Origin of the sequence: Streptomyces sp. SAJ15 (assembly GCF_007595705.1) — a bacterium.
In the GTDB taxonomy this organism is placed as follows: domain Bacteria; phylum Actinomycetota; class Actinomycetes; order Streptomycetales; family Streptomycetaceae; genus Streptomyces.
On record NZ_NISY01000010.1, the window covers coordinates 170,042 to 214,034 of the forward strand.

The 43,993-nt window shown below is 72.6% G+C and carries 38 protein-coding genes and 1 pseudogene (1 of these 39 only partly in view); 22 read left to right on the forward strand and 17 right to left on the reverse strand.

Going from position 1 to position 43,993, the window contains the following annotated elements; genetic code table 11:
- The 12 genes and pseudogenes from CD790_RS24115 to CD790_RS24170 all read left to right on the forward strand — a co-directional run.
- Nucleotides 1–1,014, forward strand: partial view of an HAD hydrolase family protein gene (locus CD790_RS24115; RefSeq protein ID WP_399218140.1) — the 3' portion only. The gene continues 84 nt to the left of window position 1, outside the view; 1,014 of the gene's 1,098 nt are visible here — the last part of the coding sequence; the start codon falls outside the window, past its left edge; its stop codon occupies nt 1,012–1,014.
- 161 nt (nt 1,015–1,175) lie between these two features.
- The gene (locus CD790_RS24120; RefSeq protein ID WP_144385421.1) at nt 1,176–2,102 is read left to right on the forward strand and encodes an N-acetylneuraminate synthase family protein; all 927 of its coding nucleotides are present in this window, start codon (nt 1,176–1,178) and stop codon (nt 2,100–2,102) included.
- Between the two features lie 1,115 nt (nt 2,103–3,217).
- Nucleotides 3,218–4,123 (forward strand): annotated as a pseudogene (locus tag CD790_RS36965) (hypothetical protein); the annotation flags it as partial.
- Nucleotides 4,124–4,482: 359 nt separating this feature from the next.
- Nucleotides 4,483–5,754 carry an amidohydrolase gene (locus CD790_RS24130; RefSeq protein WP_144385461.1) on the forward strand — a complete coding sequence of 424 codons (1,272 nt, stop codon included), beginning with the start codon at nt 4,483–4,485 and terminating at the stop codon, nt 5,752–5,754.
- A gap of 205 nt (nt 5,755–5,959) precedes the next feature.
- Entirely contained in the window at nt 5,960–6,991 is a 1,032-nt protein-coding gene (locus CD790_RS24135; RefSeq protein ID WP_144385422.1) for a BMP family protein, read from the forward strand.
- A 249-nt stretch (nt 6,992–7,240) separates the two neighbouring features.
- Nucleotides 7,241–8,851, forward strand: coding sequence for an ABC transporter ATP-binding protein (locus tag CD790_RS24140; RefSeq protein ID WP_260867841.1), 1,611 nt, complete (start codon nt 7,241–7,243; stop codon nt 8,849–8,851).
- Nucleotides 8,848–9,957: an ABC transporter permease gene (locus tag CD790_RS24145; protein WP_144385424.1), complete on the forward strand. Its 1,110-nt coding sequence runs from the start codon at nt 8,848–8,850 to the stop codon at nt 9,955–9,957. The genes CD790_RS24140 and CD790_RS24145 overlap by 4 nt, the downstream gene beginning before the upstream one ends.
- The gene (locus tag CD790_RS36145) at nt 9,957–11,246 is read left to right on the forward strand and encodes an ABC transporter permease (protein WP_144385425.1); all 1,290 of its coding nucleotides are present in this window, start codon (nt 9,957–9,959) and stop codon (nt 11,244–11,246) included. Before CD790_RS24145 ends, CD790_RS36145 begins: the two co-directional genes overlap by 1 nt.
- Nucleotides 11,243–11,641, forward strand: coding sequence for a cytidine deaminase (locus CD790_RS24155; protein WP_260867830.1), 399 nt, complete (start codon nt 11,243–11,245; stop codon nt 11,639–11,641). The genes CD790_RS36145 and CD790_RS24155 overlap by 4 nt, the downstream gene beginning before the upstream one ends.
- A 98-nt stretch (nt 11,642–11,739) precedes the next feature.
- Nucleotides 11,740–13,017, forward strand: a complete 1,278-nt coding sequence (locus CD790_RS24160) for a thymidine phosphorylase (protein ID WP_144385426.1) — start codon at nt 11,740–11,742, stop codon at nt 13,015–13,017.
- Between the two features lie 411 nt (nt 13,018–13,428).
- Entirely contained in the window at nt 13,429–13,701 is a 273-nt protein-coding gene (locus tag CD790_RS24165) for a hypothetical protein (RefSeq protein ID WP_144385427.1), read from the forward strand.
- Complete coding sequence (locus tag CD790_RS24170) at nt 13,698–14,465, forward strand: collagen-like protein (protein ID WP_222108301.1); 768 nt, start codon at nt 13,698–13,700, stop codon at nt 14,463–14,465. Before CD790_RS24165 ends, CD790_RS24170 begins: the two co-directional genes overlap by 4 nt.
- Before the next feature lie 141 nt (nt 14,466–14,606).
- Here the strand turns inward: CD790_RS24170 and CD790_RS24175 are convergent, their stop codons facing one another.
- Complete coding sequence (locus CD790_RS24175; protein WP_144385428.1) at nt 14,607–15,995, reverse strand: MFS transporter; 1,389 nt, start codon at nt 15,993–15,995, stop codon at nt 14,607–14,609.
- 36 nt (nt 15,996–16,031) lie between these two features.
- Between CD790_RS24175 and CD790_RS24180 the strand changes: the two genes are divergently transcribed.
- Nucleotides 16,032–17,054, forward strand: coding sequence for a LysR family transcriptional regulator (locus CD790_RS24180; RefSeq protein ID WP_399218130.1), 1,023 nt, complete (start codon nt 16,032–16,034; stop codon nt 17,052–17,054).
- A gap of 84 nt (nt 17,055–17,138) precedes the next feature.
- On the opposite strand, the gene CD790_RS24185 is transcribed toward CD790_RS24180, so the two are convergent.
- Complete coding sequence (locus CD790_RS24185) at nt 17,139–17,903, reverse strand: alpha/beta hydrolase (RefSeq protein WP_144385430.1); 765 nt, start codon at nt 17,901–17,903, stop codon at nt 17,139–17,141.
- Between the two features lie 102 nt (nt 17,904–18,005).
- Between CD790_RS24185 and CD790_RS24190 the strand changes: the two genes are divergently transcribed.
- The 3 genes from CD790_RS24190 (at nt 18,006) to CD790_RS24200 (ending at nt 20,757) form a co-directional block, all read left to right on the forward strand.
- Nucleotides 18,006–19,175: an adenosine deaminase gene (locus tag CD790_RS24190; protein WP_144385431.1), complete on the forward strand. Its 1,170-nt coding sequence runs from the start codon at nt 18,006–18,008 to the stop codon at nt 19,173–19,175.
- Nucleotides 19,176–19,321: 146 nt separating this feature from the next.
- Nucleotides 19,322–19,822: a hypothetical protein gene (locus CD790_RS24195; protein WP_144385432.1), complete on the forward strand. Its 501-nt coding sequence runs from the start codon at nt 19,322–19,324 to the stop codon at nt 19,820–19,822.
- 209 nt (nt 19,823–20,031) lie between these two features.
- Nucleotides 20,032–20,757, forward strand: coding sequence for a sensor domain-containing protein (locus CD790_RS24200; protein WP_144385433.1), 726 nt, complete (start codon nt 20,032–20,034; stop codon nt 20,755–20,757).
- Nucleotides 20,758–20,852: 95 nt separating this feature from the next.
- On the opposite strand, the gene CD790_RS24205 is transcribed toward CD790_RS24200, so the two are convergent.
- The 5 genes from CD790_RS24205 to afsQ1 all read right to left on the reverse strand — a co-directional run bounded on the left by CD790_RS24205 (nt 20,853) and on the right by afsQ1 (nt 25,004).
- A complete protein-coding gene (locus CD790_RS24205; protein ID WP_144385434.1) occupies nt 20,853–21,056 on the reverse strand; it encodes a PspC domain-containing protein in 204 nt (67 codons plus the stop codon).
- Nucleotides 21,057–21,117: 61 nt separating this feature from the next.
- On the reverse strand, nt 21,118–21,702 hold the full coding sequence (locus CD790_RS24210; RefSeq protein WP_144385435.1) for a VanZ family protein: 585 nt from the start codon (nt 21,700–21,702) through the stop codon (nt 21,118–21,120).
- A gap of 173 nt (nt 21,703–21,875) precedes the next feature.
- On the reverse strand, nt 21,876–22,577 hold the full coding sequence (locus CD790_RS24215) for a hypothetical protein (protein ID WP_260867833.1): 702 nt from the start codon (nt 22,575–22,577) through the stop codon (nt 21,876–21,878).
- A complete protein-coding gene (locus CD790_RS24220) occupies nt 22,574–24,190 on the reverse strand; it encodes a cell wall metabolism sensor histidine kinase WalK (protein ID WP_144385465.1) in 1,617 nt (538 codons plus the stop codon). Before CD790_RS24220 ends, CD790_RS24215 begins: the two co-directional genes overlap by 4 nt.
- 136 nt (nt 24,191–24,326) lie before the next feature.
- Nucleotides 24,327–25,004 carry a two-component system response regulator AfsQ1 gene (afsQ1, locus tag CD790_RS24225; RefSeq protein WP_144385436.1) on the reverse strand — a complete coding sequence of 226 codons (678 nt, stop codon included), beginning with the start codon at nt 25,002–25,004 and terminating at the stop codon, nt 24,327–24,329.
- A 204-nt stretch (nt 25,005–25,208) separates the two neighbouring features.
- On the opposite strand from afsQ1, the gene CD790_RS24230 reads away from it, so the two are divergent.
- Nucleotides 25,209–26,021: a SigE family RNA polymerase sigma factor gene (locus CD790_RS24230; protein ID WP_144385437.1), complete on the forward strand. Its 813-nt coding sequence runs from the start codon at nt 25,209–25,211 to the stop codon at nt 26,019–26,021.
- Between the two features lie 381 nt (nt 26,022–26,402).
- On the opposite strand, the gene CD790_RS24235 is transcribed toward CD790_RS24230, so the two are convergent.
- Nucleotides 26,403–27,155, reverse strand: coding sequence for a uridine kinase (locus tag CD790_RS24235; protein WP_260867842.1), 753 nt, complete (start codon nt 27,153–27,155; stop codon nt 26,403–26,405).
- A gap of 95 nt (nt 27,156–27,250) precedes the next feature.
- On the opposite strand from CD790_RS24235, the gene CD790_RS24240 reads away from it, so the two are divergent.
- On the forward strand, nt 27,251–27,769 hold the full coding sequence (locus CD790_RS24240) for a hypothetical protein (protein WP_186319203.1): 519 nt from the start codon (nt 27,251–27,253) through the stop codon (nt 27,767–27,769).
- Between the two features lie 141 nt (nt 27,770–27,910).
- Here CD790_RS24240 and CD790_RS24245 read toward each other — a convergent pair whose 3' ends face one another.
- The 3 genes from CD790_RS24245 to deoC are packed head-to-tail and all read right to left on the reverse strand — an operon-like array spanning nt 27,911 to nt 31,214.
- Nucleotides 27,911–28,783, reverse strand: a complete 873-nt coding sequence (locus tag CD790_RS24245) for an aldehyde dehydrogenase (RefSeq protein ID WP_144385438.1) — start codon at nt 28,781–28,783, stop codon at nt 27,911–27,913.
- On the reverse strand, nt 28,776–30,206 hold the full coding sequence (locus tag CD790_RS24250) for an aldehyde dehydrogenase family protein (RefSeq protein ID WP_144385439.1): 1,431 nt from the start codon (nt 30,204–30,206) through the stop codon (nt 28,776–28,778). Before CD790_RS24250 ends, CD790_RS24245 begins: the two co-directional genes overlap by 8 nt.
- A 3-nt stretch (nt 30,207–30,209) precedes the next feature.
- The gene (gene deoC, locus CD790_RS24255; protein WP_186319206.1) at nt 30,210–31,214 is read right to left on the reverse strand and encodes a deoxyribose-phosphate aldolase; all 1,005 of its coding nucleotides are present in this window, start codon (nt 31,212–31,214) and stop codon (nt 30,210–30,212) included.
- Between the two features lie 196 nt (nt 31,215–31,410).
- Here deoC and CD790_RS24260 point away from each other — a divergent pair, with 196 nt between their 5' ends.
- Nucleotides 31,411–32,055: a PH domain-containing protein gene (locus CD790_RS24260; RefSeq protein ID WP_144385440.1), complete on the forward strand. Its 645-nt coding sequence runs from the start codon at nt 31,411–31,413 to the stop codon at nt 32,053–32,055.
- Nucleotides 32,056–32,087: 32 nt separating this feature from the next.
- On the opposite strand, the gene CD790_RS34820 is transcribed toward CD790_RS24260, so the two are convergent.
- The 4 genes from CD790_RS34820 to CD790_RS24280 all read right to left on the reverse strand — a co-directional run bounded on the left by CD790_RS34820 (nt 32,088) and on the right by CD790_RS24280 (nt 37,032).
- Nucleotides 32,088–33,311 (reverse strand): hypothetical protein, encoded by a 1,224-nt coding sequence (locus CD790_RS34820; RefSeq protein WP_186319204.1) that lies wholly within the window; start codon nt 33,309–33,311, stop codon nt 32,088–32,090.
- A gap of 298 nt (nt 33,312–33,609) precedes the next feature.
- Complete coding sequence (locus CD790_RS24270) at nt 33,610–35,289, reverse strand: phospho-sugar mutase (RefSeq protein WP_144385441.1); 1,680 nt, start codon at nt 35,287–35,289, stop codon at nt 33,610–33,612.
- Between the two features lie 278 nt (nt 35,290–35,567).
- On the reverse strand, nt 35,568–36,389 hold the full coding sequence (locus tag CD790_RS24275) for a purine-nucleoside phosphorylase (RefSeq protein ID WP_144385442.1): 822 nt from the start codon (nt 36,387–36,389) through the stop codon (nt 35,568–35,570).
- Between the two features lie 205 nt (nt 36,390–36,594).
- A complete protein-coding gene (locus CD790_RS24280) occupies nt 36,595–37,032 on the reverse strand; it encodes a gamma-glutamylcyclotransferase (protein WP_144385443.1) in 438 nt (145 codons plus the stop codon).
- 230 nt (nt 37,033–37,262) lie between these two features.
- On the opposite strand from CD790_RS24280, the gene CD790_RS24285 reads away from it, so the two are divergent.
- Both CD790_RS24285 and CD790_RS24290 read left to right on the forward strand, forming a co-directional pair.
- Nucleotides 37,263–38,711: an NAD(P)H-quinone dehydrogenase gene (locus CD790_RS24285; RefSeq protein WP_144385444.1), complete on the forward strand. Its 1,449-nt coding sequence runs from the start codon at nt 37,263–37,265 to the stop codon at nt 38,709–38,711.
- 181 nt (nt 38,712–38,892) lie between these two features.
- On the forward strand, nt 38,893–39,894 hold the full coding sequence (locus CD790_RS24290) for a DeoR/GlpR family DNA-binding transcription regulator (protein WP_399218144.1): 1,002 nt from the start codon (nt 38,893–38,895) through the stop codon (nt 39,892–39,894).
- A 169-nt stretch (nt 39,895–40,063) separates the two neighbouring features.
- Here CD790_RS24290 and CD790_RS24295 read toward each other — a convergent pair whose 3' ends face one another.
- Nucleotides 40,064–40,657: a TetR/AcrR family transcriptional regulator gene (locus CD790_RS24295; protein WP_144385446.1), complete on the reverse strand. Its 594-nt coding sequence runs from the start codon at nt 40,655–40,657 to the stop codon at nt 40,064–40,066.
- Nucleotides 40,658–40,952: 295 nt separating this feature from the next.
- On the opposite strand from CD790_RS24295, the gene CD790_RS24300 reads away from it, so the two are divergent.
- Nucleotides 40,953–42,137, forward strand: coding sequence for an esterase family protein (locus CD790_RS24300; RefSeq protein ID WP_144385468.1), 1,185 nt, complete (start codon nt 40,953–40,955; stop codon nt 42,135–42,137).
- Nucleotides 42,138–42,242: 105 nt separating this feature from the next.
- Here the strand turns inward: CD790_RS24300 and CD790_RS24305 are convergent.
- A partial coding sequence (locus tag CD790_RS24305) for a biotin carboxylase N-terminal domain-containing protein (protein ID WP_144385447.1) occupies nt 42,243–43,993 on the reverse strand: 1,751 nt, incomplete at its 5' end.

Below are 43,993 nucleotides of genomic sequence, written 5' to 3' on the forward strand. Positions count from 1 at the left end.
GACACCCGCGCCGACGGCACCGCCGCCACGGCGCCCGGGACCGCGACCGCGGTCACCGCGTCCGGGACCGCGACCGGCGCCCCGTCCGGGACCGCGGTCGCCGGCGCGGCGACGGGCCGCACGGTCACCGCGGCGGCGCTGCTGGCCGGGACCGCCGACGGGCCGGCCGCCGCGGCCGACACCGCGGTCACCGGCCACCGCGCGGTGCCCGGTGGCGCCACCGGCTCCGGCGCCGCGGCCGCCCGGACCCCGGCCGGCGCCGGGGACGCCGAGCCCGCCGGCAGCAGCGGGTACGGCGTCAACCACGACAAGTCCTTCCGCCCCCGCCGCCAGGACCGGCCGCAGGACCTGCTGGAGACCGGCGCGGCCTACGCGATGCGGGTCGAGGGCTTCCGCGCCGAGAAGCACCGCTTCTTCGGGCGTACGGCGCTGGTGCGCACCGACGCCGCCCGGGTGCTGGAGATCGACGACCCGCACGACCTGGCCCGGGCCCGCGCGCTGGCGCCGCTGCTGGACGCCCCGCGCCCCGGCGCCCTGCCCACCCGCGAGGACGTCGACGCGGTGGTGCTCGACTTCGACGGCACCCAGACCGACGACAGGGTGCTCATCGACTCCGACGGACGGGAGCTGGTCGCCGTGCACCGCGGCGACGGCCTCGGCGTCGCCGCGCTGCGCCGCTCCGGGCTGGCGCTGCTGATCCTGTCCACGGAGCGGAACCCGGTCGTCGCCGCGCGGGCACGGAAGCTGGAGATCCCCGTGCTGCACGGCATCGACCGCAAGGATCTCGCACTCAAGCAGTGGTGCGAGGAACAGGGCATCGCTCCCGAGCGGGTGCTCTACGCCGGCAACGACGTCAACGACCTGCCGTGCTTCGACGTGGTCGGCTGGCCGGTCGCGGTCGCCAGCGCGCACGACGTGGTGCGCGGCGCCGCCCGTGCGGTGACCTCCACCCCCGGAGGTCAGGGGGCGATCCGCGAGATCGCCTCCTGGCTCCTCGGAAAGGAGCTGGCCTGACGCATCGGCTCTTAACCGGTCACCGACCCGGTCACCGACCCCGACCCCGGGGCCCTTCCCCGAACCGCCCCGCACGGACCGGCATCGCGTAGCGAGGCCGCGGCCAAGACGACCTTGTCTCGCCCCGGACACCGATCCGGGAACCACTCGAAAGGTTTCACGTGAGCTCCAACAACCGCCTCCGCACCCTCGGCGACAAGATCGTCGGCCCCGGCCACCCGGTCTACGTCACCGGTGAGATCGGCATCAACCACAACGGAGACCTGGAGAACGCGTTCAAGCTCATCGACGTCGCCGCCGACGCCGGCTGCGACGCCGTCAAGTTCCAGAAGCGCACCCCGGAGATCTGCACCCCGCGCGACCAGTGGGACATCGAGCGCGACACCCCGTGGGGCCGGATGACCTACATCGACTACCGCCACCGCGTGGAGTTCGGCGAGGACGAGTACCGCGCCATCGACGAGCACTGCAAGAAGCGGGGCATCTCGTGGTTCGCCTCCCCGTGGGACACCGAGGCCGTCGCCTTCCTGGAGAAGTTCGACCTCCCGGCGCACAAGGTGGCCTCCGCCTCGCTCACCGACGACGAGCTGCTGCGCGCCCTGCGCGCCACCGGACGCACCGTCATCCTGTCGACCGGCATGTCCACCCCGCAGCAGATCCGGCACGCCGTCGAGGTGCTGGGCAGCGAGAACATCCTGCTCTGCCACGCCACCTCCACCTACCCGGCCAAGGCCGAGGAGCTCAACCTGCGCGTGATCAACACGCTCCAGGCCGAGTACCCCAACGTGCCGATCGGCTACTCCGGCCACGAGACCGGCCTGCAGACCACGCTGGCCGCGGTCGCCCTCGGCGCCACCTTCATCGAGCGCCACATCACCCTCGACCGCGCCATGTGGGGCTCGGACCAGGCCGCCTCCGTCGAGCCCCAGGGCCTGCAGCGTCTGGTGCGCGACATCCGCGTCGTCGAGGAGTCCCTGGGCGACGGCGTGAAGAAGGTCTACGAGAGCGAGCTCGGACCCATGAAGAAGCTCCGCCGTGTCACCGGCGTCATCGCCGAGCAGACCCGGCGCGAGCCGGCCGCCGTCTGACGGCCGGAACCTTCCAAGGCACTGACGGGAATCTGGTGGAGATGGAACCGGCCGGGTCGCCCGACGGCCCACCGTCCCCGGAAGCGGCGCGTACTCCCGTGCGCCGCTTCCGGGCCCTGCCCGCCGACGGCGCCACGCCGCCGGCCGACACCCTCGCGTTCGTCGAGAGCCCGGTCCAGCTGCTGAACGTGCTGGAGTGGGCGTACGCCGACGCGATCGCCTCCCGCGGCGAGCGCACCGGAGGGGAGACCCCCCAGGCGGCCACGGCCGCTCCGCCCGACCCGTCCGCCGGGCCGGGCGGCGGCGAGGGGGGCGACTTCGACGCCGGTGTCCCGGTGCCGCCGGAAGCGGCGGCCGACGGCACTCCCCCGCGCCCGGTACCGGGCGACCCGCCCGCGCGCTTTGGCGCGTCGAGCTCCGGCGCGTCGGGGTCCGTCGTCTCGGCGGACGGTGCGGCCGAGCCGGGTGACGTGCCGTCGGAGCCTCCGGTCGAGGGTGATGGGCTCCCGTCGGGTGCGCGGCCCGGGTGGGCGTCCACCGGCGCGGACGCGTCGGGCGGCTCGGTGCCCGGGTCCGTCGAGGCGCGGCGGACTCCGTCGGGCGCCACCGCGGGCGGGGACTACTCCGGTACCGGAGTCCCCGCTCCGGCGGGACCCGCGGGCGGCGCTTCGCCGCGCCCCGCGCGCGACGCCGAGACCGGTTCCGCGGGGGAGCCGGGAAGGGACGACCCGGGCCCGCAGGCGGGCCGGGGCGTGTCCATTCCCGCTCCGGCGGGTGAGCGCGGTCTGCCCGGCGCGCCAGGCCGGGCGGACGACGCCCGACACGGCGCCGCGGACGGCGCACCCGCCGGCGGCGACCCGTACGGCGGCGACCCGTACGGCGGCGGCGCGCGCGGCGACGGCCCGCGCGGCGGCGACCCGGGCGGCGGCGACCCGTACGGCGGCGACCCGCGCGGCGGCGACCCGCGCGGCGGCGACCCGTACGGCGACCACCCGTATGCGGGCGACGCGTATGGGCAGGGGAGCGCGGCGGAGTCGGCGGTTCCGGGCGGCGGGCGGGAGCCGATCGCCTTCGGGGCGGGGCTCACCGTGATCGTGCTGGCGCCGCACGACCCCATGACCCGGGGGCAGCTGCGCCGGATGGCGGACCTCGCCCGGGACGAGGGCGTGAGCGTCCGCTGGGAGGAGGCGCGCGGCGGGGCGAGCGCGCCGCTGCGCACCGTGGGCGGACTGTCCGGGCTGCTGCGCCGCGCCGAGCGGATCGTGATCGGCGACCCCTTCTCCCGCTACGTCCAGCTGCTGCTGACCCTCGCCCGCGCCCGCGACCTGGTCGTGGTCGACGACGGGACGGCCACCATGGAGTTCATCTCGCAGCTGGCCCGCGGCGAGCGCCTGGTGCGCTGGCATCGGCGGGGCAACGGGCGCGGGGCGCGGGACGTGGTCTTCGCCCCGGTGTCGGCGACCGCGCGGCGCCGGCTGACGCCGGGCGCGGGGCGCCGGGTCGAGGTCTTCAGCTCGATGCCGGTGGAGCCGCCGGAGGGCGTCACCGTCACCGCCAACGACTTCGCCTGGACCCGGGCCAGGTTCGGCCCGCCACGGCTCACCCGGGGCACCGACCTGGTCGGAACCTCCCTGGTGGAGACGGGAGTCGTCGATCTGGACCGCTATCTGACCGCGGTCACCGCGCTGGCCCGCGCGCACGGCGCCACCCGCTACTTCGCGCACCGCAGGGAGAGCGCGGAGAAGCTGCACCGGGTGAGCGCGGAGGTCGGCCTGGAGGTGGTACGCCCCGAGCTGCCGCTGGAGCTGATCGCCCGCCGTGGTCCGATCGGCCGAACGATCCTGAGTTTTCCCTCGACGGTGGTGCACACGCTGCCGCTGGCCCTCGCCGGCACCGGGGTGCGGGTGGCGGTCTGCGACGTGGACCCGGCCTGGCTCACCAGCCATGCCTCGCCGCGCGCCCAGGGCTTTCTCTCCGGGGTCACCGGCACGGCGCGCGACGTGGACCGGCTGCGCTCGCTGGCGCAGGAGAGCGAGGGTCCCCAACGGCCCGCCGCACGGGGGGATTCGGAGCCTCGGGCGGTGCCGCCGGCACGGAGCGCGGCGCCCGCCGCCCCGCCCGTCGCACCGGCCGCGGCCGTCACGGCGGCCCCTCCGGGCCCTGTCGTACCGCCCGCGTCATCCGCGCCGATGGCAGCTTCCTGACAGGGAGATGAGCCCTTCTCATGTCCACACTCTGAGAAAGGGCGCAGTTATACCCCCTGACTAGGTAGATCATGCGCAACCCGGCCGGGTTTCCGTCCCCTATCGGGCTGAAATTTTGTTGATCGAGCGCCGGTCGGTGCTTTCGTCGGCATACGCTTCATCGGGTGAACAATGTGATGTCCCGCGACTTCTCTCCCGAGGCCGATACCGCCGCGGAGGCGGCGGGGCCGGCCGCCCCGGAGGCGGGTTCGCCCGCCGCGCAGGCACGGCTGGACGGTGTGCTCTCCGAGGGGCTGCGCACCGAACTCGTCGCCTTTCGCCGTGACTTGCACATGCACCCCGAGTTGGGGAACTGCGAGTACCGCACCACGGCGGCCATCAAGGCGCGACTGGAGAAGGCGGGGCTCATCCCGCGGGTGCTGCCCTCCGGCACCGGGCTGATCTGCGACGTGGGCACCTGGGACGGCGGCCGCCCGATGCTGGCGCTGCGCGCGGACATCGACGCACTGCCCATCCCGGACACCAAGACCGTCCCGTACCGCTCCACCGTCCCGGACCGCGCCCACGCCTGCGGACACGACGTGCACACCACCGTGGTGCTCGGCGTCGGCCTGGTCCTCGCCGAGATGGAGCGCGCGGGCCGGCTTCCGCGTCCGGTGCGGCTGATCTTCCAGCCCGCCGAGGAGGTGCTGCCCGGCGGGGCCGCGGACGCGGTCGCCGCGGGGGCGCTGGACGGCGTGGGCCGGATCCTGGCGCTGCACTGCGATCCGCGGGTGGACGTGGGCAGGATCGGGCTGCGCACCGGGCCGATCACCTCGGCCTGCGACCGGCTGGAGATCGAGCTCAGCGGCCCCGGCGGGCACACCGCGCGGCCGCATCTGACCACGGACCTGGTGACGGCCGCCGCCAAGGTGGCCACCGAGGTCCCCGCGCTGCTCGCCCGCCGGGTGGACACCCGCTCGGGGCTCGCCCTCACCTGGGGCCAGCTGGTCACCGGGCACGCCGCCAACGTGATCCCGCAGCACGCCGGGCTCGCCGGCACGGTCCGCTGCCTGGACCTGCCCGCCTGGCATGACGCCCCCGACCTGGTGCACACCGCGGTGGACGAGGTCGCCACCCTCTACGGCGCCGAGTCGGAGATCACCTATGTCCGAGGGGTGCCGCCGGTGGTCAACGAGGCCGCCTCGGCGGAGCTGCTGCGGCGGGCGATGGTGGCCCGGCGCGGGGCGTACTCGGTGGAGGATACTGAGCAGAGCCTGGGCGGCGAGGACTTCTCCTGGTATCTGGAGAAGGTGCCCGGCGCCATGGCCCGGCTGGGCGTGCGCAAGGTCGGCGATTCCGCCCGGCATGACCTGCACCGTGGTGATTTCGACGTTGATGAGGGGGCGATCAAGGTCGGGGTGGAGCTGTTCACCGCCGCCGCCCTGCTCGACCGACACGTTCCGTAAGGGCGTTGGACACGTCGCGTTCAGGGGGAAACTGAGCGCGACCAGCCCTTTACGAGATCGACACAAAGTGTCGATGTGATCGTCAAGACAGGTTCGCGACGATCCGATAACGGCTTCGAAGCACCCCTTTATCTGACATCTACGCGCGTTACGATTCCGCGAAACCAGCGCCAACGGAGGCGCTTCTAGCCGAAGGGGACCCCTCGTGCGCCGGGTATCCACTATCGCTGTCGCGGGCATCGCCACCGCGGCTCTCGCTTTTTCCGTCACCGCCTGTGGTAGCAGCTCCGACGAAGGCAGCAAGGACAAGGGCATCGGCCTTGCGTTCGACGTCGGCGGCCGCGGTGACCACTCGTTCAACGACTCCGCCGCCAAGGGCTTCGACAAGGCCAAGGAGGACCTGGGGATCGGGGGCAAGGAGCTGACGGCCAAGGACGGCGACACCGACGCCGACCGCTACCAGAAGCTCGCCGACCTCGCCGACGCCGGTTACAACCCGGTCATCGGCGTCGGCTACGCCTACACCCCGGCCCTGGCCAAGGCGGCGAAGAAGTACCCGAACACCGACTTCGCGATCGTCGACTCGGTCGTCGAGGCCAAGAACGTCGCCTCCATCGTCTTCACCGAGCACGAGTCCTCCTACCTGGCGGGCGTCGCGGCCGGCCTGAAGACCAAGACCGACAAGGTCGGCTTCATCGGCGGCACCAACAGCGCGCTGATCAAGAAGTTCGCGGGCGGCTTCGAGCAGGGCCTGAAGGACACCAACCCGAAGGCCAGCCTGGACGTCCAGTGGGTCGACAGCACCCCCAAGGGCTTCGGCATGCCGGACCGCGGCAAGGACATCGCCGAGGGCATGCTGTCCAAGGACGTCGACGTGATCTACTCCGCGGCGGGCTCCTCCGGCGCCGGCGCGATCGAGGCCACGGCGAAGAAGAAGGGCACCTGGTCCATCGGCGTCGACGGTGACCAGTACTTCGACAAGGGCCTGCAGAACTACAAGAACTCCATCCTGACCTCCGCGCTCAAGCAGGTCGACGGTGGCGTCTACGACTTCGTCAAGAGCGTCGTCAAGGACAAGAAGCCGCTCACCGGCGTTCAGGTCTACTCCCTGAAGAAGGGTGGCGTCGACGTCTCCTACTCCGGCGGCTTCATCGACGACATCAAGCCGAAGATCGAAGAGGCGAAGAAGAAGATCATCGACGGCAAGATCAAGGTCGTCGACACCTACAAGGGCTGATCACGGCCGCAGGGCTGAACGGCCCAGCGGACACGGCCCGCCTCCGGGGCCGCTCCGCCGGGCCGTCACCCGTCTGCCGCGGGGGCCGGCCGCCGCTCGACATGAGGGCCGGCCGCCGCGCGTCAAAAATGAAGTGTGTCCGGACCTGGGGGGTGCCGTCTCCCCGGGTCCGTGCCGCGTCCGTCCCCCGTAGAACCCGCCCGCCCGTCCCCCGCCCGGGCGGACCCGCCCCATCCTCAGGAGTGCGCCATCAAAGCCGCTAGCGCTACCACGGGCGAGCCACCCGTCGACGCCTCAGGCGTCGCCGTAGAACTGCGCGGAATCACCAAGCGGTTCCCCGGAGTGGTCGCCAACCACGACATCGACATCACCGTGCGCCGTGGCACCGTGCACGCCCTCATGGGCGAGAACGGCGCGGGCAAGTCGACCCTGATGAAGATCCTCTACGGGATGCAGCGTCCCGACGAGGGCACCATCGCGATCAACGGCGAGCTGGTGGAGCTGCACTCCCCGGGTGACGCCATCTCCCGCGGTGTCGGCATGGTCCACCAGCACTTCATGCTCGCCGACAACCTCACCGTGCTGGAGAACGTCGTCCTCGGCGCGGAGAAGCTGCACGGCATCGGCTCCAAGGCCCGCGCCAAGATCCAGGAGATCTCGGACGCGTACGGCCTGGGTGTGCGCCCCGACGCGCTGGTCGAGGACCTCGGCGTGGCCGACCGGCAGCGGGTGGAGATCCTCAAGGTGCTCTACCGCGGCGCCCGGATCCTCATCCTGGACGAGCCGACCGCGGTGCTGGTGCCGCAGGAGGTCGAGGCGCTCTTCGACAACCTGCGCGAGCTCAAGGCCGAGGGTCTGACCGTCATCTTCATCTCCCACAAGCTGGGCGAGGTGCTCTCGGTCGCCGACGACATCACCGTCATCCGGCGCGGCACCACGGTGGGCACCGCGGTCCCCGCCGAGACCACCCCCAAGCAGCTCGCGGAGCTCATGGTCGGCAGCGAGCTGCCCACCCCGGAGACCCGCGAGTCCACGGTCACCGACACCCCGATGCTCGTCGTGGAGGGTCTGCACCTGCAGGCCCGGGACGTCGACGGCGTGGAGCGGGCCGTCCTCAACGAGATCTCCTTCACCATCCACAAGGGCGAGGTCCTGGGCATCGCCGGTGTGGAGGGCAACGGCCAGGCCGAACTGGTCGAGGCGGTCATGGGCATGCGCGACCCCGACCGGGGCACCGTCACCCTGGACGGCGCCGACATCAGCCACACCCCCACCCGCAAGCGGCGTGAGGACGGCATCGGCTACATCCCCGAGGACCGCCACCGGCACGGCCTGCTGCTGGAGGCCCCGCTCTGGGAGAACCGCATCCTGGGGCACGTCACCGAGGCGCCCAACAGCAAGCGGGGCATCCTCGCCCCGAGTGCCGCCCGCCGTGACACCGAGCGGATCGTGGCCGAGTACGACGTCCGCACCCCCGGCATCGAGGTCACCGCGGCCTCGCTCTCCGGCGGCAACCAGCAGAAGCTGATCGTCGGCCGTGAGATGAGCCACCACCCCAAGCTGCTGATCGCCGCGCACCCCACGCGCGGTGTGGACGTCGGCGCGCAGGCGCAGATCTGGGACCAGATCCGCGAGGCGCGCCGTGAAGGACTGGCGGTGCTGCTGATCTCCGCCGACCTGGACGAGCTGATCGGCCTGTCCGACACCCTGCGCGTCATGTACCGGGGCAGCCTGGTCGCCGACGCCGATCCCGCCACGATCACCCCTGAGGAGCTGGGCTCGGCCATGACCGGCGCGGCTTCCGGCCATCTCGAACACCAGGAAGACGGTGCCGAGGACGCTGGGGGAGAGGACCGATGAAGAAATTCGACAAGGAGCGGATGCTCCTGGCGGTCGCGGCCCCGGCGCTCGCGCTGGCCGCCGCCTTCCTGCTGACCGCCCTGGTGCTGGCGGCGACGGGCAAGGAGCCGTTCAACGCCTTCAGCATCATGTTCGAGTACGGCTTCAAGTCCGACAGTCAGGTCTACATCCTGAACAAGGCGACGACGTACTTCCTCGCGGGTCTCGCGGTGGCCGTCGGCTTCCGGATGAACCTGTTCAACATCGGTGTGGACGGCCAGTACCGGCTCGGCGCCTTCTTCGCGGCCGTCCTCGGCGGCGCGCTGGAGCTGCCCGGCTTCGTACAGATCCCGCTGATCATCCTGGTCGCGATGCTGGTCGGCGCGATGTGGGCCTCCATCGCCGCGCTGCTCAAGGTCTACCGCGGCGTCAGCGAGGTGATCAGCACGATCATGCTGAACGCCCTCGCCGGCATCCTCATCAGCTATCTGCTGGTCGACGGGCGGCTCGGTGTCCTGGACAAGGACACCAACATCGTCTCCACCGACCCGCTGCCGGAGTCCAGCCACTTCTTCACCATCCCGGCCGGTCCCGGGCTGGACCCGATCTGGGGCTTCATCGTCGTCGCGGTGCTCGCCGGCGTCGGCTTCTGGTTCCTGCTGGGCCGCACCCGCTTCGGCTTCGACCTGCGCGCGGTGGGCCGCTCCGAGTCCGCCGCCGACGCCAGCGGTGTCAACGTCAAGCGCATGATCATCACCTCCATGCTGCTGTCCGGCGCGGTCGCCGGCCTCGTCGGCATGCCGGTGCTGCTCAACGACGCCCACCAGTACAGCTCCGACTTCCCGGCCGGCATCGGCTTCACCGGCATCGCCATCGCGCTGCTGGGCCGCAACAACCCGGTCGGCATCGCGCTGGCCGCCCTGCTGTGGGGCTTCCTGGAGCGCGGCGCGGGCCGCCTGGAGTTCGAGGGGTACGACCGGGAGATCGTCGGCGTCATGCAGGGCGTCATCGTCCTGTGCGTCGTCATCGCGTACGAACTGGTGCGCCGCTACGGCCTCAAGCGCCAGCAGCAGAAGGTCGGCGCCGAGCTCGCCGCGCAGGCCAAGAAGCAGGAGGCGGCAGCGTAATGGCCACGACTTCCACCACCCCGAAGTCCGCCACGGCGGTTCAGACCAAGATCCACCACAAGCTGACCTTCGCCAAGGTGCTGCTGCTCATCGCGGGCGGGCTGGTCCTGCTCTCCGTGGTGACCGCGCTCGTCTCCTCCGGCGATAAGCCCGCCTTCTACACCATCACCTCCTCCGACCAGGTCGCCGCCGCGCTCTCCATGGCGGTGCCGATCGGTCTGGCGGGTCTCGGCGGCCTCTGGGCCGAGCGGGCCGGCGTGGTCAACATCGGCCTTGAGGGCATGATGATCCTCGGCACCTTCTTCGGTGCCTGGGCGGGCTACCAGACCAGCCCCTGGGTGGGCGTCCTCGCCGGCGTCCTCGGCGGCGCGGTCGGCGGCCTGGTGCACGCCATCGCCACCGTCACCTTCGGTGTCGACCACATCGTCTCCGGTGTGGCGATCAACATCCTGGCGCTGGGCGCCACCACCTACCTCGCCAAGGCGTGGTTCGGTCCGCTGAGCGACCAGGGCGGCAGCCCCAAGCAGTCGCCCCAGGTGGACGACCTGCCCACGATCACCGTGCCGGGACTGTCCGACTGGCTCCAGGACATCGAGGACGAGCACTGGTTCGTCGTCTCCGACGTCGCCGGCATCCTCGGCGGCCTGGTCACCAACGTCTCGGTGCTGACCGTGCTGGCGATCGCCCTGGTCATCGGCACCTTCTTCGTGCTGTGGAAGACCTCCTTCGGTCTGCGGCTGCGGTCCTGCGGTGAGAACCCGACCGCCGCCGAGTCCCTGGGCGTCAACGTCTACCTGTACAAGTACGCGGCCGTGGTCACCTCCGGCGCGCTCGCCGGCCTCGGCGGCGTGTTCCTCGCCCTGGTCCGTTCGCACATCTACAACGAGGGCCAGACCGGTGGCCGCGGCTACATCGGCCTCGCCGCGATGCTGTTCGGCAACTGGCGCCCGGGCGGCCTGGCGATGGGCGCGGGCCTGTTCGGCTACTCCGACGCGCTCCAGCTGCGCAACGGCGGCCCGACCGTGCACGCGCTGCTGCTCATCGCCGGCATCGCGCTGCTGCTCTTCGCGGCGTGGAAGGTGTACCGCAAGGCCATGGTGGCCGCGGCGATCAACGCCGTCGCCGGCGCGGTCCTGCTGGTCTGGTACCTGCTGACCGACACCGTGCCCAGCGAGCTGGTCAGCGCGACCCCGTACATCGTCACCCTGCTGGTCATGGCGCTGGCCGCACAGCGGCTACGGATGCCCAAGGCGAACGGCAGGCCCTACCGCAAGGGACAGGGCAAGTGACCGAGTCTCCCCACGACTGGGAGGCGCTGCGCGCGCAGGCCCGGGACGCCATGTCCCGGGCCTACGCCCCCTACTCCGGCTTCCCGGTGGGCGCGGCGGCCTATGTCGACGACGGCCGGATCGTCTCCGGCTGCAATGTGGAGAACGCCTCCTACGGGGTGGCCCTGTGCGCCGAGTGCGGTCTGGTCGGCGAGCTGTTCGCCACCGGCGGCGGCCGGCTGACGGCCTTCACCTGCTGCGACCGCAACGGCGATGTGCTGATGCCGTGTGGCCGCTGCCGCCAGCTGCTGTGGGAGCACGGCGGCCCCGAACTGCTGGTGGAGACCTCGACGGGGGTGCGGCGGCTGGCCGAGCTGCTGCCGGACGCCTTCGGCCCCGCCGATCTGGAACGCTGATCTTCTCAGCCCCGATATCTACACGCGTAAAACGCCCGTTTGCCGGCATCTTTGCGCTTCGAACGCGCTCATTCCCGTCCAGAAAGGCAGCCCGACCCATGGACGCCATTTCCGTCATCCGCACCAAGCGTGACGGCGGCCGTCTGACCGACGGCCAGATCGACTGGATCATCGACGCCTACACGCGTGGCGTGGTCGCGGACGAGCAGATGTCCGCACTCGCCATGGCGATCTTCCTCAACGGCATGGACCGGGCCGAGATCGCCCGCTGGACCGCCGCGATGATCGCCTCCGGCGAGCGGATGGACTTCTCCTCGCTGTCCCGCCCGACCGCCGACAAGCACTCCACCGGCGGCGTCGGCGACAAGATCACGCTGCCGCTGGCCCCGCTGGTCGCCGCCTGCGGCGCGGCCGTGCCGCAGCTCTCCGGCCGCGGCCTCGGCCACACCGGCGGCACCCTGGACAAGCTGGAGTCCATCCCGGGCTGGCGGGCGCTGCTCTCCAACGACGAGATGCTGGGCGTGCTGAGCGACGTCGGCGCGGTGATCTGCGCGGCCGGCGACGGGCTGGCCCCGGCCGACAAGAAGCTGTACGCGCTGCGCGACGTGACCGGCACGGTCGAGGCGATCCCGCTGATCGCCTCCTCCATCATGTCCAAGAAGATCGCCGAGGGCACCGGCTCGCTGGTGCTCGACGTCAAGGTCGGCTCCGGCGCCTTCATGAAGGACATCGACGCCGCCCGCGAGCTGGCGAGCACCATGGTGGGCCTCGGCACCGACCACGGCGTCAAGACCGTCGCGCTGCTCACCGACATGTCCACCCCGCTGGGCCTCACCGCGGGCAACGCCCTCGAGGTCCGCGAGTCCGTCGAGGTGCTCGCCGGCGGCGGCCCGGCGGACGTCGTCGAGCTGACCGTCGCCCTGGCGCGCGAGATGCTCGTCGCCGCCGGCCTGCCCGACGCCGACCCGGCCAAGGCGCTGGCCGATGGCTCCGCGATGGACCACTGGCGCCGCATGATCGCCGCGCAGGGCGGCGACCCGGACGCCGAGCTGCCGGTCGCCCGGGAGCGGCACGTCGTCACGGCCGCCGAGTCCGGTGTGCTCAGCAAGCTCGACGCCTACGCCGTCGGCGTCGCCGCCTGGCGCCTGGGCGCCGGCCGCGCCCGCAAGGAGGACCCGGTGCAGGCCGGCGCCGGCATCGAGATCCACGCCAAGCCCGGCGAGACGGTCACCGCGGGCCAGCCGCTGCTGACCCTGCACACCGACACCCCGGAGAAGTTCGAGTACGCCCTGGAGGCCCTGGCGGGCGCCGCGGAGTACGCCCCGGCGGGCACGGACTTCACGGCCGCGCCGATCGTGCTGGACCGGATCGCCTGATCCGGAGCAATCCGACGCGCCCGGACGGGCGAGTCTCCCTCCCCGAGGGATCTCCCCCCTGGGGGTGAACGGGACCGGTGGACCACCACCGGTCCCGTCGTCGTTTCCGGCCCCGATCCGGCCCCGATCCGGCCCCGATCCGGGTCCCGATTCGGCCACCGGCCCGGCCCTGGTCGGGCCCTGGTCGGGCCTTGGCCGGGCACCGGCCGGCTCCCCGGGGCGGCGGCTGCCGCGCTCCCGGAGTCCCCCCGGTTCCGGGGATGCTGATGACCAGTCGGCCGCGACGCAGTCTGACAATGACTCCAATCGGTCCACTTCTGTCATGTGTCGTCACTTATTTTCCGATAACTCGTTACAAGGAGTTGAGGGCCGGGGGGTGCGTGCCGGGGGCGCTCGGAAGGAGGCAGTCGCGTGGATGCCACCGTGACCTTGTTCGGCTCGTTCCTGGCCTCCGTCGGGGTCCTGGGCGCGGCCGTGGCGGCGTACCTGGGGAAGCGCGGTGAGAACGCGCTGACCGGATACTCCAGCCTGACCGAGAAACTCCAGGCGGAACGCGACCGGCTGGAGCGGCAGCTCGCGGAACGGGACACCAAGCTTGCCGAGCTGATCGCGCAACGCACGGCGGACCAGACCGAGATCGCCCGGCTGCGGATGGACAATCACCGACTCGGAGGGACCCCGTGACCCGGATCGAGCGGCTGCTCGCGTTTCGTTGGCGCGGCATCGTTCTCGTGTGCGTGCTCCTCGCCCTGTCCGGGGTCGCGGTGATCCTCTGGGCGCGGATCAACGCCGGGGACCGCCGCGCGGACGCGATGGCGGCCGAGGCCGACCGGCGGGGAGTGGCCCTGTCCACGCTGGCCCGGGACGTACGGACGCTGCGCGACCAGGTTCGGGCCCATGGCGACACCCCGGCCGCCCCCGACCCCGCGGAGGCGGTGCGCGACCTGGTGTCGCGGGTGAGCGTCCCGGTGCCCGCCGTGGCGGCGGGCACCCCGGGATCGCCCGGCGCACCGGGGGCCCACGGCGAGCGCGGGCCCCGTGGGGGCCGGGGCGGGCCCGGCCCGTCCGGCGCCCGGGGCGCCATCGGCCCCGTCGGTCCGACCGGGCCCTCCGGCCCCGACGGCCCGGCGGGCGTGGCCGGCCCGGCCGGGGCACCCGGAACCGACGGTCTCCCGGGCGCCGTCGGCCCGTCCGGCCCCGCGGGCCCACCCGGACCCGCGGGGGAGCGCGGCCCGCAGGGCGAGCCCGGTGAACCCGGCGAGCCCGGCGAGCGCGGACCCCAGGGCGACCCGGCCTCGCCCTGTCCCAGCGGCTACACCCTCCAGCCACCCCCGTACGACCCCGCCGCCCTGATGTGCCGTCATGAGGGAGCCCCGCCGATCCTGACGAGGCCGCTGCCGCGGTGGACCAAGGGAGCGGGGCGGGAGCGGGCGGGCGCGGCGGACTGAGCCGCGCCGCCGGCCGGGAGGCGCGGACACGGCCGCCGGCGTGGAGAGACGGAGCGAGGGGGCGGGTCCGGCACCGGACCCGCCCCCTCGCCGCAGCCGACCGCCGGCGGTGTCACTCGTCACCGCCGGCCGTCGCCGGCGTCAGTGGCGCACCACCACCGGCCGCGCGGCGCGGACCGGGGACGCGGCGACCAGGCGCCGCTCGACCAGGGCCTTGCGGGTGGCGTAGAGGGTGATCCCGGCGGCCGCGGCCATGGCGAACAGGCCGAGGACGACCGTGCCTTCCCAGCCGGCGGCGCGGAAGGCGAGCGCGCCGAGGGCGCCGCCCACGCTGCTGCCGATGTAGTACGCGCTCTGGTAGAGGGCGGAGGCCTGCGCCCGGCCGGTGTGCGCGGCACGGCTGACGGAGGACGAGGCGACCGCGTGCCCGGCGAAGAAGCCGGCGGTGATCAGGACCAGCCCCAGCAGTACGGCGGCCAGCGAGGTCGACAGGGTGAGCAGCAGACCCGCCGCCGTGGTGCCCACCGCCAGGTAGAGCGCGCCGCGTCGGCCGAGCCGGCCGACCAGCTGCCCGGCGGCGGCCGAGGAGGCGGTGCCGACCAGGTAGACGAGGAAGATGGAGCCGACCACGCCCTGCGGCAGCCCGAAGGGCTCGCCGGCGAGTCGGTAGCCGATGACCGTGTAGACGGCGCCGAAGACCGTCATGAACAGTGCGCCGATGGCGTACAGCCGGCAGAGCAGCGCGTCGGTCAGATGCCCGGCGACGGTCCGGGCCAGCGCGCGCGGGCTGACCGGGCTCGGGGTGAAGTTCCGGGCCTTGGGCAGCAGCAGCCGGAAGGCGACGGCGGAGGCGACGGCCAGCAGCCCCACCGCGGCGAGCCCCGCCCGCCATCCCCAGACCTGGGCCACCCAGCCGGTGAGGATGCGGCCGGACATGCCACCGATGCTGTTGCCCGCCACGAACAGCCCGATCGCGCCCACCAGCGCCTTGGGGCGTACCTCCTCCGCCAGGTACGCCATCGCCGAGGCCGGCAGCCCGGCCAGCGCCACGCCCTGCACCGCGCGGAGCGCGATCAGCCAGCCCAGCCCGGGGGCGAGCGGGATCAGCAGCGCCACGAAGGCGGCGACAGACAGCGAGGCGGTCATCATCGCCCGCCGTCCGAACCGCTCGGAGAGGACGCTCAGCGGAAGCACGGCCAGCGCCAGCGCGCCGGTGGCGGCGGACACGGTCCAGCTCGCCTGATCGGCCGTCACCCCGAGGTCCGCGGAGATCGCGGGGAGCAGGGCCTGGGTGGAGTAGAGCAGCGCGAAGGCGGCGACTCCGGCGGCGAAGAGGGCGAAGCTCATCCGGCGGTAGCCGGGCTCACCGGGCTGCAACCGACCCGCGGAGGAAGCAGAGGAGGGAGCAGAGCCGGCAGAGGAGTCGGCGGAAGAGCCGGCAGAGGAGCAAGAGGCCGCGGAGGCGGCGGAAGACGAGGAGCCGGCGTCCACGGGTGTTCCGGTGGACGCCTTGGTATCTGCAGGAGGCATGTATCCGACGGTAGAGATCGACAGCTCATGCGTCCAATGCACAAAACCTCGATAATCGATGCTGTGCGGCATGAGCAGAGGTCAGCGCGTCGGGTGTCACGCGTCAGCAACGGAAAAGACACCACCGTGACGAACGAGGCCACGGATGTCGACTCGGAGTCCTGGGCGGCGACGCTCGCCCCGCGGCTGGCGCAGTTCGCCGCCGTCGCCCGGCACGAGCACGTCACCCGCGCCGCCCATGAGCTCGGCATGCCCCAGTCCACGCTCAGTCGCGCCATGGCTCGGCTCGAACAGGACCTGGGCGTCGCGCTGTTCGCCCGGCGCGGGCGGGCCGTGGCGCTCACCCCCGCCGGGCGCGCCTTCCTCGTCTCCACCGAGCGCGCGCTCGCCGAGGTCGACCGCGCCGCCGAGTCGGTGCGCGCCGACGCCGACCCGGCCGCCGGCAAGGTCGCCTTCGGCTTTCTGCACACCCTCGGCTGGGAGACCGTACCCGGGCTGATCCGCGCCTTCCGCGTCGACCACCCCCGGGTGCGCTTCCAACTCGTGCAGAACTACGGCGAGGCCATGCTGGAACGGATGCGCGCGGGCGACCTCGACCTGTGTCTGACCTCGCCCGTCCCCGACGCCCCCGACCTGGTCGCCCGCCGCCTCGACGAACAGAAGCTCCGCCTCGTCGTCCCTGAGGACCACCGTCTGGCCGGCCGCAAGCGGATCCGGCTCGCCGAGGCGTCCGCGGAGCTCTTCGTCACCCTGGAACCCGGCTACGGACTGCGTCGCATCACCGACGCGCTGTGCGCCGAGGCCGGCTTCACCCCCCGGATCGCCTTCGAGGGGGAGGAGGCCGAGACCCTTCGCGGCCTGGTCGCCGCCGGTCTCGGCGTGGCCCTGCTGCCGCCGCCCGCCGTCCCCCGGCCCGGCGTCGCCGAGCTCACCGTGACCGCTCCCCGCGCCGTCCGCGAGATCGGCGTCGCCTGGCTCGACGGCCACCCCGACACCCCGCCCGTCGCCGCCTTCAAGCGCTTCCTCCTCAGTCGGCGCGGCCAACTGCTGCCCCGCTGAGCCGCGTTGCCGGCCGCCTCGGCCTCCGCCCGGGGCCTCCTTGGGGCTCCTCGGGGATCCCTCGGCCTCCTCGGGCGCGCCGTCTCAGCGCCGCAGCGCCCGGCCGAAGCCCGCGGCCAGCGGCATCCGCAGGCCGAGTGGGGGCGGGGCGGCGAAGGCGTCCGCGACGGGGCGCGAGAAGGAGTGCGCGAAGAGGGAGCCGAGGAGGAAGTCGGCGGCGAGGGCCTGGACTTCGGCGTGGTGCTGGTGGAGGTGGTGACCGTCGGAGTGCACCTCGAAGCGGCACACGTCGCGGTTGACCTTCTTGGCGCGCTCGGCGAGGCGGTAGGAGAGGTCGGGATCGGTGCGCTCGTCGTTGGTGCCGTGGGCGATCAGGACCTGACGGCCGATGAGCTGGCGGACCGGGTCGGGGGTCCGCGCCGCGTCCGGCTCGGGGAACCAGGGGGACAGGGCCAGCACCGAGGCGACCGCGGGGTGGTCGGCGGCGTGCAGGGCGGCCCGGGCGCCCATGCCGTGGCCGGCCAGGCAGACGGGCACGTCGCCGTAGCGGCGCACCACCTCGTCGGCGGCCCAGCGGGCGTCGTCGGCCGGGTGGGCCGAGGAGCCGTTCCAGCCCCGGAAGCGGTAGTGGACGACGTGCGCGGTCAGCCCCTCGTGTCGGGCCGCCTTCACCAGGTGCCGGGCCAGCGGCCGCACCCGCGCGGCGGCCAGCGGGGAGGGCCGACCGGTCCCCTCCGACCTGCCCGGGGGGAGCCGCAGCACCACGCCGTGTACGGTGCGTCCGGCGCCCGCCGCGCCCATCGGGCGCCCGAGCCGGGCCCCGCGTTCCGCCAACGTTTGCTGAGCCATGGCAGAACGATGGCAGAAGGGGCGGTGTACACCACCCCGCGCGCGGTCACTGTTGCGTATCTATCGCGGGCGATCTACGCGCGTAGGGGCTATGGTGCGAAGATGACGACGAGCTCGAACAACGAACGCCCCACCTCCGACCAGATCCGCCGTGCGCCCAAGGTGCTGCTCCACGACCACCTCGACGGCGGGCTGCGCCCCGGCACCATCATCGACCTCGCCCGCGAGGTCGGCTATGACGCCCTGCCGGAGACCGAGCCGGACAAGCTCGGCGTCTGGTTCCGGGAGGCCGCCGACTCCGGCTCGCTCGAGCGCTACCTGGAGACCTTCTCCCACACCTGCGCCGTCATGCAGACCCGCGAGGCGCTGGTCCGGGTCGCCGCCGAGTGCGCCGAGGACCTCGCGGAGGACGGCGTCGTCTACGCCGAGGTGCGGTACGCCCCCGAGCAGCACCTGGAGGCGGGGCTGACCCTCGAAGAGGTCGTCGAGGCCGTGAACGAGGGCTTCCGGGAGGGTGAGCGTCGAGCCAAGGCCAACGGTCACCGGATCCGCGTCGGCGCGCTGCTCACCGCGATGCGGCACGCCGCCCGCGCCCTGGAGATCGCGGAGCTGGCCAACCGCTACCGGGACCTGGGCGTCGTCGGCTTCGACATCGCGGGCGCGGAGGCCGGCTTCCCCCCCACCCGCCACCTCGACGCCTTCGAGTACCTCAAGCGGGAGAACAACCACTTCACCATCCACGCCGGTGAGGCCTTCGGGCTGCCCTCGATCTGGCAGGCGCTCCAGTGGTGCGGCGCCGACCGGCTCGGCCACGGCGTCCGCATCATCGACGACATCCAGGTCGCCGAGGACGGCACCGTCCAGCTCGGCCGGCTCGCCAGCTATGTGCGCGACAAGCGCATCCCGCTGGAGATGTGCCCCACCTCCAACCTGCAGACCGGCGCCGCGAGCTCCTACGCCGAGCACCCCATCGGCCTGCTGCGCCGACTGCACTTCCGTGCCACGGTGAACACCGACAACCGCCTCATGAGCGGCACCAGCATGAGCCGGGAATTCGAGCACCTGGTCTCCACCTTCGGTTACACGCTCGATGACATGCAGTGGTTTACCGTTAATGCGATGAAGTCCGCATTCATTCCTTTCGGTGAACGTCTTGCCATGATCAATGACGTCATCAAGCCGGGATATGCCGAGCTGAAGTCCGAATGGCTGTTCCGGCAGGCCGCCGCGACCACGGCCGTGACCAGTGCGTCTGCCACCGATGAGGGCTGAGAGCAGATAAGAGGAAAATGAAGGAAAACGGCCGGCGGAATACCCCCCGGCCGTTTTCGCTGTTTGGGCCTTGTGGTTTGCGGCGCGAGCAATTCGGTGGCTAGTTTTTTGTGTCGCTCAAGTTCTCCGCAGCAAGGACTGAATTCATGAAGCACGGAACCATCAAGACCCTCGGAGTCGTCGCGCTCGGAGCCGCCGCTGTCGCCGCCGGAGCCGGAACCGCCGCGGCGGCCGGTCCCAACGTCCACAGCTTCGCCGACCCCGTCGCCGGGGCCCTGGAGCGTCACGAGGTCACCGAGCAGAAGGCCGCGTACAAGAAGCAGCTCCAGCACAAGACGGGCAAGGAGATCGAGCAGGCCAAGGCCCAGCACGGCAAGAAGGGCAAGCCGGCCGCCAAGCCCGGCCAGCCCGCCGCCAAGCCGGCGCAGCCCGCCGCCAGGCCGGGCGAGACGGGCCAGCACGCCCACCACCCCGCGCAGTCCCAGCAGCCGCAGCAGGCCGCCCAGCCGCAGTACCCCCAGCAGGCGGCGCAGCCGCAGCAGGCCGCCCAGCCGCAGCAGCCCGCGAAGAAGGGCCTGCTCGGCGGCCTGCCCGTCGCCAACAGCCTGCCCACCAACAGCCTGCCCGGCGGCGGACTCCTGGGCTGAGGCGCCGCGCACCCCGCTCGACGCGGCGCGCTCCCCTGTCGGGCCGAGGGACGACCACGCCGCGTCACGAAGTGGTGGGCCGCACACCCGCTCAGGGTGTGCGGCCCCCGCGTCATATGTCAGGATCCGGCAGATGACGGCACGCGTACGCCCCGCCCGGGCGAGAGTCGGGCCGAACAACGCGACAGACAACGGGGTGTGAACGTCACGTGCGCAAGCGTGCGAGGAAGACGACGGGCCTGGCTGCCCTGCTGACCATGGCCGCGCTGGCGCTGACCACCGCCTGCGCCGGCTCGGACGGCGACGAGGACAAGGGCGGCTCGGGAGGCGGCGGGGACAGGGGCGACAAGGGGGCCAGCAGCGCCCCGGCCGGCCCCTCGCCGCTCGACCGGTTGATCATCGCCGGCGCCGACCTCGCCGACTACACCGTCAACCAGGGCAAGCCCGAGGGCTGGGCCAGCGGTCAGCCCACCTCCAGCGACCCCGAGTGCCAGCCGCTGGCCGACGCCACCGGTGACAAGCCCAGCGCGGCCGCGCGGGAGACCGTGCGGCGCGGCGTCAACGCCAAGGCCGACCCGGCCAAGGGCGTCACCACCGCGCTCAGCACCTACGACGCCGCGGACGCCAAGTCCTATATGCGTGACCTCGAGGCGGCTTTGGCCGCGTGCGGCGAGGGCTTCGACACCACCCTCGACGGCAACACTGTGGGCTACGGCGAGGTGCGCACCCTCGACGTCCCGACGCGGGCCGACGACACCGTCGCCTACACCATGACCGCCGTGTCCCAGGGGCAGAAGATCGTCATGCACTTCGTCGCCGTCCGGTCGGACGCGACCATCGCCACCTTCACCGCCCTGGACCTGCGGCACCTGACGGCCGGCTATCCGGTGCCGCAGGAAGTCGTCGACAAGCAGATCAAGAAGCTCGGGGCCTGACCGGCGCGGGCCGGCCCGGGTCACAGCCCGCCGCGGGTCATCCCCGCCGGGCGGTCACCGACTGCCGCGGGGGGCATCGCCCCGCGGCGCCGGCGTCACCACGCCTCGCGGTACGCCTTCTCCCCGGGCAGCAGCGCCCACAGCGCCAGATAGAGCAGGAACTGCGGGCCCGGCAGCAGACACGAGACGACGAAGATCACCCGCATGGTCTTGGCGGACATCCCGAAGCGCTGGGCCAGCGCCGCGCAGACGCCGGCGATCCTGCGGTTGTGTCGGGGGCGTACGAGTGCGGCGGACATGAGCGACTCCTTCGTGAACGCGCGTCCCGCCCACGACGCGGGGCGCGGTGGCTCGATGTCCTCAACGGTAGGGGCGGGCACCGGACAAGGCGTCGCTCCACGGGGCGATGGCGACCCTGGAGATCCTCGGGGTCACCGGTCGCGGCTCCTCGTCCCGAGGGAGGGCCGCCGGTTCCCGGCGGTCCGCCCGGCGGCGTAGCCAACCCCTGACGGCGGGCACCACGGCCAGGTGCGCCAGCGCCACTCCGGCGGTGTTGAGCAGCACCGTGTCGATGTTGACGACCTGGCCGGTGGCCCTGCTGTCCAACACCTCGACGGTGAGCGAGATCATCGCGCCGGTGAAGACCGTACGGGCCAGCGAGGTGAGCCGGCGCGCCGCCACCCGCCCCGCGGCCAGCGGCAGCAGCACCCCCAGCGGGGCCAGCAGCAGCAGCTCGCGGCCCATGCTGCGCACGGCCTCCCGCGGCCCGAGCTCGAGATCCGCGCGGATGCTCGACAGCGGCTTCAGGGACACCGGGGTCACATAGGGCACGTCGAGCGGGCGCAGGATCGCCCAGCAGACATACGAAAGGTGAGCGGCGAGAAGTACGAAGCCCGCCGCGCGGAAGCGGAATGCGGCCTTGCGGCCGGAACCATGACCCTGCACGCCTGACATGACGTCTGCCCCGCGGCTCCCGGTTCCGTGGGCACCGCGCTGGTCACAGTGCTGTTACCGACGCGTCGGGTCAAAAGCGCGGCCGGTGTGCCGAGCCCGGCACACCGGCGCGATCAGGCCAAATGGCCGACGCCACCGCCATATGACGAGGCCCGGCCCGGTCCTCAGGACAGCGGCGTGCCCGAGCTCAGCGCGCTCTCGGGGTGCTCCCGCAGCGCCTCCGTGCAGGCGTAGCGGCGCAGCGGATCATCGCGGTCCGGACCGCCCAACACCACCTGGCGGTCGGCGTCGGAGGTCGCCGGGGAGCTGGCGTAGGTGCAGATGATCTGTGCCAGCGCGGTCGAGGGCAGCTCCTCCGGTCGGCTGCTCATCCGCAGGGCCTCGTCCGGGTCGCCCTTCGCGGGACCGGAGACGGTGAGGCCCGCGCGCACCTCGGTGCCGTACCCCGCCTTGCGTTCGGCCGCCGACGGCCGCTGCCGCAGCTCGGCCAGCAGGGCGCGGGCGACCTGCGCCGGATCGGTGGACATCGACGCGCCCGCCGGCCGCTCACCCCGGTCCACCGGCTGCACCTGCGAGAGGCACTCCAGGTAGACGGTGGCCGAGCCGCGGACGGCCGGCCGCGTGGTGGGCTTCCCCTCGGGCGCGTCACACGAGGCGCGCGAGGGGGCGGCCCCGGCGTCCACCGGGACCGCGGTGCCGCGGATCCCGCACCCGGCGAGGGCCGTCATGGCGAGCGCGCCGAGCGCGGCGGCGACCATCGCCCCGCGCCGCCGGGCCACACGTCGGTCGCCCGCGCCCGGCCGGGTCGCACCTCGGTCGCTCGCACCCGGTCGGGTCGACGTCGCCCGTATGGGCCATCGGCTCATAGCGTCTTCTCCTTGCCCGCCGCGCCGCCGGCACCGCCGCCGCCTCCGGCGCTCGCGCCGCCCTTGTCCGTACCGCCCGCGGAGCCGTCGCCGCCGCCGCTGCCGCCGACGGCCGTGCCGGACGCCGGCCCGGCCTCCTGCCCCGACGGACCTGGCTGGCCGGGCTTGGCCTCCGCGGCCGGCGACGGCGAGGAGTCCCGGGGCAGGCGGAGGGTGAACACCGCGCCGCCGTCGGGGGAGTTCTCCGCGGTGATCTCGCCACCGTGGATGTGCGCGTTCTCCAGGGCGATCGACAGCCCCAGCCCGCTGCCCTCCGAACGCGGCCGGGAGGCGCTGGCCTTGTAGAAGCGGTCGAAGACGTGCGGCAGCACGTCCTCGGGGATGCCCGGACCGTGGTCCCGCACCTTGATCACCAGCTCGTCGCCCTCGGTACGCACCGAGACCCGCACCGGCGAACCGCCGTGCTTGAGCGCGTTCCCGATGAGGTTGGCCAGGATCACGTCCAGCCGGCGCGGGTCGAGCCGGGCCATCATCCCGCGCTCCGCGTCCAGCTCCACCGCGTCCAGCCAGGCCCGCACGTCGACGCACGCCGTCACCTGGTCCGCGACGTCGACGTCGTCCAGCACCAGCCGGGCGGTCCCCGCGTCGAAGCGGGTGACCTCCATCAGGTTCTCCACCAGGTTGTTGAGCCGCCGGGTCTCGCTCACCACCAGTTGCACCGCGGGCGCGATCATCGGGTCGAGCGCGTCGGCCTCCTCCTCCAGCACCTCCGTGACGGCGGTGATGGCGGTCAGCGGCGTCCGCAGCTCGTGCGACATGTCGGCGACGAAGCGCCGGCTGGCCGCCTCCCGGGCGCTCAGCTCCTCCACCCGCTGCTGCAGCCGCTCCGCGGTGCGGTTGAAGGTGCGCGACAGGTTCGCCAACTCGTCCGCGCCCGACACCTGGAGGCGGGTGTCCAGCTGTCCCTCGCCCCACCGCTGGGCGGCCTCGCCGAGCCGCTGCACGGGTCGCAGCACCGTGGCCGCGGCGGCCTGCGCCAGCAGCGCGGAGCCGATCAGCGCCAGCGCGGTGGCGATCCCCAGCGACCAGGCCAGCGAGTTCAGGTCCTGGCGCTCGTTGTCCAGCGACTTCATCAGGTAGCCGGTGGGCCCGCCGCCGATCACCTTCGCGCCGCCCACCAGATAGGGCGTGCCGTCGACGGTGATCCGCTGCCAGTACAGATGGTACGGAGCGCTGTTGGAGCTGTTGACCTCACGCTTCTCGTTCACCTGCGTACGCAGCGTCTTGGGCACCACGTCCAACGAGAGCAGGGTGCTCTTCGACGCCGCCATGCACTTCTTGCCGTCGTGCGTGGTGGCGATCAGCAACACCTCGTACTTCTGGGTGTTGTCCGCCATCTTCTCCGCGGCGCTGCGCAGATCCGAGCAGTCGGGGACGCGCGGCAGCGAATCCGTGGTGTCCTTCAGCGACTTGCGGAACTCCCGCAGCGCCGCGTCCTGGGTGCGGGTCAGCACCGCGTCCCGGTTCAGCCAGTACGCGATGGCCGAGGCCGACACCGCGGCCGCCAGCGCCACCAGCGCGAACACGAGCATCAGCCGCAGCCGCAGGCTCATCCACTGCAACAGCCCGGCGGCCCAGCCGCGGGCGCGGCTGGGCTCTTCACTCTCAGTGTTCAATGCTTGCTTTCCCCACCCGGGTGATCCGGCGACGCGGGCCTCGTCGGGGCGCCGGTCGCGGAGACTGTCGAGGTCACTGCGGTACGTCCAGCCGGTAGCCGACGCCGCGGACGGTACGGATCAGCGTCGGCGACGACGGCACGTCCTCCACCTTCGCCCGCAGGCGCTGCACACAGGCGTCGACCAGCCGCGAGTCGCCGAGGTAGTCGTGCTCCCAGACCAGCCGCAGCAGCTGCTGTCGGGAGAGCGCCTGGCCCGGCCGGCGGCTGAGTTCGAGCAGGAGTCGCAGCTCGGTCGGCGTGAGCTGCAGGTCCTCCCCGTTCTTGGTGACGGTCATCGCCGAGCGGTCGATCACCAGGTTGCCGAACGACGCGGAGTCGTTGGCCTCGCGCTCGCCGCGCCGGAGCACGGCCCGGATGCGGGCGTCCAGCACCCGCCCCTGCACCGGCTTCACCACGTAGTCGTCCGCTCCGGACTCCAGCCCGACCACGACGTCGATGTCGTCGCTGCGTGCGGTCAGCAGGATGATCGGCAGCTGGTCGGTACGCCGGATGCGGCGGCACACCTCGAATCCGTCGATCCCCGGCAGCATCACATCCAGCACGATCAGGTCCGGCCGCTGCTCGCGCAGCAGCTTCAGACCGTCCTCCCCCGTCGCCGCGGTCGCCACACGGTGGCCCTGGCGGGTCAGGGAGAGTTCGAGGGCCGTGCGGATGGCGTCATCGTCCTCGATCAGCAACAGGAAAGGCACTTGGTCATTCTGACCTACTAAGGGCCTGTAGTTCGACCGTCAGGCGCCGAGGTGACAGGTCTGCACAGCACCTCCTCCTGTGACAGGTCTGTGACAGTCGGCGGACAACGCGATGAAACTGGCCCGGCAGTCTTTAGTGCACCGGGAGGACGGCAGCCCGGGAAGCCAGCGGATCAAGCAGGCTCCACCGACGGGGGGCGCGAGATGAACACACTGCACAGCACTGCTACCAGCGCAGTTCGCACGCGCCTCCACGACGCCGGCCGGAGCATGGAGAAGTCCGGTGCCGTGAGCGGGCGGGGGTGCGCTCGCGGCGCCGGGCGTCAGCGGCCTCCTTACATGGTGGCCATTGACGCAACGGGGGTAACGGGGGCCGTTACGGGGGCCACGGGGGGCCACGGGGGTAACGGCACTCAGGGGGGTACCGGGGGTAACGGGGGAATCGCGTACGGGGAGGCCACGGGGGAACGGCGCTCCAGCACGCAGTCGGAGGACACCGAAGCGGCGTTCACCGCCTATGTGCAGGAGCGACGCGCCTCCCTGTACGCCACCGCCTACCACCTGACCGGTGACCGGTTCGAGGCCGAGGACCTGCTGCAGAGCGCGCTGTTCTCGACCTACCGGGCCTGGGACCGGATCAGCGACAAGGCGGCCGTCGGCGGCTATCTGCGCCGCACCATGACCAACCTGCACATCAGCGCCTGGCGACGGCGCAAGCTGAACGAGTACCCGACGGAGGAGCTGCCGGAGACGGCGGGCGACACCGACGCGATGCGCGGCACCGAGCTGCGCGCGGTGCTCTGGCAGGCGCTCGCCCGGCTGCCCGAGACGCAGCGCACCATGCTCGTCCTGCGCTACTACGAGGGTCGTACGGACCCGGAGATCGCCGACATCCTGAACATCAGCGTCGGAACGGTCAAGAGCAGCATCTGGCGCTCGCTGCGCCGGCTGCGCGAGGACGACGTCCTGAGCTTCGGCCGGGACCAGGAGGAGTCCTTCGGCGAGCTCGTCGCCTGACACGCCGAAGGTCACGGGGGAAACGGGGGCCCGTCATTCGGGGGAGTGACGGGAGCAAGTGAAAGAGCGGGACCGGGCAGACGGGGGTCTGCCCGGTCCCGCTCTTGTGCGTGTTCGCCTCCGGCGGGGGGCGCGGGGGCGCGGGGGCGCGGGGGTTCGCGGTGTCCGCGGTCGTGGAGCGGGAGCCGGTCGCCCGGCAGCCGTACGCCGGGGTTCACCGGCGGTCCGGCGGTAGTCCAGCGGCCGGGCACCGGGGTTCACCGGCGATCCGGTTGCCGTGCGCTGGCCGCCGGGTCGCGGGTCGCCGGGTCGCGGGTCGCCGGGTCGCCGGGCGTCGGGTCTCCGGGTTCCGTTCGCGGCCCGGCCGGGCCCGGGCGGACGTCAGCCCGCGGTCGCGGGAGTCTCGGGCGCCGTCACGGAGGCCGTCGTCGGGGCCGTGGTGGCCGTCGTCGCCGGCTTGACCTTCGCGTACGTACGGCCGGCGGCCGCCGCGGCGGCGATGCGGCCCATGGCCTCGTCCCTGTCGCAGGCGTGCGCGCCCAGCGAGCGCTGGCGGGCCACGATGCCGCGCTCGGCGCGCATCAGCCGCCAGCCGCGGCGCACCAGATAGCCGGCGGGCTTGCGGCCCTCGCGCAGATCGCGGATCAGCCGCCGCCGGAAGGTGGTGCTGGGCCGGCCGCGCAGACACAACGCGTCCGCCAGCACGCCCAGCCGCTGGCAGCGCTCGATGATGTCCGCGGCGAAGATCCCCTCGGCGATGAAGAGCGGCGTGCGGCCGATCTCCAGGAACTCCTCGCCCACCCGGGAGCTGGTGGCGATGTCGTAGACCGGGACCGCCGCCCGCGCGGTGGCGCACAGCGACTCGATCGCCGCGACCGCCGCGTCCGCGTCCCAGGACAGCGGGGAGTCCCAGTCGGTCCCCGCGCCCCCCGGCAGGTGCGGCAGCGAGGGGTCGTCGGCCTCCTTGTAGAAGTCGTCCAGATTGAGCACGGGCAGCCCGGTGCGGGCGGCGAGGGACGACTTTCCGCAACCGGAGGGGCCGGTCAGCAGGACGACGCGGGCGGCGGTGGGATGGCAGTTCACGGGATACCAGTGTGAGGCATTGCGCCGGTCGGGGGACCATCCGGGGCGCATGAGTGACGGCTCCGGCACGCCTCAACTACGCTCCGCATCTTAACGACTACGCATTGCGACTCCGTGAGCGTCCATCCCGACACTGGCAGGTGGCCATGGCCTCTTCCGCACGGCACGCGCGACACCGCGCCCGTCACGTCCGTCCGCAGCCCAGCCTCGTCCAGCGGGCGCTGCTCCGCACCGGGTTCGCCGTGTCGGCGGCCGGGGCGGCCCTGGGGGCCGGCGGGGCGGCGGCGACCGCGCAGGCGGCCGAACGGGCCGAGGAGCCCAAGGCGGTCAGCCTCAACGCGCCGGTCGCCGGGGTCGCCGCGGCCAACGTCAGGGCCGACGACCTGCAACTGCCCGAGATGGGGGAGGCGAAGGTGCAGCCGGGCAGGCTCTCGCTGCCGGCGGCGCTGGAGTTCGGACTGAGCAGCGCCGCCTCCCCGGTCAAGGACGCGCAGCCCAACCCGCTGGCCAACACCCCCGTCGACCCGCTCAACAACGCGATCGGCACCCAGATCGCCGACTTCCCCACGGTGAGCACCGGCGCCGTCACCGGCCCACTGACACGTGGCGCGAAGCTCCGGGAGCTGCCGCTGGTGGGCGGCGCGATGAGGGCGCTGCCCGGCTGAGGCCGGCCGGACCCGGCCCGGAAACGGCGGCGGCTCCCGTACGGCGTGTGTGCCGTAGGGGAGCCGCCGCCGTATGCGCGCGAGGCGCCGGGACTGCCCGGAGCGCCCGGGAGCGCCCGGAGTGCCGGGGTCGGTGCCGGGTCAGGTCCCGATCGGGTGCCAGACCGTCTTGGTCTCCAGGAAGGAGAGCAGGCGGTCGGTGCCCGGCTCCGCGAGCCAGTCCACAGCCTGTGGACGAACCACACGCTTGAGGTTGTCCGCGGCGGCCTTCTCCAGCGCCACGGCCAGCTCGCCGTGCAGCTCGCCGGCCGCGCCGGCCAGGTCGATCGCGTTGACGTCCTGGTGCGCGGCGAGCGGGCCGGACAGCTCGGCCGTCTTGCCGGACAGGATGTTGACCACACCGCCGGGAACGTCGGAGGTCGCGAGCACCTCGCCCAGGGACAGCGCGGGCAGCGGGGCGTGCTCGCTGGCCACGACGACGACCGTGTTGCCGGTGACGATCGCCGGGGCGATCACCGACACCAGGCCGAGGAAGGACGACTCCTGCGGGGCCAGCAGCGCCACGACGCCGGTCGGCTCGGGCGTGGAGAGGTTGAAGTACGGCCCGGCCACCGGGTTGGCGCCGCCCGCGATCTGGGCGACCTTGTCGGACCAGCCCGCGTACCAGACCCAGCGGTCGATGGCGGCGTCCACCTGGGCGGCGGCCTTCGACTTGGACAGCCCCTCGGCGTCGGAGACCTCCGCGACGAACTGGTCGCGGCGACCCTCCAGCATCTCGGCGACGCGGTAGAGGATCTGGCCGCGGTTGTACGCGGTGGCGCCCGACCAGCCCGGGAACGCCTTGCGGGCCGCGACGACCGCGTCCCGGGCGTCCTTGCGGGACGACAGCGGGGCGTTCGCCAGCCACTTGCCCTTCGAGTCGGTCACCTCGTACACCCGCCCGCTCTCGGACCGGGGGAACTTGCCCCCGACGAACAGCTTGTAGGTCTTGAGGACGCTCAAACGATCAGACATTGAGGTACGCCTCCAGACCGTGACGGCCGCCCTCGCGGCCGAAGCCCGACTCCTTGTAGCCACCGAACGGGGAGGCCGGGTCGAACTGGTTGAACGTGTTGGACCAGACGACACCCGCCCGGAGCTTGTTCGCCATCCACAGCATGCGGCTGGCCTTCTCCGTCCAGACGCCCGCCGACAGGCCGTACGGAGTGTTGTTGGCCTTCTCCACGGCCTCCTCCGGGGTGCGGAAGGTCAGCACCGAAAGGACCGGGCCGAAGACCTCCTCGCGGGCGATGCGGTGCGCCTGGGTGACCCCGGTGAAGAGGGTCGGGGCGAACCAGTAGCCCTCGCCCGGCAGCTCGCAGGCCGGGGCCCAGCGCTCGGCGCCCTCGGCCTCGCCGGCCTCGGCCAGCGCCTTGATGCGGGCCAGCTGCTCGGCGGAGTTGATCGCGCCGATGTCGGTGTTCTTGTCCAGCGGGTCGCCGACCCGCAGGGTGCCCATCCGGCGCTTCAGCGAGTCCAGCAGCTCCTCGGCCACCGACTCCTGCACCAGCAGTCGGGAGCCCGCGCAGCAGACGTGGCCCTGGTTGAAGAAGATGCCGCGCACGATGCCCTCGACGGCCTGGTCGATGGCGGCGTCGTCGAAGACGATGTTCGCGGCCTTGCCGCCCAGCTCCAGGGTCAGCTTCTTGTCGGTGCCCGCGACGCCGCGCGCGATGGCCTTGCCGACCTCGGTGGAACCGGTGAAGGCGACCTTGTTGACGTCCGGGTGGGCGACCAGCGCGGCGCCGGTGGAGCCGTCGCCGGTGACGATGTTGACGACGCCCCTGGGGAGCCCCGCCTGGCGGCACACGTCGGCGAAGAACAGCGCCGACAGCGGCGTGGTCTCGGCCGGCTTGAGCACCACCGTGTTGCCGGTGGCCAGCGCCGGAGCGATCTTCCAGGCGAGCATCATCAGCGGGAAGTTCCACGGGATGACCTGGCCCGCCACGCCCAGCGGGCGCGGGTCGGGGCCGAAGCCGGCGTGGTCGAGCTTGTCCGCCCAGCCCGCGTAGTAGAAGAAGTGCGCGGCGGTGATCGGCAGGTCGAAGTCGCGCGACTCCTTGATCGGCTTGCCGTTGTCCAGCGACTCCAGCACGGCCAGCTCGCGCGAGCGCTCCTGGATGATGCGCGCGATCCGGAAGAGGTACTTGGCGCGCTCGGAGCCGGGCAGCGCCGACCACTTCTCGAACGCCTTGCGGGCCGCCCGGACCGCGCGGTCCACATCGGCGTCGCCCGCCTGGGCCACCTCGGCCAGGACCTCTTCGTTGGCGGGGGAGACGGTCTTGAAGACCTTGCCGTCGGCGGCGTCGGCGAACTCGCCGTCGATGAAGAGCCCGTAGGACGGGGCGATGTCGACGACCGCGCGCGACTCGGGCGCCGGTGCGTATTCAAAAGCCATGGGTCAGTCCACCGTCACGTAGTCGGGACCGGAGTAGCGCCCGGTGCTGAGCTTCTGGCGCTGCATCAGCAGGTCGTTGAGGAGGCTGGAGGCGCCGAAGCGGAACCAGTCGGGATTGAGCCACTGCTCACCCACGACCTCGTTGACCATCACCAGGTACTTGATGGCGTCCTTGGTGGTGCGGATGCCGCCCGCCGGCTTCACGCCGACCTGCACCCCGGTGGCGGCGTGGAAGTCGCGCACGGCCTCCAGCATCAGCAGGGTGACGGGCGGGGTGGCGTTCACGGCCACCTTGCCGGTCGAGGTCTTGATGAAGTCGGCGCCGGCCAGCATCGCCAGCCAGGAGACGCGACGGACGTTGTCGTAGGTCTGCAGCTCGCCGGTCTCGAAGATGACCTTCAGATGGGCGGCGGTGCCGTCCTCGCGGTGGCAGGCCTCCTTGACGGCCTTGATCTCCTCGAAGACGGACATGTAGCGGCCGGTGAGGAAGGCGCCCCGGTCGATCACCATGTCGATCTCGTCGGCCCCGGCCGCCACCGCGTCGCGGGTGTCGGCCAGCTTCACCGGCAGCGCCGCCCGCCCCGCCGGGAAGGCGGTGGCGACGGAGGCGACGTTGATCTCCGGGGCGCCGCCTCGGAGCAGCGCCTCCTTGGCGGTGGCCACCAGGTCGGGGTAGACGCAGATCGCGGCGACCTTGGGAACGCCTCGGTCGGTGGGGTCGGGGTGGACGCCCTTGGCGCACAGCGCCCGGACCTTGCCGGGGGTGTCCGCGCCTTCCAGGGTCGTCAGGTCGATCATCGAGATGGCGAGGTCGATGGCGTACGCCTTCGCCGTGGTCTTGATGGAGCGGGTGCCGAGGCTGGCGGCCCGGCCCTGCAGACCGACCGCGTCGACGCCCGGCAGGCCGTGCAGGAAGCGGCGCAGCGCGGCCTCGTTGGCGGTTACGTCCGCCATCGCGGCCAGTCGCTCCGCGGCGTCCTTGCCGTATGCGGGAACTGTGGTGGGCATGGTCACCAGGTGAGCATATCTACGCGCGTAGCTTCCTGTCACCCCCTCGCTGCCACTATTAGCGGGGTGCCGCTCATTTGATGCCGTTCCGCGTTCCTACCGCAATCTGACGGGGTGTCGATGGGTGAGCGGTCGTTGTCGTACCGCAACATCCGTCACAGGGGTCACGGTCAGGCCGTCGGGCAGAATCGGGCCCATGACGAGCCCGGACGACTCCGATCACTCCGCCCCCGACGAGGCCCCGTACGCCGACCGCGTCTTCCGCTCCTCGGGCGGCATCGCGGGCGGGGTGCTGCTGCTGGCGCTGAGCGCCTGGCTCGGCGGCGACGCGGTGGTCCAGGGCGAGGGGCGCGCCCCCTGGCTGGCGCTGGCCGGACTGCTCTTCGCGGTCCCGCTGATCGTCGCCTTCACCCTGCGCCCGGCCGTCTTCGCGGGCCGCGACCGGCTCCGGATCCGCAACCCCTTCCGCACGATCACCCTGCCCTGGGCCTCGGTGGAGGGGGTCCGCTCCGGCTACTCCAGCGAGGTGCTGGCGGGCGGCGCGAAGTACCAGCTGTGGGCGATCCCGGTCTCGCTGCGCCAGCGCAAGCGGGCCGCCCGCCAGCAGAGCCGCGCCGCGGCGGAGGACCCCACGGGCCGTACCACCGCCCAGCACGACCTGGGCAACGGCGATCTGCGAGCCCCCTCCGACCAGGCCATCGCCGACCTCCGCGAGCTCGCCGACACCCAGGCCACCCACCCGGAGGCCCAGGGCGAGCCCGAGGTCCGCTGGGCCTACGAGGTCCTGGGCCCCGCGGGCGCGGGGATCGTGGTGCTGGCGGTCCTGCTGGCCATGGGCTGACGGCCGGCGCTACGGCGAGCTGACGGCCGGCGCTACGGCGCGCTCGGCCAGACCAGGGCCATGTAGGCGCCGAAGTACGCCGAGGAGAGGGCGGCCGTGCCCAGGAGGATGGTTCGGGTGCGGGGGGCGGCGGTGGTGAGGGCGGTGGCGATGGGGAGGAGGAGGGGGAAGCCGGGGAGGAGGAAGCGGGCGCGGGGGAAGTAGACGCCGCCGCTGCCGAGGACGATGAGGAGGAGGACGCCGGTGAAGACGAGGAGGGGAAGCGGCTGGCGTTGGGTGAGGGAGACGAGGAAGAGGGCGGTGGAGGCGATGATGACGGTGGAGACGACGACGAGGAACATCTGCGGGCGCGGCTGGTAGGCGAGGATGGTGCGCAGTTCGCGGAGGGTGTCCGCGCCGCCGTCCCACTCGTTGGTCCAGGTCCGCTGCACCGCGAAGTAGCCGTCCCAGCGGCCCAGGCGTACGCCGACCCAGCCGATGTAGCCCAGCCAGCCCAGTGGCGCCAGCGCCGCGCCCAGCAGGACGCGCCCGGGGGCCGGAGCGCGTTCCTTCGCCCGTGGCCCGTCTCTGCGCCGCCGCCACAGCGTCAGCGCCGCCGTCGTCAGGACGGCCGCCGCCACCGCGATGCCCGTGGGGCGGGTGAGGCCGGCCAGCAGGGAGAGGGTGCCGGCCCAGAGCCAGCGTTCGGTGAGGACGGCGTAGAGGGACCAGGCGGCCAGGGCGGTGAAGAGGGACTCGGTGTAGCCCATGGACTGGACGAGGGCGACCGGGGTGGCGCCCCACAGGACCGTCAGCAGGACGCCGGTGCGGCGGCCGTAGAGGCGGTCGCCCACGGCGAAGACGCCCCAGGCGGCGATCATCGAGGCGCCCAGCGAGAGCAGCAGGCCCACGGAGGCGCGGGAGCCCGGCGTCACTCCCGCGACCGCCTTGACCAGCACCGGGTAGAGCGGGAAGAACGCCAGGTTGCAGCTGTCACGGGCGCCGGTGAGGACGTGGTCGTAGCCGTGGTCGGCGATGCGCAGGTACCACTTGGAGTCCCACTTGTCGGCCAGCTGGGGCCAGAGGCCGTGCCCCTTGAGGTGCGCCCACTTGGCGAGGACGACGATGCCCAGCAGCCGTACGGCGGCGTAGCCGAGCAGGGCGGGGGCGGCGTGGCGCAGGGCGCGGCGGAGCGGGGCGGTTCTTCGGGGACGGGGCGGCGGCACGGTGGTCACCTGCGGCGCCGGTGAGGCCGCGGGGGAGGCGTACGGGGCCAAGGCGCGCCTCCTGGGGCCGGGGAGTTGAGCGGGGGACCTGGCCCCAGGGTCTCCCGTCCCGCGGACCCCGGCCCGGGAGGCTGCGACAGGTGCAGTACGGGATCCACCCGTACGGGCGGTCCGGCCCGATGCGCCGTGGCGGACTCCGGCCCGATGTGCTGTGGCGGCCTCCGGTCCGGCCGACCCCGGTCCTCGCCCGGGGCGCGCCCGCGATCCTCGGGCGGGCCGCCGTGCCCGCGCCGCATGGCGAAGGGCGCGGTCCGGAGGTACCGGACCGGGCCCTTCCGGCGTCGCGTCGTCAGATGCCCGCGGCGCTCGCCAGGTCCGTCTTCAGGGCCGAGAGGACGGTTTCGGCCTCGGCATGGGCGGCGGCCAGGGCGTCGGTCGAGGCCACCTCGACCACGGCCTCCAGGTAGCACTTGAGCTTGGGCTCGGTGCCGCTGGGGCGGACGATCACGCGGGCGGAGCGGACGCCCCGCTCGGGCGAGCCCGTGAGGTGGTAGCGGAGGCCGTCCGTGGGCGGCAGGGCCGCGCTGCCCCGGGACAGGTCCTCGGCGCTCGCCACCGCCAGCCCCGCCAGCTCGGTCGGGGGCTGCTCGCGCAGCCGGCGCATGGCGGAGGCGATCAGGGAGAGGTCCTGGACCCGCACCGAGAGCTGGTCGGTGGCGTGCAGACCGTGCTCGACGGCGAGGTCGTCGAGGAGGTCGGTCAGGGTGCGGCCCTCGGCCTTGAGGCCGGCGGCCAGTTCGGCGACGAGCAGGGCGGCGGTGATGCCGTCCTTGTCGCGGACGCCGCCCGGGTCGACGCAGTAGCCCAGCGCCTCCTCGTAGGCGTAGGCCAGGCCGTCGACCCGCGCCAGCCACTTGAAGCCGGTCAGGGTCTCCTCGTACGGGGCGCCCGCCGCGCCCGCGATGCGGGAGAGCAGCGAGGAGGAGACGATCGTGGTCGTGAACGTACCGCCCTCTCCGTCGCGGGCGGCGCCCTTGCGGACCAGGTGGGCGGCGAGCAGCGCGCCCACCTCGTCGCCGCGCAGCATGCGCCAGCCGCCCTCGACGGCGGCGTCCGGCACGGCCACCGCGCAGCGGTCCGCGTCCGGGTCGTTGGCGATCACGATGTCCGGGTTCGCCTCGCGGGCCGTGGCGAAGGCCAGGTCCATCGCGCCCGGCTCCTCCGGGTTGGGGAACGCGACGGTGGGGAAGTCGGGGTCCGGCTCGGCCTGCGCGGCCACCACGGTCGGCGCGGGGAAGCCGGCGCGGGCGAAGGCGGCGGTGAGGGTGGTCCGGCCGACGCCGTGCATCGGGGTGTAGACGACCCGTACGTCGCGCGGGGAGCCCTCGCTGAGCACCGCGTCGGTGCGGGCCAGATAGGCGGCCACGACGTCGTCGCCGAGCGTCTCCCACCCCGCGTCCGGACGCGGCACGTCGGCGAGCGAGGCGACGGCGGCGATCTCGGCGGCGATCTCACCGTCGGCCGGCGGCACGATCTGCGAGCCGTCGCCCAGGTAGACCTTGTAGCCGTTGTCGCGGGGCGGGTTGTGGCTGGCGGTGACCTCGACGCCGGCCACCGCGCCCAGGTGCCGGATGGCGAAGGCCAGGACCGGGGTGGGCAGCGGCTGGGGCAGCAGCGCGGCGCGCAGGCCGGCGCCGACCATCACGGCGGCGGTGTCCCGGGCGAAGTCGGCGCTCTTGTGGCGGGCGTCGTAGCCGATGACGACCAGGCCGCCGGCGTGGCCCTGCTTGCGGAGGTAACCGGCGAGGCCGGCCGCGGCCCGGATGACCACGGAGCGGTTCATCCGCATCGGGCCGGCGCCGAGTTCGCCGCGGAGCCCGGCGGTGCCGAACTGGAGGGTGCCCGCGAAGCGCACCGAGAGTTCGTCGACGTCCCCGGCCGCGATCAGCTTGCCCAGCTCGTCGCGGGTGTCGGGGTCGGGGTCCTCGGCCAGCCAGGCTTGGGCGCGGGCGATGAGTTCGGACTCCACGGGGCTCCTCCGGAGGGTCGGCGATACGGGTGCGGTGCGTGCACGGGTCGGGGTGCGGCGGGCGGTGGGCCCGGCGCCCGGAGCGGATGTCCCTCACTCATACGGTGCCCCAGGCGTGCGCCCGCCGCCCGGCGGCCGGAACAGAAGCCCACCGCCGAATCCCCTGACCCGATACATGCTCTGGGTCAAGCGATTCCGCGATGGGCTGCCGGTGCCGGGCTGGGCGTGGGATCAGATCCGGTCGGAACGGTCCTCGGGATCCGGATCCGGGGTGGCCGTCAGATGCGGTCCAGGACCTGGGCCAGCAGGGTCCCCATGCGGGCGGCGGAGTCGCGCCCGGCCTGGAGGACCTCCTCGTGGTTGAGCGGCTCGCCGGTCATGCCGGCGGCGAGGTTGGTGACCAGGGAGATGCCGAGCACCTCCGCACCGGCCTCGCGGGCCGCGATGGCCTCGAGGGTGGTGGACATGCCGACCAGGTCCGCGCCGAGGGTGCGGGCCATGTGGATCTCGGCCGGGGTCTCGTAGTGCGGGCCGGGGAACTGGAGGTAGACGCCCTCCTCCAGCGACGGGTCGACCTCGTGGCACAGCTGGCGCAGCCGCGACGAGTACAGGTCGGTGAGGTCCACGAAGTTGGCGCCCACGATCGGCGAGGTGGCCGTCATGTTGATGTGGTCGCTGATCAGCACCGGCTGGCCGGGGCGCATGCCCTCGCGCAGGCCACCGCAGCCGTTGGTCAGGACGACGGTCTTGCACCCGGCGGCGACGGCGGTCCGCACGCCGTGCGCGACGGAGGCGACGCCGCGGCCCTCGTAGAAGTGGGTGCGGCCCAGGAAGACCAGCACGCGCTTGTCATTGATCTTGTACGAGCGGATGGTGCCCGCGTGGCCGGCGACGGCCGGCGGCGGGAAGCCGGGGAGCTCGGTGACCGGGAACTCGTGCTCCGGCGCCCCGAGGGCGTCGGTGGCGGGGACCCAGCCGGAGCCCATGACCAGGGCGACGTCGTGGGTCTCGGCACCGGTGAGCTCGCGCAGTCGCGCGGCGGCGGCGTCGGCGGCGGCGTACGGGTCGCCCTGGATGTCCGAAGTAACTGAAGCGTTCACGCGGACGAGCGTAACCGCTAATCTCCTACGCGCGTAGACCTTCGTTGAAGCAGTGCCCGGATCGTTGTCTTTATCACGCACGCCCGGTGACCGGGCGCCCGCCCCGCGCGCAAGGCGTAGGCGGGCGTGTGCGGACGGCCCTGACGAGGCCCGGCGCGCCCGGCGCGGCCGACGGCGTGGCGTGGCGCGCTCTCGACGGACGGCCTCAGCAGGGGCGCTTGCGCAGCTCCATCACATAGTCGTGCGGCGCGCCCGCCGACTCCGCCGCGTCGGCGATCTCCCCCAGATAGCGGGCGGACGGCAGCCCGCCCTCGTAGCCGTTGAGCACGTACACCCAGGCGGCCTCGTCGCCCTCCAGCGTGTGCGCCCGGACCCGCATCCGCCGGTAGATGTCGAGGCCGACGCCCTCCCAGCGGTCCATGGACTCCTCGTCCATCGGGGCGATGTCGTACAGCGCGACGAACACCTGGGAGCGGGGCGCCTCGACGATGGTGGCGAGCGCGCCCTCCCACCCCATCTGTTCTCCGCCGAAGGTGAGCCGCCAGCCGGTGATCCATCCCGTGCCGCGCAGCGGTGAGTGCGGTGCGCGGCGGGACATCAGCCGCGCGTCGAGGTTGCCGGCGTACGCGGCGTAGAGCGACATGGTTCCGAGGGTACGGGAGTGGAGCGGAATGGCAGGTGGGGTGGCAGGCTCGTAGTGCGATTCGCATGGAATACGGACATCCGATCGCCGGATGACTCGTATGTCGGTTCGCATGACACATGTACCGGTGGTCCCCGTGGCGGCCGGTGGAGGAACCTACGGAGCGCTACGCGGAGCCACGCAGGGCTACCGCCAACCCCGAGCGGAGCGGTGTTGATGGGTGCGGGACAATGGAGTACGTGACTCGGATCGTGATCATCGGTGGCGGACCCGGCGGCTATGAGGCGGCGCTGGTCGGCGCCCAGCTCGGCGCGGAGGTGACCGTCGTCGACTGCGACGGTCTGGGCGGGGCGTCGGTGCTCACCGACTGCGTGCCCTCGAAGACGTTGATCGCCACGGCCGAGGTCATGACGACCTTCGACTCTTCGTACGAGGAGTTGGGGATCATCGTCGCCGATGACACCCCGCCGATGGAGCAGGCGGCCCGCGTGGTCGGCGTGGACCTGGGCAAGGTGAACCGACGAGTCAAGCGCCTCGCGCTCGCCCAGTCGCATGACATCACCGCCTCGGTCACCCGCGCGGGCGCGCGGGTGATGCGCGGCCGCGGGCGGCTGGTGCCGACCCAGTCCCCGGACGGCACCCGAGAGGTGATCGTCCAGGCGGCGGACGGCCGGGAGGAGACGCTGACCGCCGACGCGGTGCTGATCGCCACCGGGGCCCATCCGCGGGAGATCCCGGACGCGCTGCCGGACGGGGAGCGCATCCTCAACTGGACCCAGGTCTACGACCTCGACGAGCTGCCCGAAGAGCTGATCGTGGTTGGCTCGGGTGTGACCGGTGCCGAGTTCGCCGGCGCGTACCAGGCGCTCGGCTCCAAGGTCACCCTGGTCTCCAGCCGGGACCGGGTGCTGCCGGGCGAGGACCCGGACGCGGCCGCCGTGCTGGAGGACGTGTTCCGCCGCCGCGGCATGAACGTGATGTCCCGGTCGCGGGCGCAGGCCGCCAAGCGGGTGGGCGACCGGGTGGAGGTGACCCTGGCCGACGGTCGGGTGATCACCGGCACCCACTGTCTGATGGCGGTCGGCTCCATCCCCAACAGCTCCGGCATCGGCCTGGAGGAGGCCGGGGTCCGGCTGAAGGAGTCCGGGCACATCTGGACCGACAAGGTCTCCCGCACCAGCGCGCCGGGCGTGTACGCGGCGGGCGACTGCACCGGCGTCCTGGCGCTGGCCTCGGTGGCCGCGATGCAGGGCCGGATCGCGATGTACCACTTCCTCGGCGAGACGGTCAGCCCGCTGGACCTGAAGACCGTGTCGGCCAACGTGTTCACCGACCCCGAGATCGCCACGGTCGGCTACTCCCAGGCGGACGTCGACGGCGGGGTCATCGACGCCCGGGTGGTGAAGCTGCCGCTGCTGCGCAACCCGCGCGCCAAGATGCAGGGCATCCGGGACGGCTTCGTGAAGATCTTCTGCCGTCCGGGCACCGGGATCGTCGTGGGCGGCGTGGTGGTCTCGCCGCGCGCCAGCGAGCTGATCCACCCGATCTCGATCGCGGTGGACAACAATCTGACGGTCGAGCAGATAGCCAAGGCCTTCACGGTCTACCCCTCGCTGTCCGGGTCGATCGCCGAGGTCGCCCGGCAGCTGCACACGCGGAAGACGCAGAGCCAGCTGTGACGCGGCGGCCCGCCGGCGCGCGTTCGCCGGCGGGCGTCGTTCGAGGTCGCGCCCCATACCATCTCGAAGGCTCGACAGCGAACAACTTCTGCTAATTGGTGCAAGCTGCTGAAACCAGACGGTCGTTGGCGTTACTGTCAGTTTCGTGTTCGCTGCAGAACGTCGCCAATTGATCCTTGAAATGGTGCGGGCGAACGGGGCCGTGTCGCTCCGTGAGCTCGCCCGTGTCGTCCAGACCTCAGAAGTGACCGTACGGCGGGACGTGCGGGCGCTCGAGGCGGAAGGACTACTCGATCGCCGGCATGGCGGTGCGGTGCTGCCGGGCGGATTCACCAGGGAGTCCGGCTTTCCGCAGAAATCCCATCTAGCGACCGCGGAGAAGACGGCCATCGCCGATCTCGCGGCCGGGCTCGTCGAGGAGGGCGAGGCGGTCGTGGTCGGCGCGGGGACGACGACGCAGGAGCTGGCCCGCCGGCTCGCGCGCGTGCCCGGCCTGACCGTGGTCACCAACTCCCTGCTGGTCGCACAGGCGTTGGCACATGCCAACCGGGTCGAGGTCGTGATGACCGGCGGCACCCTGCGCGGCTCCAACTACGCGCTGGTGGGCAGCGGTGCCGAGCAGTCCCTCCAGGGGCTGCGGGTCTCCCGGGCCTTCCTCTCCGGCAGCGGGTTGACCGCCGAGCGCGGCCTGTCCACCTCCAACATGCTGTCGGCGAGCGTGGACCGGGCCCTGGTGCAGGCCGCCGCGGAGGTGGTGGTGCTGGCCGACCACACCAAGTTGGGCACCGACACCATGTTCCAGACGGTGCCCACGGATGTGATCACCCGGCTGGTGACGGACGAGCCGCCCGCGCACGACGAGCGGGCCGCCACGGAGCTCCAGGCCCTCGCCGACCAGGGGGTGCAGATCGCGGTGGCCGGGCCGGGCGCGGGGTCCGGCTCGGGCTCCGGGGGCGCGGTCGGGGCGGACGGCGGCCCGGCGGTGCGCCCCTCACCCCGGCTGGGGCCGGGGGGCGGCGGTCATGCGCCGGGCCGGGGCGCCGAGGAGGGCATGCCGCTGCCGGGACAGCGGCGGGCCCATCCGCAGGGGCCGGGCGGCGGGCCGCAGCTGCGCGGCACGGTGCCCCTGGTGGAGCAGCAGGGCGGCGGCCGGGTGGCCGATCTCGCCCCTCGCCGCCGCTGAACAGCCAGGTTGTGGACAGCCGTTCCCCAGGCGGAGCGGGTGGACACAACCTGGCACCGATCGCCCCGGCCGCCGGCCGGCCCACGCGGGTCGGCCGCACCGCACGCGGCCGCCCCGAGGGGTGGGGCGCCACGGCGGGGGCGGGGGCGGTCCGGGCGCGGCGATCGGCTCAGCGGGCCTTGAGGCCGGTGAAGGTCAGGGTCAGCAGTCGATCGGCCAACTCCGGGTCCTCCGGTGACTGTTCCACGGCCAGTGCGATGGCGTTGGTGAGCTGCATCAGGTCGTCGATCTCGACCTCGGCCCGCACCGCGCCCGCCTCCTGGGCGCGGGCCAACAGGGCGCTGCCCGCCTCGCGCAGGGGCTGGCGGCAGCGGGAGAGCTCCGAGCAGCTGTCGGCGGAGGCGGAGAGGAAGGCGCGGGCCAGCCCCCGGTAGGTGCTGGCGTGGTCGATCACCGCGCGCAGCCAGTCGACCAGCGCATGGCAGGGCCGCGGGGCCTCGGCCAGCTCGTGGGAGCGGGCCATCAGCGCGTCCATCTCCCCGTAGAAGACGGCGCCCATGAGCGCGGTGCGGTTGGGGAAGTGCCGGTAGAGGGTGCCGATGCCGACGCCCGCGCGACGGGCGATGTCCTCCAGCGAGGCGTCGGTGCCATGCTCGGTGAAGGCGGTGCGGGCCTCCGCCAGCAGCCGCTCGTAGTTGCGGCGCGCGTCGGCGCGCATCGGCCGCCCGGTGGAGGTGCGCTCCTGCGCCGCTTCGGTCGCCATCGCCGGTCCTCACCCTTCCTCTGGCTGCCTGTGTGTCCAGGATGCCATTGGGCGGGGCGCCGCGGACCCGGCATGCGGCGTCCCCGTGCGCTCCGGTGTGTGCCGGTGTCGGCCGGGGCCCGTGCCGAGCCCCGGCCTGCCCCGTCTCGCGCGGGAGTGGCCAGGGGGTGGCACGACGGCGAACAACAGGGGTCATAAAACGAACAGAAGGGAAAGTCCTCTCATCTCAGGCAACGCCGGTTCGCGCAGGCGCCATCACACAAGGCGCTGAGAACCGGAGTGGAGAGACGACATGATGGAACTGACCAGCCGATCGCTCGCCTACACCGTGACCGGGGCCGCGGTGGTCAGCGTGGGACTCACCGTCTGGCTGTGGCCACGGTTCGCCAGCCGAGGCGTGGCCGCCGTCCTCGGCAGACTCGGCTCCATCGCGGTCACCCAGCTGGCGATCGTCTCCGCGCTGGCGCTGGCGGTGAACACCAACTTCCAGTTCTACGGAACCTGGGACGAGCTGCTCGGGAACGACGACGGGGCGCCCGCCGCGCTGGAGAAGTGGGGCGCGGGCGACGGCACCGGGCCCGGGGGAGACCTCAAGGGTGCCCTCGTCCAGCCCGCCGGCCCGGAGGGGCTGGAACGGGTGCACGGGCTGCCCGAGGGACGGCCGGAGAAGGTGGGCAAGGTCGAGTCCGTGCGGATCATCGGCCGGCGCAGCCAGGTGGCCAACCCGGCGTACGTCTACCTGCCGCCCCAGTACTTCCAGCGCCAGTACGACCGGCAGCGGTTCCCCGTCATCGTCGCCATCAGCGGCTACCCCGGCGGGTCCTTCCTGCTGGCGCAGCACCTGAGGGTGCCCCAGACCGCGGGGAAGCTGATCGGGAAGGGCAAGCTCCAGCCCAGCGTCGTGGTGATGATCCGCCCGACCATCGCCCCGCCCCGCGACACCCAGTGCGTGGACGTGCCGGGCGGCCCGCAGGCCGAGACCTTCTTCGCGCAGGACCTGCCGGAGGCGCTGCGGGGCCACTACCGGGTCGGCCGCGACGCCGGTGCGTGGGGCGTGCTCGGCTACTCCTCCGGCGGTAGCTGCGCGCTCCAACTGGCCATGCGCCACCCCCGCACCTACACGGCGGCGGCCGCCCTCTCCGCCGACTTCAAGGTCAAGAACGACCCGACCACCGGCGACCTCTTCGGCGACGGGGACGGTCGGCTGCGCCGGATGCGCGAGCACGACCTGGTGTGGCGGCTGGAGAACCTGCCCGCCCCGCCGGTCTCGGTGCTCGTCGCGACCAGCCGCAAGGGCGAGGGCAACTACCCGGCGGCGAGGAGGTTCCTGGACGCCGTCAAGCCGCCCATGCGCGCCGACTCCCTCGTCCTCGACCAGGGCAGCCACAACTTCCGCACCTGGCGGCGTGAGCTGCCCGCCTCCCTGGAGTGGATGAGCCGTCAGCTGACCTTTCCGCAGGACCTGGCGACGGATCGCTGAGGCCGCCCGCCCCCGAACCCGCGGGGGAGCGAGAAACGCCGGGGCGGGCTGGAGAGATCCAGCCCGCCCCGGCGTTCGTTCCCGAGCCCGTGTCGGGCCCTGGTGTCAGTCCTTGATCTCGCAGATGACGGCGCCGGAGGTGATGGACGCGCCGACCTCGGCGGCCAGTCCCTTGACCGTGCCCGCGCGGTGCGCGTTCAGCGGCTGCTCCATCTTCATCGCCTCCAGGACCACGATCAGCTCACCCTCGGCGACCTGCTGACCCTCCTCGACCGCCACCTTCACGATCGTGCCCTGCATCGGCGACGCCAGCGCGTCCCCCGAAGCCGCCGAACCCGACTTACGAGCCGCCTTCCGCTTCGGCTTCCGCGCACCGCCACCCGCAGCGGCCGCGGTGGCGACACCCAGAGACGCCGGCAGAGAGACCTCCAGCCGCTTACCCCCGACCTCGACCACCACCGTCTCCCGGGACTCGGCCTCGGCCTCCTCCACACCGGTGGGCGTGTAGGCGGGGATGGTGTTGACGAACTCCGTCTCGATCCACCGGGTGTGCACCGTGAACGGGTCGGCGGTGAAGGCGGGGTCGGTGACCACGGCCTGGTGGAACGGGATCGCGGTCGCCATCCCCTCCACCTTGAACTCCGCCAACGCCCGCGCCGCCCGCTGCAGCGCCTGCTCACGGGTGGCACCGGTGACGACCAGCTTGGCCAGCAGCGAGTCCCACGCCGGACCGATCACCGACCCGCTCTCCACACCCGCGTCCAACCGCACACCCGGACCCGACGGCGGGGCGAACAGCGTGACCGTGCCCGGAGCGGGCAGGAAGTTACGGCCCGGGTCCTCACCGTTGATCCGGAACTCGAACGAGTGCCCCCGCACCGCCGGGTCCCCGTAACCGAGCTCCTCACCATCGGCGATCCGGAACATCTCCCGCACCAGATCGATACCGGTGACCTCCTCGGTCACCGGGTGCTCCACCTGAAGCCGGGTGTTGACCTCCAAGAAGGAGATCGTGCCGTCGTTGCCGACCAGGAACTCCACCGTGCCGGCACCCACATAGCCGGCCTCCTTGAGGATGGCCTTGGACGCCGCGTACAGCTGCGCGTTCTGCTCCGGCGACAGGAACGGGGCCGGGGCCTCCTCCACCAGCTTCTGGTGACGCCGCTGAAGGGAACAGTCACGAGTGGAGACCACCACCACGTTGCCATGCTGATCGGCCAGACACTGCGTCTCCACATGCCGCGGCTTGTCCAGGTAGCGCTCCACGAAGCACTCACCCCGACCGAAGGCGGCCACCGCTTCCCGCACCGCGGACTCGAACAGCTCCGGCACCTCCTCCAGGGTGCGGGCGACCTTCAGACCACGCCCACCACCACCGAAAGCAGCCTTGATCGCGATCGGCAGCCCATGCTCCCGCGCGAACGCCACGACCTCCTCCGCACCCGAGACCGGATCGGGCGTACCGGCGACCAACGGAGCACCCGCACGCTGCGCGATATGACGAGCGGCGACCTTGTCACCCAGATCCCGGATCGCCTGCGGCGGCGGACCGATCCACGTCAACCCCGCATCGATCACCGCCTGCGCGAACTCCGCGTTCTCAGACAGGAACCCGTACCCCGGATGCACCGCGTCCGCACCCGACTCCGCCGCCGCGGCCAACACCTTGGCCATATCCAGATAACTGGCCGCCGGAGTGTCACCGCCCAGCGCGTAGGCCTCGTCAGCCGCACGCACATGCACCGCGTCCCGGTCCGGCTCGGCGTACACAGCTACGCTCGCGATCCCGGCATCCCGACAGGCACGGGCAACGCGGACAGCGATTTCGCCACGGTTGGCGATGAGCACCTTGCGCA

Coding starts and splice junctions, on each gene's coding strand:
- CD790_RS24205 (WP_144385434.1), bottom strand. CDS start 21,056: ATGTCCGCCGCACTCGTACGCCCCCGACACAACCGCAGGATCGCCGGC.
- CD790_RS24220 (WP_144385465.1), bottom strand. CDS start 24,190: ATGAGCCTGCGGCTGCGGCTGATGCTCGTGTTCGCGCTGGTGGCGCTG.
- CD790_RS24260 (WP_144385440.1), top strand. CDS start 31,411: ATGACGAGCCCGGACGACTCCGATCACTCCGCCCCCGACGAGGCCCCG.
- CD790_RS24190 (WP_144385431.1), top strand. CDS start 18,006: ATGACGACGAGCTCGAACAACGAACGCCCCACCTCCGACCAGATCCGC.
- CD790_RS24290 (WP_399218144.1), top strand. CDS start 38,893: ATGGTGCGGGCGAACGGGGCCGTGTCGCTCCGTGAGCTCGCCCGTGTC.
- CD790_RS24185 (WP_144385430.1), bottom strand. CDS start 17,903: ATGGCTCAGCAAACGTTGGCGGAACGCGGGGCCCGGCTCGGGCGCCCG.
- CD790_RS24235 (WP_260867842.1), bottom strand. CDS start 27,155: ATGCGCCCCGGATGGTCCCCCGACCGGCGCAATGCCTCACACTGGTAT.
- CD790_RS24240 (WP_186319203.1), top strand. CDS start 27,251: ATGGCCTCTTCCGCACGGCACGCGCGACACCGCGCCCGTCACGTCCGT.
- CD790_RS24180 (WP_399218130.1), top strand. CDS start 16,032: ATGCACAAAACCTCGATAATCGATGCTGTGCGGCATGAGCAGAGGTCA.
- CD790_RS24280 (WP_144385443.1), bottom strand. CDS start 37,032: ATGTCGCTCTACGCCGCGTACGCCGGCAACCTCGACGCGCGGCTGATG.
- CD790_RS24145 (WP_144385424.1), top strand. CDS start 8,848: ATGAAGAAATTCGACAAGGAGCGGATGCTCCTGGCGGTCGCGGCCCCG.
- CD790_RS24230 (WP_144385437.1), top strand. CDS start 25,209: ATGAACACACTGCACAGCACTGCTACCAGCGCAGTTCGCACGCGCCTC.
- CD790_RS36145 (WP_144385425.1), top strand. CDS start 9,957: ATGGCCACGACTTCCACCACCCCGAAGTCCGCCACGGCGGTTCAGACC.
- CD790_RS24285 (WP_144385444.1), top strand. CDS start 37,263: ATGGAGTACGTGACTCGGATCGTGATCATCGGTGGCGGACCCGGCGGC.
- CD790_RS24160 (WP_144385426.1), top strand. CDS start 11,740: ATGGACGCCATTTCCGTCATCCGCACCAAGCGTGACGGCGGCCGTCTG.
- CD790_RS24300 (WP_144385468.1), top strand. CDS start 40,953: ATGGAACTGACCAGCCGATCGCTCGCCTACACCGTGACCGGGGCCGCG.
- CD790_RS24250 (WP_144385439.1), bottom strand. CDS start 30,206: ATGGCTTTTGAATACGCACCGGCGCCCGAGTCGCGCGCGGTCGTCGAC.
- CD790_RS24295 (WP_144385446.1), bottom strand. CDS start 40,657: ATGGCGACCGAAGCGGCGCAGGAGCGCACCTCCACCGGGCGGCCGATG.
- CD790_RS24215 (WP_260867833.1), bottom strand. CDS start 22,577: ATGAGCCGATGGCCCATACGGGCGACGTCGACCCGACCGGGTGCGAGC.
- CD790_RS24130 (WP_144385461.1), top strand. CDS start 4,483: ATGTCCCGCGACTTCTCTCCCGAGGCCGATACCGCCGCGGAGGCGGCG.
- CD790_RS24175 (WP_144385428.1), bottom strand. CDS start 15,995: ATGCCTCCTGCAGATACCAAGGCGTCCACCGGAACACCCGTGGACGCC.
- deoC (WP_186319206.1), bottom strand. CDS start 31,214: ATGCCCACCACAGTTCCCGCATACGGCAAGGACGCCGCGGAGCGACTG.
- CD790_RS24195 (WP_144385432.1), top strand. CDS start 19,322: ATGAAGCACGGAACCATCAAGACCCTCGGAGTCGTCGCGCTCGGAGCC.
- CD790_RS24245 (WP_144385438.1), bottom strand. CDS start 28,783: ATGTCTGATCGTTTGAGCGTCCTCAAGACCTACAAGCTGTTCGTCGGG.